The organism is Paenibacillus sp. J22FR21 (assembly GCF_056269135.1).
In genome coordinates this window covers 980,415-1,038,085 of sequence record NZ_JBWDNJ010000003.1, presented here as the reverse complement: position 1 = coordinate 1,038,085, position 57,671 = coordinate 980,415, and the positions used below count along the sequence as shown (strand labels likewise).

The following is a 57,671-nucleotide window of genomic DNA, read 5'->3' as shown; positions in this document are numbered from 1 at the left end:
TTGTAGAAATGGCAGAAGAACGCAACTATTCCCTAGAAACATTAGCTGTACACGCAGGGCAAGAGATTGATCCCGCGACGATGTCACGTGCAGTACCGCTCTACCAAACGACTTCTTATGGGTTCCGCGATTCCGAGCATGCATCAAATTTATTCTCTCTTCAAGAGTTCGGCAACATCTACACGCGCATCATGAATCCCACAACAGATGTATTCGAGAAAAGAATTGCCGCGCTCGAAGGCGCGCCTGCAGCATTAGCTACTTCTTCGGGAATGGCTGCCATTACATACTCCATTCTTAATATTGCAGAAGCAGGAGATGAAATTGTCTCCGCAGCAAGTCTGTACGGCGGCACTTATAATTTATTTTCCACTACATTGCCGAAGCTTGGTATTAAGGTTCATTTCGTCGATCCAAGCAATCCGGACAATTTCCGCAGTGCCATTAATGAAAGAACGAAGGCCATCTTCGCAGAAACCATCGGCAACCCTAAGGGGGATGTGCTTGATATTGAAGCAGTAGCCTCCATTGCCCATGAGAACGGTCTTCCTCTAATTGTAGATAACACGTTCCCTAGCCCCTACTTGCTTCGTCCGATTGAGCATGGTGCGGATATTGTCGTTCATTCCGCGACCAAGTTTATTGGCGGACATGGCACTTCGATCGGCGGCATCATCGTAGATGGCGGTAAATTCGATTGGAAAGGCAGCGGTCGCTTCCCAGGCCTGACAGAACCGGATCCTAGCTATAATGGAGTCGTGTATACGGATGCTGTCGGACCGATCGCTTATATTATTAAAGCACGTGTGCAATTGCTGCGTGATATGGGAGCTGCAATTTCTCCGTTCAACTCCTTCATGCTGCTGCAAGGCTTGGAAACGCTGCATCTGCGTATGGAGCGTCATTCCTCTAACGCACTGGCAACGGCTCAGTTTCTTGAAGCACATGAGGCTGTCGAGTGGGTAAGTTACCCTGGCCTGCAGAGCCATCCGTCCTATGACAATGCGCAAAAGTATCTGCCTAATGGTCAAGGCGCTATTCTGACGTTCGGTATTAAAGGCGGCTTGACTGCAGGGAAAAAGGTGATCGAGAACGTGAAGCTGTTCTCTCACTTGGCGAATGTCGGGGATTCGAAGTCGCTTATTATTCATCCGGCCAGCACGACACATGCGCAGCTTAAGGAAGATGAGCAGATTGCAACCGGCGTTTCCCCGGGGATGATTCGCTTATCCATTGGAACGGAAGGCATCTCCGATATTCTTCATGATTTGGAACAGGCGATTCTAGCAAGTCAGCAATAATCGCACAGCTTTCAAACGCTATTATAGGGCATCGATCCTCATCGGATCGGTGTCCTATTTCAGTTTTGCCTCGAAGTTCATGCAGGGCTTGCCGGATGAAGATAGAACGGCAGCACTTGGCATCGTGGACGTTTTGAACTTAAATGCTTTGCAGCCTCGGGGGAACTTCGGGTCCCACGTCACATAGTAATGGAGGCATTGCATACAATTGATACGCGCCGGTGAGGTAGTCATGTCGATTCCTTTCAACTTTTTCCTATTAAAGAAGAGTTCGACTCATAAAAGCAAAACCCTTTGGAATACATTCCAAAGGGTTCCATCTCAATCTCAATTAAATCGATTAATAAGAGCTTCGATGGCTTCATCCGCAGATTCGTACGGCACTTGGCAAGTTCCGGCAGCTTCATGTCCGCCGCCACCGAATTCCCGCATCAGATAGCCAACCGGGACACTGCATGAGCGATTCACGATGCTATGTCCGCAAGCGATCGCGCAATTCTGTTTTTGGTATCCATCCACGATCCACAGCGACACATTCTGCTCCGGATGAAGGGCGTACACCAAGAAACGATTGCCCGGATAGATGGTTTCCACACCTCTGAGATCCGTAACGATCGCATTCCCTTCTACGCGCGTATGGGCAGCGAGCATCTCACGGAACAATAGATCCAGTTCAAAATACCTTTCCACCCGTTGTTTCACGTCTTCATCCTGCATGATCTCTTCAAGCGATTGTTCCAGACATAGACCAACCAACTTCTCCATCAGCTGGTAATTGCTTATACGGAAATCACGATAGCGGCCAAGCCCCGTGCGAGAGTCCATAATAAAGGAGAGTAAATCCCAGCCTTGCGGATTCAATATATCCTCTTTGCCAAACTTTGCGGCATCCGCCTTGTCTACACCTTCCATGATACTATCGAAGAACGAACCGAACTTATCTCGTCCCCCATAGAAATCATAGACGACTCTTGCGGCGCTATCAGCAATTCATATCATCGATCATGCCTAGCTTTCGGAATAAAACCGCCGTAACCAACCCATCGAAATCTGATCTTGTGACTAGCCTCATCCTGACCCCTCCGTGTAGTAGATCTATCAGTCTGTTAATAGGACTATTATACCATACCATTATTATGAAGGAGTACAAGGATTGTATGATAGGGATTAACTTCGAGGTGGGATCAGGCTGTCTTCAGCGTTCTATATACTTCTTTATCGATCACAACGGTTGCATGCTTGACCAAATCGTCAACGTAAGAGGCATACTTCTTATCTTTCAATAATTGAGTGATCGAATCATTAACTTCCTCCAGTTTATTGAATCCCTCATCCGATTTCTCGATACACTTCACGACATAATAAGCTTTGTTGTATTCGAAAACCTCACTCACCTGCCCTACAGATAAGCCAATCGCTTGTTCGGTAAATTCATGAGTGGCGGGCATATAATCTTCATGACTTGTCGTAGAATCAAATATCTGTTCGCCGGATTCTACATTAATTACAGATTTCTTTCCATACAAATCTGATAGTTCATTTAATGAATCTCCGTTAGCGAATTTCTTCCGTACTTTTTCAGCCATTTCCTTTGCAGCAGTCTTACTCTTATCATCTCCGGCTGTAAAATGGAAAGCTATTTTCTCTACCTTTACTTTTTCTATTTTCTTATACTTATTTTCATTTATAGCTTGCTCATAATAGTGCTTGATATCTTCCTCCGAAACGATAAGTTGTTCATTTACTTTGTCCATTAACTGATGAGTCATATCTGTAAACAATTTCGCAAAATAAACATCTTCCGTATACTGCTGCGGACCATAGATGACTTTCTTGTTTGCGATAGCCGTTGCCCGTCTTGCATTTTCGTTCTTCAGATCTTCTAGAAATTGCGAGTAGCTGATATCCTCAACCAGTCCCTTTTCTTGTCCCGCGATCTGCTGAACTTTAATCGAGATGCACGCATCCAAAGCAAACTTCTTTAGCATTTCTGCTGGTATCTCTCCATCGAAGCTGCTTGTCCAGAAATCTTCTCCGGGTTCAACGTTGTGTTTCTTCTTAAAATACGCCAATACTTCAGAACGATGCTTGACGAGTTTAGGCATTAATTCTTGCACGGTGATCGGTTCATCGTTCACAGTTGCTACAACACTAGACTCCCCATTGTTATCCTTTGAATAACCGACGATTATAAAAGTCGTAAAGGAAACTGCAATTGCCGCAATAACTACCAACATAGGTTTGAATTTGAAGTGAAATCGCTTCTTCGTAACTCGCTTACCCATGCCTACTTCCTCCTTTCATGAGATGGCTCTTTGAGTCAAAGAGCCATCTCTTGAATGAATGTCTTCATACTACCGAGATGTTACTTCGCAATCGTGAACATTTTCCAAATGACAACAGCAGCCTGTGCTCTTGTTGCCACATCCCGAGGTGCGAATTTCCCATTTCCTACACCGTTAATGATTCCGGCTTGTTGAATAGCTTCTACCGCGTTTACGGCGTATGCCGCGATTTGGGATTGATCCTGGAACGAAGCTGCCTCGCCGTTACCTTTAAAGTTCGCTTTTACCAATAACCCTGCGTTGTAAATCATGACTGCCATGTCCTGCCTCGAAATCGTATCATTAACGCCAAAATTGCCGTCTGGTTTACCTTTAACGATACCGAGTTGTTGTGCCGATGCGATTGCACCGTAATACCATGTGTCATTCTTCACATCAGTCAGAGAAGTTGTGGCCTTACTGTCGATGAACTCAAAGGCATTCATTAGCATCGTAATAAACGCTGCTCTTGTCAGCTGATCATTGGGTTTAAAGCTGTCTCCCCCAATGCCTTGGATAATGCCTCTTGCTGCCAATGCTTCTATGCTTTCTTGCGCCCAGGATACGTTGGCAATGTCGTTAAAGCTTACTTCGTTAAAGGCAATTGCATATTTGCTGAAATGCGTCGCACTGAATGTCACTTGACCGGTCGCGGAATCGAATTTGCCGTTCTTCACGATTTCCGGCTTGCCGTTATCATTCAGGTAATAAATGATGATTTGATTCCGGTCTTCTCCCGGCTTCAACGTGTAGTTCAGCTTCACCGTCACGGCTTGATCCCCGAATTGGCTAATTTGCTTCCCGTCGACGCTGAGGTTTAAGTCGTAGACCGGGTGGCTGCCAACAGCTGCTTTTACTTCTTCTGATAGCGCCTGGGAATCGACATTCGTGACCGAAAGTTGAACATTTCCGGAGGCTCCGTCTTGCTTCTTCAACAGTTCCGTCGAAATCGAGATCACGGCAAGTCCGGTATTAATATTGAACTGCTTGATTTTGTTGTCGAGCGCGGTTTGAATGGAGTCGCCGGACAGATTAACGATTACCGCTTTGGCCGATGCTGCTCCTTCAACGATAATGTCTACAATAGAGGCTTTCGCGTCAAGTATAGCTGCCTGAATCTCATTTGCCTTCACGTCGACGACAGCTTTACCGTTACCGTCAGGATTCGCTGCAATAATCACGGTACCGGGCTGCGGGGACGGTGTCGGTGTATTTGGTGTCGTTGACGGTATCGTTGGCGGCGTTGGTCCGTCAAGCACGCTGATTTGTACATCTTCAGAAACGGTGCTTGTTCCATCGGTTACATGAAACGTAACCGTGTACACGCCTGCTTGCGAATACGTAGGCGTCCAGCTGAAAATACGGGATGAAGCATTGAATGCGGCACCTGCAGGCAGATTCTCCGCACTATAGGTCAAAGAATCTCCATTCTTATCCGCTGCATGAATCGTGAACAACAGCGGGTTGTTTTCTCGTATCGATTTGTCCCTCAACGAATAAAACGCAGGCTTACTAAATGGATCGATGACTTCAACAAGGGAGAATGGCCCGGTCACATCTTTCCAAGGGAGCGCCCCTTTTTCAAAGCTGGCATTCTTGATGAGGTTCTCCCCGCCGGATGTTCCTAAGAAAACATCATCGATGAACATCGTATTAAATGTATCTGTCGTTTTGAGCATGACATGCATCGCGGCATTAGCTCCGGTATTGAACTCACCGCTACTTACTTCTTTCCATTCGTCGTTTGCAGATATATCTCTCTCGTCTAATAGACTCCAATTCTCATTGAATAGAACGACTTTTAAATTTTCGCTTCCTTTCACCCATGCCTTAAATACCATATCGGTATTCGGCGTAACCGCAATAAAACTGTTCCCCATAGCCTTCCAGGCACTGGCAGCCGAGTTATTATCGACTTTGATTGCTTTTGATCCGCTGTGCACATAGTCAGTAGGCGGAGGCGGCGTTTTCTCTTCTAGGGAGAATGGTGCGCTCACTCCCCACCAAGGGCCAGACCCGTCTTCAAAGTCGGAGTTCTCGATGCCGTTCTGCCCGCCCGACGTTCCAAAGAAAACATCATCGATAAACATCGTTGTGGAGGAATCCGTCGTTTTAAGCATGACATGCATAACATTATTAGATCCGGTATTAATCTCACTGCTTACTTCTTTCCATTCGCCCTTTGCGGGTAAGTCCTTCTCGGCAAGTGTAGTCCAATCCGCGTTGGCTATGACTACTTTAACGCCTCCGCTTCCTTTCACCCATGCCTTGAATACCACGTTGGTATTCGGCGCAACTGCTATATTGCTGTACCCCATAGACTTCCAGGCACTTCCAGCTAAGTTATTGTCGACTTTAATCGCGTAATCGCCGCTGTGCGCTTCGTTAGGCACCGTCGGCGGTGTTGTCGGCGGCGCTGTCGGTTCGCCTGCATTGGCATCCAAGCTTGTCATGCGGAAATAATCGAAATCGGCAATGACGTTCGTTCCATTGCAGTTATACAGACCGATCCGTTTATTACCGGGGAGGTAAACGGTATAGCTGCCTATCTTGGTATAAGCTGTACCATCTTGCGAGTAGTACCCCGTATAGGTTGCGCCTCTTTTCTCCAGCTTCAGGTAATAGTCGGGATTATCATCATCGGTATCGTTGATATTCGTGTAAGTACCGCTATTCCATACGCCGGCTTGCTTATACCCAAACTGGAATTTCAGTTCGCCGTCATGGACTCGGTTAAGTTTAATGTGGTTGGCACCATCGATATAAACCAATAAACCGGTCTGCTCCCAATCCGCCGTCGGAATGGCGGATACTTTGGTTTCGATCGTAAAATCGCCTTTAGGCGCCCATTGGAGCAATACGTTTTTAGTCGAATCGACATCCCCGCCGCTGCTCGCGATATTCATTTTTCCCGGATTCGAGGACAGACTCCATTTCAACGGATCTTCTGAAATCCACTTCCACCTAGCGTTCAAACTGCTGCCGTCGAAATCATCATTCACTTGTTCCGCCGTTGTCGGAAGCTCCGGCTCAGGTTCCGGCGTCGGATCATCAGGATTTGTGGGTGCAATTGTATGGTACAGCGAGAACACATCTCCTATTGTCCACGGCCTGTTACCATATTCAAAACTGCTGTTTTCGAGCAAATTCGCTCCGTCCGCGACTCCCAGATAAGCATCGTCGAAGTACGCAGTTCCTGCTGTCCCTCCTGTCTCTGTCAGCGCATAAACCAGCGCGCTGGCATTTCCGCTATTCACAGGCAATTGAATTTGAGTCCATTCATTCGAAGCTTCAAAGGATATATCATCGATTACGGTAGTTCCATCGCTGACCGATAACGTATATCCGCCCGCGCCTTTCACCCAAACCTTTGCCTCATAATCCGTATTTCGTTGTATACCTGTAAGGGTCTGCTTCAATTCACTGTTTGAAGCTGTGTCTGTAGAAACAGCCTTCAAGGACCAACTTCCGGCGTGAATAGCCGGATCTACCGCATCAGGGATAACTAACGGCTTAGGCGATACGGTCACCGCCGCTGCTTTGGGACTGCCGAATTCATGAGCTCCAATATCGGGAGCGCCTTTATAGAGCGTATTGCCCCAGAAATCTCTGCCGCCATTATCCGCAATGACTGTTCCCGCGTTAATATACGGGGAATCCGAGCTCAACTTGAATACGTCCGCGCCTTCCATGCCATCCGTAGGAACCGCCGGTATCGGGTCGGCAAATTTCGGATCCGCCGTGATGGCGTGCGAGTCTTCAACCGGCGCAATATTTCCGGTTCCAAAGTAGCCGTTATAGTCAAACACGTTATTGGAATCAGAAGCGGAAGGATAGGTCGAAGCTGCGTTCGCATAGAAAATATTGTTCTGATAATAAATTTTAGCCGTATCCGTTGCGAGCGACTTGATATGGATACCTTCATCTTCGATGTTATTGTAGAACACGTTATTGTAGATAAACGATCCCTCTGAACCCGCGTGATTAATCGATAAGGTCGTATTTTCGTTAACGTTGGTTTTATGGTCGTTGAAACTCACGTTGTATCGCACGGTCGCGCCTTTATAGTTCTCCTGGGAATTGCCCATGACCAGCAGAAAACCTCCCGCGTTGTCATGGCTGTAATTGTACTGGAACGTAACTCGGTCAACCGTCGCGATGTCGGCATCGAAAGCCTGCGAATCCCCGTCATCGTTATCTTGCAGCGGGTCATGATTCGTGTAGGCGACTTCGTTATTTTGGAAGACCGCATTCTTGCTGAGCCATTCCCACATGGAAACGGTATAGCCGTAACCTTCGAAACCGCCGCCCTGATCGTAGGAAGTGTTGTACTCAATCAGAGGAGAGTCGCAGAGACCGACAACGATATCTCCGTTTCCATTTCTTTCAAAAAAGTTATTTCTTATTACTACGTTCGTAAAAAAAGTATGATCTTTGACAGCTTCATCTCCATCGCTTTGTATGCCATGGCTCTCATTATCGTAGATATGGCTGTCCGCGATCAGAAAGTCATCATAAGATGAATTGCTTTTATAAGCATTAAAGCCGATCGCAGCTGACCAGAAACGCAAGCTGCCTGCATAATTACCTTTCACATTATGGATATCTAAGCTCTCAAAGTGTAAGCTTCTTAATGTTCTGCCTGTATCATTGGATACGAAAATGCCATAACGGTGATCGTTTTCAGGCGCATCATTCGTTATTTCAAGATTTTTGATGGTTACATATTCCGCATTTTTAACAAAAATCGTTTTCGGCAAGCCTCCACCCGCAATAATCGGTTTCGGACCTTCACCGAATTTGTCGAACGTAATGCGGTTTGCACCATATCCGGAGTCATCTATGGTTAAATGGCCATTCCAGATGTCTCCTGCTTTGAACAAAATCTGATCGCCGGGCACGAAATCCGTACCGTTTACCTTGTTTAACGTCTTCCAAGCCTGACCTGGACTCAATCCACTATTATTATCATTTCCGTTTATTGCATCCACATAGTAGGAATTTAGAGACGATGCACCGGCTGCCACTGGACTTATACTGATTAATGATGCAACCAGAGTAAGAATACAGAATAAAGCGATGACCTTTTTAAACCTTACCATTCAAATAATCTCCCCTTTAATTGAAATGTGAACGATTAGCCTATTAATCATATAGTTGAATCCCGTATTTTAACTACGAATCAGCATGACACCAATAACGTTTATATGACGAGAATGATGAACAGTTCGATGAATGAATATAAGAAAAGGCAAGACTCCACAAATGAATGTGAAAGCCTTGCCTTGTATGATTATAGAATCCTTTTCTCTTCTAGGAAAACCGCCCCGGCAAGAACGCATCATAGTCCGGCGATGCCGCCCTCTTCCCTTCGATCCAATCCGCTGCCAGCTTGGCGGTCGCAGGACTAAGCAGAATGCCATTGCGATAATGCCCAACCGCAAACACCACTCGCTTAGCAGCGTCGACTGCACCGATTAGCGGAAGCCCATCCTGCGTGGAGGGGCGCAAGCCGGCCCAGCGATGAAACGGCTCTCTCTCTCCCAGAAACGGGAACACCTTCTTGTTCCATCTCGTAAGACGCTCGATCCCCTTGGCCGTAACGGAAGTATCGAAGCCGGCAACATCCTCGGAAGCACCGCATACGACGGTCCCGTTTTCTTTGCCCACCAGATAGCCCTGATTGCCGAAGACCATATGCTGAACCGGCTTCGCTTCAACTTCATATGCACAAATTTGACCGCGAATCGGGTACACGGGAATTTGAATGCCAAACGTATCGGAGAGCTCTTGCGCCCATACCCCCGAGCACACCAGCAATCGATCTCCGCTGAACAGACGTCCATCGGCAGATTGAATACGTATCTCGCTCTCCCACTCAACTACGCTAAGCTGCTCGAGATTCTCATGGATACAAACTCCCAGCAATCGGCAAGCTTGCTCCAGCGCTTTGACATAATGAGGGGCATAGAGATGACTCTCCTCCGGTGTATGCAGCGCAGCTCTTACATTCGTTGACAGATGAGGCTCAAGACGCAGCAACGCATCCCCTTCCACTATGCTGCCGGAGGAACCGTACTGACGCTGCCATAAGAGTCTACCTTCCAGTGCCAGCAAATCCGCATCATGGTACGCAATATAGAGACTGCCTGAGTTCGTGTATTCGAAGGTTTGCCCGGAAATCTCCTTCACACCGGCCTGCCAATCGGGATAAAGCTGTAGACTTTCCAGGCAAAAGCGGAAAAAAGCATCGGAACCCTCTACATTCTCGGAATATGGCGCCAGCATGCCCGCGGCCGCTCCGGACGCCTGGCCTCCGCAGCGATTGATTTCCAGCACCGTAACCTGATAACCCCGCTGCTGTAACTCGTATGCACAGGATAATCCGATGACTCCGCCTCCCATGACCACAATGCTCTCTTTCATTTCCAGACCAACTCTCCCAAGTACTCGCTCACTAGTTCGCCATTATTTCAATTTAAACGCATCCAAACCGCTGCTTGCCGACGCATACCGTTTCTTCTCAATCCGACCGGATAGATAAGCAAGACGACCTGCTTCAATGCCCATTCGCATCGCTTGCGCCATGCCGACAGGATTTCTGGCTTTGGCAACTGGGGTGTTCATAAGGACTGCCGATACGCCAAGCTCCATCGCTTGCGCGACATCGCTCACCGAACCAAGTCCGGCATCCACGATGATCGGTACTTGGGCATCTTCAACGATCAGACTTAAATGATAGGGATTCAGAATGCCAAGTCCCGTACCGATTGGGGCTGCGCCGGGCATTACTGCCGCCGCTCCCGCTTCTTCAAGTCTTTTGCACATGATTGGATCATCCGTAATATACGGAAGCACTGTAAACCCTTCTTTCACGAGGATTTCCGTCGCTTTCAACGTTTCAATCGGGTCCGGCAGCAGTGTCCGTTCATTCGCGCTAATCTCGACTTTGATCCAGTCGCTCAGGCCGGATGCGCGCGCCAATCGGGCGATTCGAACCGCTTCGTCCGCTGTCCTTGCACCGGACGTATTCGGTAGATAGATATATTCACCATCCTGCACATGCTGCAGAATAGAATCGTCCTCAGTGGATTCTAAGTTAATGCGCCGAATAGCAAAGGTCAGCACCTGAGCACCCGAGGCTTTGATCGCTTCCATTTGCACATAGGGATTAGGGAAAAGTCCTGTACCGATAAAGAAACGAGAAGATAATTCACGGCCGCCAATCTTGAATACATCCTGCTTCATCCGTTTACTTCAACCTCCTCCGACAAAATGAACAAGCTCGATTTGCATGTCTTGTCGAACCGCCGCGGTCTCCCATTGTGCGGCAGTAAGCACAGCGCCGTCCGCCTCAACCACGATCGGTTTGCCGGCTAACCCATAATGGATAATGACATCCTGAATCGTCCGGGCTTCCAGTTCCTGCTTCTGACCATTGATTACAAGCACCATAAGCACACCAACCCCTATTTATTCAGCTTCTCGAGGAACGCTTCACAAGTCCCGCGCACATCGCTGCTTCCGACAATTCCGCTAACTACACAAATGCGTGTCGCGCCTGCGGCAAGTACTTCATCTACGTTGCCAAGTTTAATGCCGCCAATGGCTACAAAAGGAATTCGCACGCTCGCCGCAACCTCACGTACATACGATACTCCAACCGGATCAACGACATCGACTTTCGTCTTCGTAGCGAAAACAGGACCAACGCCGATATAATCTGCACCATCACGTTCCGCCTGAAGCGCTTCTTCTAGTTTATGTGTGGAGATGCCGATGATTTTGCTGCCAACGATTCGTCTTGCTTCATGCAGCGGCACATCATCTTGGCCCAGATGGATGCCATCCGCATCGACCTCCATCGCAACATCGATGTGGTCGTTTACGATAAACGTAACGCCATGCTTCCTGGTAAGCTCCCGAAGCGCCTGCGCTTTCCGCAGCAGCTCTGGTTTACCGCTCGTTTTATCCCGCAGCTGAATGATATCCACGCCGCCTAGAATCGCTTCCTCCATGACTTCGATCATGTCACGTCCGGGGTGGAATTGCTCTCCTGTAATCGCATATAAACGAAACTCTTTCATTCTACTAGTCCCTCCCTATTAAGATCCGATATAGCGGGCATACAAAATCTTCGCGCGAACCAAATCATCCGTTCCCTGCACGAATACGCGACCATCCGGAAATAAGACAAGTCTCTCTCCCTCCGGCAGTTCAGCTCGAAGCAGATAAGCATTCACGCTCACCTCTACCACCGCTGGCGCAAGTCGCGCTCGCCATACCTCCAGATCAATAGGACCGTTCCCGGCCATTTGCACCGTTTCTCGTCCGCACAAGGAGATAGCCGAATCTTGCTCAGCCTTATCCAGAGCGGGATATTGCTTTAATTGGCAGCAGGGACAGTTGCTCCGTGGTTCGCCAAGCTTCATATCGTAGGCGTGATTGGCCCACAGATCAAAGGTAACCAGACTGTTTCTGCGTTTGTCATGCGCTCCGACCAAATATTTCATCGCTTCTACGGCTTGATAGGAAGCGACAATATCGACGACAGGCGCAATGACGCCGATCGTATCGCAAGTTTGCCCGCTGGCATCGGCAGATTGTATGAAGCAGCGCAAGCAAGGCGTGCTTCCCGGAACCAGAATCGCGCTCATCCCTCGCGAGCTGACCGCACCGCCATACGTGAAGGGAATGCCCATCTTAAAGCATGCATCATTGAGCAGAAATCTCGTTTGGAAATTATCCGTCCCATCCAGAACCAAATCGATTCCCTCTAGGAGGGATTCTATATTATGAACGGTGACATCGGCCACAATCGCTTCGAGCCTGACATCGGAGTTGATCTTGCGCAGTTTCTTCTCGGCAGCGATGACCTTGGGATAGCCTTGCCGAACATCGTCCTCATCGAATAACATTTGCCGCTGCAAATTGCTCTGCTCCACATAATCCCGGTCCACGAACCGCACCAGACCTACACCGGCTCTTACCATATGGTTAGCCAACACCGTGCCCAGCGCGCCCATGCCGACAATCAAGACCGCACTGTCCTTCAGCTTCTGCTGACCGGCTTCTCCGATTGGCGCAAACAGCATCTGCCTTGAATATCGTTCATTCATCTGTCCGACTCTCCTCGCCTTACAAATTGCGGAATGCTTCTGCTGCCTTCACGCTCTTCGAGATCTGACCTTGCTCGGTCAGCCACGTAATCACGTCGTTCCATGATTGCTCCGACTGACTGGCAAAAGGCTCTGTTCCAGCATCCATCAAGGGCAGTAAGATCGCTAAGCTTTGTTTCTCGACAGCAGCATCCAGCGGGAAGTCTGCGCTCTGCTCATCCAGCAGCAGCTGCAGCGCTTCATCCGGATGGCTTGCCGTATAGGCCTGCCCTTTGCCCGCTGCCTCTATGAATTTCTTAATGGCGTCACGCTTACTGTTCAGCCCTTCTTCACTTGCGGTAAGTACCAGCTCATAGTAATCCGGCACGCCGTATTTGGAAGGATCGAAGGCCGTCAGCTTCTCGCCCTCTTTCTCCAATAAAAGCTTCTCGTGATTCACGTAACCGCCGATGATCGCGTCGACCTTCTTCGTCGTCATCGCCGGAATCAGATCCCAGCCAACATCTGTATAAGACAGCTTCGACGGGTCGCCGCCGTCTGACTTCACCATCGTATTGACAATCGCTTCATCGAGCGGGATCGAAGGGTAACCGATTTTTCGGCCGACCAGATCCTTGGGACTGCGAATCTCGGGCGAATCGAGCACAAGCAATTGATTGAGCGGATGACGAACGATTGCGCCGACAGACACGATCGGAATCCCTTCGGAACGTGAGATCGCCACCTGCATTTGATAGCTCAGCGCCAGATCCGCTTTACCGGTTGCCACCAGCTTCAGCGCATCGTTCGTGTCCGCCGGCGTTTGCAGATTCACTTTCAAACCAGCCTCTTTAAAGTATCCCTGCTCTTGTGCCGCATACAGGAACGTATGCACGGCATTCGGATACCAATCGAGCAGTACCGTAATTTCCGTTTCCCCATTAGCTGCCTGCTTATTGGACCCACAACCTGCAACTACCAATATAACCAATGCAAGAGCTGCCGTCTTCCAGGTGTTTCTCGACCATACACGTAAATTCACTGTCATTTCTCCTTTTCACTTAACTTCTGCGATGACCAAGGCAAGCTCGCTCTAACCATTGAACCGCGAGGAACAGGATAATTCCCATAGCCGATAGCAAAAGCACCCCTGAGAACACCGCTTCACCGCGCAGCATATTGGATGCCCGCTTCGTGTACATCCCGAGACCACTTTCGCCGCCGAGCCATTCCCCAAGCGTTGCGCCGCCAACACTGATCGCCGCTGCCATCTTCAGCCCCGTGAAGAATCCCGGAAGTGCAGAGGGAATCTTCCACTTCGTGAGGAGATCGCGTTTGCGAGCCCCCATTGTCCGCATCAGCTCCCCGATATCGGGATCTGCCGAGCGAAGCCCATCTGCTGTATTCACAGCAAGCGGGAAGAACGTGAACAAGACGACCACGGCAATCTTGCTCCATATCTCATAACCGAACCACATGACCATGATTGGTGATAAAGCGATAATCGGAATGGTTTGGGAGCCGACAATAAGCGGGTAAATCGTCTTCTTCGCTAAACCGGAGCTTTCAATCCAAGCGGCAGCCAGCGTTCCGAACAGGACGGAAATGCCCAGCCCGAGCAGAGATTCTCCCAGCGTGACGCCAAAATGTTTCCCCAGCAGCTGTTTATTCTCCCACATGGAGACGAACACATCCGATAACCTTGGAATGATGTAATGCGGGATGTTCATGACCCTCGTTCCTACTTCCCAAAGCAAAGCAAGCAGCAGGATGAATACAAGGACAGGCACATTAGCGATTATGCTTCGTTTCATGACCTATTTCCTCCATTCGAGCGGCCGACACCGAAACCAATCCAATCCAGCAGCTGTCGCTTCAAGTTGATGAACGTCTCATCCAGCGCCGCTTCATAGCCGCGAGGGCGAGGCAAATTGACGTTCAGCTCACGAAGCGTCGTGATAGGTGATTGCGCAGCAACGAGTACCCGATCCGATAGGAGCAGCGCCTCATCAACGTCATGCGTGATGAATAGAATCGTCTTGCGGTGCTGCTCCCAAACTTGCAGCAGCCACTCCTGCATACTGATCCGCGTCATGGCATCCAAGGCGCTGAAGGGTTCATCCAGCAGGAACAGCTCCCCTCCGCCCAGTAAGGAGCGCAGAAACGATACGCGCTGACGCATACCGCCGGATAACTCATGCGGGAATTTGTTTTCCGTTCCTTCCAGCCCTAAACCCGGCAGCAGCTCTACGACTTGGCGACGGGCTTCCCGCTTCGATGTTCCGCGCAGCTCCAAGCCAATTGCAGCATTATCGAGCACGGATCTCCATGGGAGAAGGCAGTCCTTCTGCGGCATATAGCCAATCTTCCCAAGCTTCGTTGCTGCTGTCGCGGAGTCGCCTGCTGCGCCTATAGCAATCGTGCCCGCTGTAGGAGCAAGCAGTCCGGACAACAGCCGGAACAGCGTTGTTTTGCCGATCCCGCTTGCCGCCAGGATGCTAACAAACTCGCCTTGTTTAATCGTGAAGCTGAGCGATTCGAATAATGGTGATTCCTGCGGAAAAGAAAAGCTGAGCCCGCGTACCGATAACGCGGCTTGCTGCCCGCCCGCCTCTATGTTTGTGCTCAAACCGGCCACTCCTCTTGTCGATAGGCCATATCCCAGAACATATACTCAAGCTTGGATGCGACGAGGAAACGCTCCTCCAACTGTGCAAGCTCCGCCTCAGGCTGGTCTTCTGCCAAACGATCCATCAAACCAATGCACCATAGGGTTAAGGCCTCGAATTCCTCGGAACCGTACATCAAGATCCACTCCCGATAAAGCGGATGATCCAAGGCGCCCGGAATTTTCATAAAGGTTGCCCCAATTTCCTGGTAACTCCACATGCATGGCAGCAGCGCGGCCACCACTTCTGCGAGGGAGCCCTGTGCAGCGACATCCAGCAAATATTTGGTATAGGCAACCGTAGTCGGCGCAGGACGCGTCTGCTCCAGCTCCTCTCGCGTGACGCCGAAACGCGCTGCGTAACCCCGGTGGAGTTCCATCTCGATATGAAGCGTGGAATGCAGCAATTCTGCGAACTTTACCATCGTTTCCATATCTCTGGCCTTCATGCTGCCCATCGCGAACAGTTTGGCATAATCGATCAGATAGACATAATCTTGCTTCAAATAATAGATAAAGCGCTGCGGATCAAGCGTCCCTTCCCGCAATTCCGTCAGAAACGGATGCTGATGGCTCTTGACCCAAATCTCATGCGCTGAACGGTACAGTCTTTCACTAAAACGACTCACTGGTTTTCCTCCATCCTCTTACCTATTCCGTCACTTGTCGCCGTGCTTTCTCCGATTACACCATTCCGCTATGAAGCCAATCATGACTTTGACGTAATCCACGAGTTCCTTCATAGCTGTGCTTTCATTAACGCCATGCGCATGCGCAAGTTCACCCGGACCGTAGATAACCGTCTTGATTCCTGCACGTCCGATCCAGCCTGCATCCGTTACGGTTGGACTCATGCCCATCTGGGGTTCAGTGCCCATCACTCGTTGGTGGCCCGCGAACAATGTCTTCAGCCCCTCGCTCTCTGTGTCCAGCTCCAGAGAGGGGAATATTTCGCCGCGTTCCTCAATCATAGACCGACCGCCCCAACGGAAAGTAGGCGGATTGTTCCTCAGCCATGGATCGGCTTGCGCGATGGCAAGCAAATGCTCCTCCACCTCAGCGGCAACCGTTTCATAATCTTCATTCGGATAAAAATGAACCGTCATCCACAAGGCACACTTATCTGCGATGAAGGCCGCATGGCGACCCCCTTCAATAACGGCAGGATTAATCGTATTCGAACCGGCCGGAAAACCGGGATAGGATTTGGTCACAGCCCAGTGTCGCTCTAACTCTTGCAGCCCTGTAATCAGTTTGGCCATCTTCTCGATCGCGCTAGCCCCTTGAATGCCGCCGCCTGCATGAATCATGCGTGCTCGCATGCCATCATGGTAGGTAACCGGACTTTGAATCGTCACCCAGCCGGTGATGACGCCGCCTTGTCCTTGAATAGCCATTGCGCTAGTATCCGCCACAACGGCAAAATCCGCCGTATATCCGCGTTCCATGCAAGCACGCGTCCCGGCTTCGCCTGCCTCTTCCCCAATAACGGAATGAAACAGCAGATCGCCTCGCAGCTCTACTCCGGCTTCGGTCAACAGCTTCACGGCGAATAGAAGAGCGGCAAGCCCGCCTTTCATATCCGCAGTTCCCCTGCCGTAGGCTCTGCCATCCTTCAAGGTCAGCCGGAAGGGGGCTTCGTGCCACTCGCTGCTATCTCCAACCTCGGCTACATCCATGTGTCCGTTCAGTAGCAGGCTTTGATGCGTCTCCCGCTGCGTACCGCGTTTGATCGCCGTAACGTTCGGATCGCCGGGATAAACCTCCCATAATTCCGTCTCAAATCCATTCGCTCGAAGATAGTCCTCCAAGAACCGCTGCGCATCTAACGTGTTTCGCGCAGGCGGGCTGACTGTTGGGAATGCGATCAACTCGGCGAGCAAAGCAAACAGTTCACCCTGTCGCTCCTCTACCTGCTGCTGCAATTGCGAAATGATGGATTCTCTCATTACCTATGTTCTCCTTTCCGTAGGAAAGCAGGCATGAACCATAGAAAAAAACCATTCGAGAATATACGAATGGTTTGGATTCGATACGTTCTCTACGCCAGCATTACCTGGTTCAGATTAACGGTCAGGGAAATAACGTTCCCTATCTCAGCCAGACTCCATCCAGCACCCGTACTTCAATATGAAATTATCCTCACTATAGCTCATAAAGCTGTAATTGACAACAAAAGTTAAATCAAGTCCGAGATTCGTTCACATGAAATCTCTTCACGAGTTCATTCAGCGTCGTACACAATTGATTGAGCGCATCTGCCTCTTCGACAACTTTCCCGAAGCCTTTCACCTGTTCTGCCATCGTATCTGATACTTGCTCGGAGGATGCAGCGCTCTCCTCGGAAATGGACGACATCTCATGAACCTCACCGGCCAATTGACTGGAATCGCCGGACACTTCGGTAATGAACGCTCCGTTCGTTTGAAGAATTTCCGTAATCTGATTGATTGTGCCCGACAGCATGCCGAATGCCTGACTTAACTGGTGAACGGCTTCAGATTGCTCCAACGTTCTCTCCTTCACTTGCTTCATCGCGCCGACCGTATGGCTCGCGTCCGACTGCACATTCAGGATGATCTCACTAATATCTTCCGTCGATTTGCGTGACTGCTCTGCCAGTTTCCTCACTTCACTTGACACAACAGCAAAACCTTTTCCTGCCTCGCCCGCTCTCGCTGATTCTATTGAGGCATTGAGCGCCAGCAAATTCGTCTGATTCGCGATATGGGATAATTGCTCGATGATCGTGCTGATGTTTTGCGTTTTGTCATTCAGATTGAAGATTTCCCGCTCGATGTTGTTTATCGCTTGCCCGTTATCTTGATTGATGGCGTTCAAATCTTTCATCAACGACATACCATTCTCGTTACTGGCCTGCATACCGTCCACGACTTGAAGAATGACGTTCGTATTGTCGTAAAGCTGCTTGAATTTATCGGATAGATTCGCGGATATTTCAGAGCTCTTCTCGATCGAATACGATTGCATTTTATTGCCTTGGGCAATCTCGTGCAAGGATGCCGAAACTTCCTCCGAAGATGCCGTTACCTCCTCAGCTACGGAAGCAAGAGAACGAGATGATGAATGAATATGTCCGGATACCGTGCGAATGTTTCTCGTGAGGTTCTCCAGCTCTTCCACCATACTATTGAAATTCGATCCAATCTCACCGATTTCGTCCTTGCTGCCAATCGATGTCCGAACCGTAAAATCGCCTTCCTTTACACGCCTCATATCGAGAATAAGAGTCTTCAGCGGCTTCGAAATTCTGCTGCCCATCCAATAGGCGACTAAGGCGGCTATAACAGCTACACAGATTAGTACGATCATAATACGCTTTGTGAGCGTGAACACATCGCTATAAATATCGCTTTTCGAAGAATCAATCAGCAGCGTTTGCCCGTTGGACAACCTTGCATAAGAGATCATCTTGTCTTCGTTGTTTTCTTGCACCGTCGTGACTCCAAGTTCTTGCTTCTTGATCTGTTCCGCTAAATTCGCATGAATCTTCGCCATATTATCGGTTTGCTTTAATTGCGGATGAATGAGGAAATCAAGATTCGCATTAAGCAACGCGCCATAGCTATTCGCATAAGGCTTGATGCTGCTGACGATATCTGTAAATAAGTTAAAGTTAATATCCATGCCTACGATACCGATGGACTCGCCTTCTTTGAAGATCGGTACCACATAACTGATCATTTCGACGTTGATGTTCTCGTTCATATAAGGATCAAGCCACACCGGTTTGCCAGCGTTCACCGGGATATAATACCATCCCACATGAGCGAGATCAGTCGGATCATACTGACTGAAATCCGTAGGCGTCAATTGTTCGATCTTGCCATCGCCGTCCGAATCCGCATGGAACAGTCCCGATGTAGGAGCGGTGAAATCCGGATTGAACCGGATATAGAACGCCATGGCGCCTTCGGTATTTTGCGAGAATTGTTCGGCCAAGGGTCTGATTTTCTCTTGAAGATCCTTCACGTAACCAGCGTCTGTCTTAAATTTCTGTACATCATCCAGCATCGAGAGGGCCGAGACAGCAAGTCCGTTCACCGACTGCTCGATCGCCTCAATCGTAAGATTCAAGCTCTTCGCATTGGAATCGACGTTCAGTTTGGCCGCCTCGTCGGAGGAATGCTTCAGCATTTGATTGGCTGTATTGATTCCGATTAATCCAACAACCAGTACTGCGACAACCGAGCACATAATAATGGCAATCATAATCTTTGTTTTGACGGTTTTCATCTAGGATGTCCCTTCTTGTTCATCGATGTATAATCTCGCAAACCTAATAAAAAACCTCTTAATAAATAAGAGGTTTAGTAAACACGAATGTTTGTCTGTCTATTATACTAAAATATGGATGTCAAACAAGACTATTTTCCTGAATTTCGTGCACAAATTGCAAAATAATGTATACATCATCAGCAAACTACACCGCTTAGCCAGCTACTCGCAAAGCTGTTCACTTCCGTTTACTCCCATGCCGCTAACGTGAGCTGCTGTACGCGGGCTTCTTCTTACCAGAAGGTAATAAGCCAGCAACGCGGTGAGGCTTGTCAATAATATAATGACGCCTAGCGGAACGGCGGTGTCTTCTCCTGCGATACCGACAAGCGGGGAGACAACCGCTCCAAGTAAGAAGGGAACAACGCCAAGCAGCGCAGCCGCACTGCCAGCCATATGCCCCTGGCTCTCCATCGCAAGCGGGAATGCTGCCGTTGATGTGATGCCAATAGCCGCTACGAACATAAACAGCGGAATTACCAGCGCGACGAGCGGTCCATGGACAATGCCGACAATTAAGACGGTGACACTTGCCAGTAAGGCAAGCCCAAGGCCGAATAGCAGAAAGGCCTGTTCGGATACGCGATGCGACATCCGTCCAACCAGCTGGGATCCGATGATTAAGCTAATGCCGTTCGATGCAAATAATAGAGCGAATACGGTCGGGGAGGCCCCATAGATATTTTGATAAATAAAAGGCGTACCCGAAACATAGGCGAAAACCCCTGCAATCATGATGCCCTGTGCAAGCATATAGCCGAGAAACTGGCGATCTTGCAGGAGCGATCCATAGTTCCGCAGCTGCTCCACGAAATTGCTGGGCCTGCGAAGATCAGATGGCAGCGTCTCCTGCAGTCCCCATTTGGTCATGATTAATAGATAGATTCCCAGTAGTGCCAGTGCAATAAATACCCCGATCCACGTCGTGAAAGAAAGAACACCGCTGCCGGAAACCGGTGCCACGAGCGGACCTAAATTACCGACCAGCAAGAGCATCGAGAAAAACTTCGTAAGTTCATGACCGCTGTACAGGTCGCGTGCGATCGCACGGGATATTACAATGCCAGCCGCTGCGGCGAACCCTTGCACGAACCGGAATGCGATCAACAACCCGATAGTAGGCGAGATTGCGCAAGCTAACGAAGCGGCAACATATGCAGCCATGGCGATCAGCAGGGGATTACGTCTGCCATATACATCGCTCAGCGAACCCATGACCAGCTGGCCGATGCCGAGTCCGAGTAAACAAGCGGTTAAGCTGAGTTGTACCAGTGAAGCTGTCGTATCGAATTGCTTCACAATTTCAGGGAAAGCTGGTAAATACATATCGATCGTAAAAGGCCCGAGTGTCGAGAATATTCCGAGCAGCATCGCTAATCTAAACACGTTCCGACTGTTCTTGTTCGTCATAATCAAGCAAATCTCCTATTCTTCTATCCAAATCCAAGACTCTTATTGGCTCGATTCCGAGCTGAGAGTCTGTTTCTCATCCTATCACAACTGTACGGATGCCGACAACAAACGCGAGCACACAAAATAAGCCAACCCTTCATCACGGGTTGGCTTATTTCAGGACTGGCACTTGCATTTTGCATGCGGTGACAATCTAACGAACCGCAGAGGCGTTATTCGGCTGAATTTCGGTGCTTCGAGATTCTGACGAATCGTAGAGGCGTTATTTGGATATAATCGGCTAAATAGCAACTACGCAAAAACCGACAAATAGAACCCCTACGGTTCGTTAGAATTATTTCGGAGTCATTAATGGACAAATAAGCGCCGTACGGTTCGTCAGCTCATCCAACCTTGCCACAAGTAAAAAATTCTCATACAATAAATTCATCCTATTCGAGAGCGAGCGTGATTGCAATGAAAACCATACAACTATTGGAAGCCGCAGCCATAACGCACAACACTTTCAGGAGGTTCTATGACAAATATAGATCGATTAAAACCCGCTTCAAAACCTGTCAAAATGCACAATAACGAAGTGGAAATTGAGTCCTCGCTGGTGAGACGGTTACTCGAGGAGCAATTCCCGGAGTGGGCGGAGCTTCCGCTTACTCGGATACAGTCCAGCGGAACGGACAACGCGATTTATCTGCTTGGCGAGGATTTAGCCGTTCGAATGCCTCGCATTGATTGGGCAACTGGTCAAGCTGAATTGGAGCAGTATTGGCTGCCAAAACTTGCTCCACATCTGCCGCTTCCCATTCCTGCCCCGCTCGCTATTGGGGTCCCTGCCGAAGGTTATCCCTGGCAGTGGGCTGTCTATCGATGGTTTAAGGGAGCGGATGCCATTGTCGGGAGAATTGACGATTTGGGTCAAGCTGCAGCTGATATCGCGCAGTTCGTCGGCGCCATGCAGCGTATCGACCTTGGCAGCGAGGTCATACCTCCGGCATCCTCACGAGGCATGTCGTTAGCACCGAGAGATACCGGTGTTCGCAAGGCCATTACAGAACTCGAAGGTATGATTGATCAACGCGCGGCAACACTGGCTTGGGAAGAAGCTCTTGGAGTACCCGATTGGCAAGGAGCCGGTGTCTGGATTCACGGTGACATTCACGCAGGGAACGTACTCATAGAGAATGGCTGCATTAGCGCCGTTATCGACTTTGGCTGTATGGGCTTAGGCGATCCCGCATGCGACATGCTGTTTGCTTGGAGTATCCTCACCGATGCAACGCGGCCTAGATTCCGTGCTGTGCTGCAGCCGGATGACGCAACCTGGGCTCGGGGCCGCGGCTATGCATTGTCGATGGGCTTGTTCGCATTGCCGTATTACAAGGACACTAACCCTGTATTTGCCTCCGTCGCAAAACGAATTATTGATGAAGTGCTTACTGATTTCAAGAATAGAAACGAATCTTAACTCGTACGGTGGAACGCCGCCACAGCAGCACAGACCAAAAACCGCATTGCAACCCTCTTCTCAGGGTGCAATGCGGTTTTTTCTAAATTACCTACTAGTGCTTCGGCTCGGCAACAGGAAAGCCGATCTTCTCATTACGCAGCAAACGCTGTGCTTTCACAGACAGCTGATCGTACGTTTCTTGCGGTATTTGAATCGTGCCTTCACGCTGCCTGTTCTCCGAGTAAATTAGCGCGATATTCGGCCTGTGCTTATCGGACTTGTTCGGCGTGCCGCGGTGCCATACTCGATCATCGCGAATCAAGATGGAGCCTGCCGGCATCAGCATCTTGATCCCATGCATATGCTCGGCGAGCTTAGATTTGCTGAATGCATTCGGCGCATACCAGTTATCCGGATGCAAATGCGTCCCGCCCGGCCAAATCTCCATCGGACCGTTATTCTCATGAACATCCACAAGCGGATAATTGACAATTAAATTGGCAATCGGCAAATTCGCAGCGTATTTGTCTCCGTATCGCGAGGATGTATCCGAATGGACAGGCTGTGACTTTCTTCCGCCGGGCATTGACGTATTCGTCGCGAAATAGGTCATTACGCTATCCTCACCCAAAATCCGATCCACGATTTCAGTCACGAATGGATTCGCAATAACCGCTTCATCGCAGAACGGCTCCTCAAACGGCAAGTAGAGTCGTACGTGGTTGGTGCCATCGTTAAATCCATTCTTCGGATTAAGAATCTCTTCGCGATGCTCCTCGAAGTAGGGATCCAGTATGGCTGTATAGCTATTAAACAGCTCGTCGACCTGTGCTCGCGGCAAAACTTCTTCAAACAACACATACCCGTTGACTTTGATCAACTGAATGGCAAGTTCTAACGTTTCCGGAGATAACTTGCCGCTTTCCAGTTCCTCGGCGCTAAGTCTCATTGTATACCAACCTCCATTTGAAAATAATGAACGGTTACTTAAACGTTTGGGATAATCGCCAGCCTAATGTACACGAAGGGTTTACAGCAACCGCTTTGTACTCTCACGTACGATCAATTCATTCTTTAGCACCACGTTGTGGTCAACATCTGTTCCTTCCAGCATCTCGATCAGCAGCTTGGCCGATGCCCAGCCCATCTCGTATTTGTTCTGATGAACGGTAGTCAGCTTCGGCGTACAGTACGAGGAGAGAATGATATCATCATAGCCGACCACGGATACCGAATCAGGGACCTTTCTCCCCCTCTTCTCGAGAGCTCTCATCGCGCCGAGCGCCATCAGATCACTGGAGCAAAATACGGCGGTAACCCCCGGATGTTCGTCCAAAATACGCATCATCGCCTGTTCCCCGCCCTCTTCGGAAAACTTCCCATCGAAAATTTTCGAAGAATCGAAGGCATACTCGCGTTCGAAGAGCGCCTTCTTAAAGCCCCTTAGCCGCTGTTCACTGACATGTGCTTCAACATAACCGTTGATCATCGCGATATTCGTATGGCCCCACTCCATCAAATGATGAATGGCCAATCTAACCCCTTCAATATTGTCGGTTGTCACATTGCCCAGAATCTCATTCGAGAACGGGATGTCGATCAGAACGCACGGAAAATTAGACTTCTTTATGACTTCCTCGAGGTACGGATCGTCGACCCTTAAGCCGAAAATAATGGCTCCATCCACATTTCGCTCCTTGCATAAGTTGTAGTAGGATTTGATCCGCTGCTTGGACGGACTTGTGCTGAACAACAAGATGTCATATTCCATCTCGTTTGCCCGATCATTGATGCCGCATAAGATCTCGAAGGCGAGATTGTCTTTCCCCCCCGAATACTTAAGTCCCGAGAAAATAACGCCAATGGTGCGGGTTTTGCTCGATACCAAGCTTCTCGCTACCGCATTAGGAGAATAATCCAACTCTTCGGCAATCTCATGAATTTTGCGTTTCGTCTCTTGGCTAACGTCATCATATCCGTTAAGCGCTCTGGAAACGGTAGTTGTCGATACACCGGCCATTCTAGCAATATCTTTTATCGTCGCCAAACGCTCATCAACCTTTCACGCCGCCACTGACAACGCTTTGCTGCACCTGTTCCTGAGCCACCATATACAAAATAATGCTAGGCAGCGTCACGAGCGTCAGTGCTGCGAACAGCTGGGTGTAGTTATAGGAGAATTGTTCGGTAAAAAACTGCAAGGCGACAGGCAGCGTCCGATTCTCAGCGGAAGCCGTCAGCATAAACCCATAGAAAAATTCATTCCAGTTGCCGAGGAACATGAGAATGCCTGCCGTTGCCAAGCCTGATCGCGCAAGCGGCAAATTGATATAGAAGAACACCTGCCAGAAGTTAGCCGATTCCATATAAGCCGCTTCATCGAGCTCTCTAGGAATGGAGAGGAACGTAGCCCTCAAGATGAACAGTGATACAGCCAATCCTGCCGATATGTATACGACAATGAGCGCCAATCTCGTATCGTAAAGTCCGGTGATATTGATGAAAGAGAAAATAGGCTGTGCCGTAGCATGGCCGGGAATGAGCAGCGTAATGGAGAACAGAACGAACAGAATATGTTTTCCCTTAAAATCGAATTTCGCAAAAGAATAAGCCGCTAACGCATAGAACAGAAGTGCAATAAGTGTCGAAGTCACCGATATCAATACGGAGTTAGTCGTGTTGCTTAAGAAGTTATTCATCTTCAGCACCGAGTAATAGGCATGAAAGTTAAATTCTACCGGAAGCGCAAACGGCGTGTTCAATATCGCTTTGTTCGATTTAAACGAAGAAACGACAATCCAGAGCAGCGGGACTAGCGATATGCAGACTGTGAATAAGAGCACCAAATAACTGAAAGCCCCTACCAGGCCGCGTTTCAAAGGTTCAGCCTTCATACAGCAGGATCACCACCTATCAGTTGTAGACACTTTTGTTCATCTTGAACACCTTGGTCGTAATGGCCAGAACGCCGATTCCCAGAATAATCATGATCGTTGCGACCGCATTGGCATAACCGAATTGATAGTTAATGATGCCGTCGTAGAGCATGACCGAGATATTATACGTGGAGTTCCCGGGACCGCCTTTGGTCGTCAAGAAGATCGCCTCGAACATTGTAATTCTCGCTATGATCGATAAGATAACCGAAGTCCCAAGCGAACCCCGAATCAAAGGCAAATTGATCCTCCAGTGGATTTGAGCTTCTGTTGCTCCGTCAATTTTGGCCGCTTCATGGAGCTCTTTAGGAATCGCCATGAGGTCAGATAAAACGAGCAGCGTCACGATTACCGCGTAGAAGACCCAGGTTAAGCTGATTGCTGAGAACGCGTACTGCTGATCGAAGAACCAATTCGTATGAAAGTTCGTGAAGCCGAGCTTTCGAATGAAATTATTGAGCAGGCCCATCTGGTCATTGAAGATAAAGCGATAGATGATTGCCCATGCGGATACCGCGATAACGTTGGGAATCATGAATACTCCGCGCACAAATCGCCAGCCGACCGGTCGCTTAAAGATAATAAACGCGACTAACGCTCCGAATGGGACATGAATGAAGGTGGCGATTAGCGACCATTTCAATAAATTCATTAAGGAGACCAGAATCGAATTGTCGTCCGTGAAAATCATTTTATAATTATCGAATCCAATAAATTTGGCCGAATCAAAGCCATTCCACTCCATGAATCCGGTTGTAAACACGGTCAGAATGGGAACGAAATAGAAAATCAGAAAGACGATAAGCGTAGGCACGATAAAGAGATACACCCAGAATTTATTGTACTTGAACATGACCGAACTCCTTCCCGAAGAGCGGTTTGTCTGTGCAAGAAGCGCATTAGTTATTGCTCCGCGCTTCTTGCACAACCTATTCTAGCTGGCTAACTACTGCATTATTTCTTAAACTTCTCGGCCGTGTCTGTCATCGCTTTACAGAACTGTTCGGGCGTCATATCGCTCGTAGCCAGGAGCGGCAAGTTTTTGGCAAACAGGTCCGAGACGGATTGAGGCACGATATCGTAAATCAATCGGTTGAGTGTTTTCATCTTGGAGCCCACTTCATCGTTCAACTGTCTCAGGACCGGATCCAGTTTCGCTTTCGCATCATCCGGCATCGGAAGCTTCGGAGCAAAGCCGCCTTCCGCTACCAGGAATGCATTTAATTCATCCGGTGAGTAGATGAATTTGAAGTACTCGATCAATCCATCCACCGTTTCCTGCGGCGTATCCTTCGGAATGGAATACCAGTATCCGTCAGCAGAGCCGAGCGCGACGCCATTCGGATAAATGGTCGCGCCTACTTTGCCCGCGAAACCCTCGGAGGCTTTGTCCGGATTGCTGAAATCCCCGACCATCCATGGGCCGTTCGCAATCATGGCCGTATTATCGCTGAAGAATTCATTGGCTGCGATGGAATAAGTCGCACCTAGCGCGGACTTCGTTGTGTAATCCGTTAGCAGCTTCTGTACCTTGGCAAAGGTCTCCACCCACAGCGGCGAGTTAAAGTTCGTCACGATATCGCCTTTCGTTAACAGCTCCTGACCTTCCGGCTCAGAGGCGATCATGGCAGAAGCAAGCAGCATCGTCGTCCAACCATTCTCGCCGGTCATGAGGGACAACGGTGTAACCCCGGCTGTTTTCAATTTATCCAGATCGCTGAAGAATCCGTCCCAAGTCGTCGCCGGCTCGGTAATTCCGGCTTTCTGAAGCAATTCTTTGTTGTAATACAGGCCGATCGGACGCTCGAAAGCAAGCGGCAGCGAAACAATCTTGCCATTCTTGTCCGTGTTATATTTAACTGAATCATCAATCAAAATGTTTTTGATTTCTGGATTGTTGTCGATGTAAGGTTTCAGATCGAGGAGATCGCCGTTGTTAATCATAATGTCGGCTAGCTCTTTGTCGACTTCGATAAGCGGGGGTAATTTCTTCTGCTGATAGAGGAGTTTAATTTTCTTCGAGTATTCGTCTTGGACGATTTCCTCGATTTCAATCTTGTACTTGCCTGCATATTTCTTGTTAAAGCGCTCAATTTGAGGAAGGTAAAAGATAGCTCCGACGTTATTTCCCGTTTTGTAGCTCGGGAACTTGATGACTACTTCTTTGCCGGTGTCTGCCTTGTTAGTACCACTATTCGAATTCGCTGACTCACCGCGATTATTGTTGTTGCTGCCACAGGCTGCCAACGTTAGAACAAGAAGGGTTGCAACTAGTAAAAAAACGATTTTCTTCACAGATAAACCTCCCCTAATTTTAGCTCGTTACTTCCGCTTGAGTGAAGTATGACTGAAAATGTGGTGGGTATCAGCTCGAAACCTGTACACTCCTTTCTTGATGGAAAATGAATGGATGCAGTATCCGAAACGTTTAAGGAAGACTGCGCCTTCATTATAATTACGAATGGAAGCGATTACAAGTCGGTTTTTGCCATTCGACTTAACTTGTTAGGATTCGACTTTGAGGTCCTTGGAGTAAATAAAAAACCACTTCTTGTCGAAGTGGCTTCTGTATCATTTAGTCATCTATGCTTTAGGCGATTGACCCGCATCCAGAAGACGACGTTTCGCTTCCTCATAAACATCGGTCGGAAGCACGCCTTTCTGGGCAATTCGTATGTTCTCCGTCAGATGCTCCGGACTCTTCGTCCCGACAATCGTTGTCGTCAAGTCAGGATGACTTAAGGTGAAGCGCAGCAAGAACGCTGTACGGCTTTCGCCTTCTTCCAATAATTCATCGAGCTTGGCATTTTCCCAGGCTGCCCATTTATCCCCGTTACCCAGACCTACGCCCGGTTCGCCGCGCCCGACTCCGCCGCGGATGATGGTTCCTGCACCTGAATGTGCTGCTGTTGAAATCACGTTTTCGTGATCGCGCTCAAGTGCCGAGTAAGGGATTTGGAAGCTGTCGAATACGCCCGTTTCGATGTATTTCGTGATATGAGGAAGCGTTGAAGAGATTCCGATCCACCGGACTTTACCGGTTGCTTGAATTTCTTTCAGCACATCAATCAATTGTCCTTCATCGGTTTGTTCAATGGTCGGATTATGAAGTTGCATTAGGTCGATATAGTCGGTCTTCATTCTCCGTAAACTTACATCCACATTGCGCAGTAGATTATCTCTTGTCCATACATGAGGCGTCTCATCATGATCTCCAGCATCGACAACCGTGCAGCCGCATTTGGTTGCTAAGAAATACTCGCTCCGCCTATTGCTGATAAATCGCCCAATGTACTCTTCACTTAATCCGTAATCGTAAGCCGTGTCAATAAAATTAATTCCGGCATCCAGGACGGCATTCAATATCCGCTCCGCATCCGCATCCGTAACAGGACGGCCTCCCCAGATTCGAGGTCCCCGAATTTCCATTGCACCAAAACCTAACGTGGAAACTTCCAGTCCGGTTCGTCCCAATTGTCGCTTTTGCATCCATTTTCACTCCGTTTCTGAATTGTATACAGATCTGATCATGTGCCTGGATTACGCCTTCTTTGGTCCTTCTTAATGGCCCGTCAATTAGAATATAAACAACAATACTGGAAATGAATAGTACGCACTTTAAATTCACTAGGTTACCTTAGGGTTACTAGCTTCTACATATAAAAAAGCCCACGAACTATATCGTGGACTTGAAGTACGGCCTATCCCCATAGATTGGACATTTCGTCTGCATATAGAATGACTACTCCGGCAGCAATCAAGAGGTTTAATAGAGCCGGGAACCATTTGGCAAAAGGATGTTTGACTCTTAGATGCGCAATCAATGCTATGATCATCATAACGCCGACCAATACCCCTGCCCATGCGGCATACCCTGCTGACCAGTAACCGATAATGAGCCCAACGCATGCTGCAATTTGAACGATACCCGTAATAACTCGGAACCACTGGGGAAGTTTCACGGAATCAAATAGTTCGACTTGATGTTTGGCTCCTGCAAGCTTGCTTCCACCAAAGAATGCCATGGAGAAAAGCAGCCAGCTCTGAAGAATGATGGCTAGTATATGCACGTAAATCCACTTCCTTTATTCATATTTTACTATAGGACACCAATCAGTGTCATAATTCATAATATAACACCTTAAGGTGTCCTGTAAAGCACTATATTGGAAGTAATCCAGTGGAAAACCGCGTATTGAATTGATTCCCATATCATGGTATATTTCACACTATATACGGTGTGAAGCACATACCGCTTCGGTACGTCATGTCAATTCGACAATGATGTACTGAGGCGGTATTTTTTATTCATGGAGAGGGATGTGAAGAGGAATGAGCAGATTTGACGAAGTCTATCATAACTGGATCGAGCAGCATATTGCCGAGGAGAAAAGCCCAAGGAGACGAGAAATACTTATGAAAGGATTGAGTCACGGATCAATAGAATTTTTGCGCTTAGTCTGGTTTCCTGCCATTGGCAATCTAGAACATCTGTCCCCTGAATTCGAAGTCAGAGACTTTAATAATGGGTATCGTTATCTTGACCTTGCGTACATGCCAGGCACTCTAAAAGGTTGTATTGAAATTCAGGATTATCGAAGCCATGCCAGGGATATTGAGGTCAGCCGGTTTAAAGATTTATGTATGAAACAATCACTGCTCGTTCTTGATGACTGGATATTCCTCCCCATTGCATACTTGTCCATCCGAGATGATCCTGGCGTTTGCAAGCAACTCGTCCTTTCATTCGTTGGAAAGTTTCTAGCCCGTGCAGTTCCCACCGGACTGAACTGGGCTGAAGCCGAAATTATGCGCTATGTTCACAGACTACTCCGTCCGGTTGCACCGACCGAGCTAGCAAGCCACATGCAGCTCACCGAAAATCGCGTCCGAGTGCTCCTTCGCGGCCTAATGGAGAAAAAAATGCTGGAGGTTGCAAGTGGAAACCAGCGCTATCGTACTTATCGCCTAGTAACATAAGAGGCAATCGACAGGGATACAATTCTAACGGTTGCCAGAGTGGCTATTTCGCGAAATTTACTGCTTTTCCAGCTCTAACGGTTGTGACAAGCCTTATTTGCCTCAAAATGCTCGATTCCTATAGGAAAATTCCCAAATAAGTTCTCTCGCAACCGTTAGAAAATAAAACAGGGCTGATTACACCAAATAGCCACTGTCACAACCGTTAGCGCTATCGCCCCACCTCCGACCCCACTTGCACACCCTGCAACACTCTCCCTCCTTTAGGTGCTCCGCTACCATAGATATGATCCATATTACTCTAGCAATTGGCCCATAAATTCAAGAATTCGATGAAGACAGAACCAAAGTGCCCATCAATTCGTGACTTTAGTTGTATAATTTTATCCTTCTATAATGGAAATATCCCCCTATTCAAAATTTTCTAACAATCTTATTCTGAAATAGATACATAAACCATATTGGGAGGTTCATTTACAATGAAAAAGAGGCTTCTAGTCCCAGCGCTTAGCTTAGTAATTGCGTCGACAACTGTCTTAAGTTCGGCTGGTGCGGCAACAAAATCCGACACCATCGTGATCAGACATACGCAATTGGGCGAGGCGAAACAGCAACGCTTCAATATCCTAAAAGATGTCTTGAGCAGGGTTTCAAAAGAGGTTCCCGGCGTAAAATACAAGCTGGACGGCGTAGATTCGGACGTCAACCGCAAAGAGAAATTACGTTCTGAAATGGTAGTCAACAAAGCTCCTGCGATTTTCGATCTGTTCGGTGGAGCAGATACACAATTGTATGTTGAAGCAAATCGACTGCTCGATCTTACACCGATTCTGAAAGAGCTTGGCTTGTCTAATAAGTTTATTTCTTTGGACGAATTCAAGGTGAACGGAAAAGTATACGGTTTGCCTATCGGCGGTTACCAAGAGGGTTATTTCTACAATAAAGAGTACTTCAAAGCCCATGGCTTGAAAACGCCAAAAACATTGGCTGAACTTGAGACTTTAGCAGCAACGATTAAAAAAGACGGGAAAACGCCTTTTGCTCAAGCTTCCAAAGCCGCATGGGTGCCGTTAATGACAGCCAATACGCTGTGGTCCCGTTACGCAGGTCCGGACATTACGAACGGTTTTGCAACCGGTAAAACGAAATGGAATAGTGCGCCAATGGTGGCAGCTTTCACGAAGTACCAGGATTGGGTGAAAAAAGGCTACTTTAAACAAGGCGAGCTCGGTTTGGATTATGCCGAACAACGCAACCAGCTCATCCGTGGCGAAGCGATCATGATGTATGACGGATCATGGGCTTCCAGCGTATTTGCGGATCCTAAACAAGCCGGCGATCTCACGAACAAAGTTGGCTACTTCCCAGTTCCATCCGTTGCAGGCGGCAAAGGCAGCCAAACGGCTGTAAACGGCGGCTTCTCTAACGGCTACGGCTTCTCGGCAAAAGTTAAAAATGACAAGAAGCAATTGGCATTCGTAAAATCGTTTATCAAGAACATGTACAATGACGAAATGCAAATTCGCGGACTTGAAGCAGACGGCGTCTTGCCTTCCATGAAAGTAAACAGCTCGAAATTGGCTAACGCTAAAGCTTCTAATCTCGTGAAAGAAATCATTGAAGTTGGTAACAAAGCAAGCGGCGCTTTCCCTGCATTCGATTCCTTGGTTCAACCGGACGTAAATACAGCGATCAGCGAAGGCATCCAAAAACTAATCGGCCTCAAAATTACGCCTAAGGCCATGCTGGACGGCGTGCAAAAAGCGCAAAATGCAGCAAACAACGACGATTTCTAAAAGAGGATAAGCAAGGAAAGTACCACCCGCCTCAGAGTGGGTGGTACTTTTTTTATAAGCACGACTCATACAGCCAATGTCTGATTATCGCGGAGGAACCGATGAATAAAACATTAAGAAACCCATGGACCTATATCCTGTTTTTGCTGCCTCTCCTTCTACTCTATCTCTTATTCTTCATTTATCCGATGATTTCTGCCTTCACTACGGGCTTTATGAAATGGAACGGTCTTACCGAAGCGAAGTTTAATGGTTTGACGAACTTTAAGCATGCGTTTGGGGATGTATTATTCTGGGACTCCGTTCTCAATAACGGGAAATTCATTCTATTCTCGGTTTTCGTGCAAGTTCCTGTCATTATCTTCTTCTCTCTCTTAATCAGTAACGTCAAGAAACTCAAGGGTTTATATAAAACAGCAATATTTGTTCCTTCCGTTATGTCAACTGCGGTAATCGGAATTTTGTGGAGTTTCATCTATGAACCGGATATCGGCTTGTTCAATCAAATTTTGACTAAACTCGGATTTCAGCCTGTCATGTGGTTATCCGACACCAGTTGGGCCATGTTTTCGATCTTGATCACCAATGCGTGGCAGTGGACGGGATTCTACGTCGTCATGGTCCTTGCTGCAATCTTGTCCATTCCCAGAGAAATCGATGAAGCTGCCATTGTCGATGGGGCCAGCGCTTGGACCCGTGCAACCCGCATTACGGTGCCGCTTATCATGCCTATCATTTCCGTAGTCATTATGCTTTCCATCTCAGGTGCGATGAAAGCGGCCGATATTATCATCGTCATGACGGATGGCGGTCCAGGCGGGGTAACCGATGTAATGGCAACCTATTTAATTAAATACGGGATCACGAATGCGAAGTATGGATATGGAAACTCCATTGGGGTGTTGATTTTCATGTTCTCTCTCATTCTTACAGCCTTGTACCAATTCTTAATTGCCAGAAGAGTCGAAAGGGTCGAATACTAATGACGATGACACTACGATCAGTGAAGAAGAGTATCCCCCATATTATTTTAATAGGTTATTTAGTCGTGACTCTTTACCCGTTCCTATTCGTCCTCTTCTCCTCCATCAAGTCGGATAATCAGGCGATCGCAAGTAATCCGTTCGGATTCCCTTCTTCGTTTCATTTCGAAAACTACTACGAGGCTTGGGTGAATGCGAAAATCAGTGTTTACTTCCTTAATAGTTTGTATATCGCGACGCTATGTTCCATTGCGACGATTATCTTCTCGTCCATGGGAGCATTTGCGATTACGCGGATGCGCTATAAGAAAATGAGCAAAGGGTTGTATCAATTCATCCTGATCGGCTTGCTCATTCCGAGCGGCGCCTTGCTTTTGCCTATTTTTATCTTATTAAATAAGTTAGTGATATTTGGTCAGCCTATTTTGGGAACCCATATGGCACTAATCCTTCCTTACACCGCCGGGGCGATCCCATTTACGGTTATCATCTTGTCTGCGTTTATGAAATCGATCCCGAGTGAAATCGAAGAAGCCTCTGTCGTGGATGGTTTGAGTGCAAAAGGGATTTTCGCTAAAATCATTATGCCAATCACAGTTCCGGCTTTGGTAACCGTATTTATCATCAACTTCATCGGAAACTGGAACGAGTTTCTAATGGCGAACTTCTTCATCTCCACCGACGAATTGCGAACGCTGCCGGTCGGGATGGTCGGTTTCCGCGATATCTATAACACGAATTACGCTCAAATGTCGGCGGGTATCGTATATAGCATCGTGCCGGTCATGGTTATTTACGCCGTTCTGCAAAAACAAATCATTGAAGGTTTAACCGCAGGCGGGGTTAAAGGCTGATCTGTAACTCGAATGAATGATCAGATAGAAGAAGCACTGCAACCTAATAGGCTGCAGTGCTTCTTCATTTTGCATGAATCTAGTTAACCACCTACGTATCTCAAGTTATTTCATCAAACCGTACTTCTCTTTCACACGATCCAGCTTCTCGAGCATGGGTCTTGCGAGCATAAGCAGAAACACAACCGTCGCAATACCGTGAATGAGATCGAACGGGATACCCCGTATGCATGCGAGGACGAACATCTCTACTGTAACTTTGGTCTGTGTCATGAATACAGAAGAGACATTCATGATTGTGCCGTATATGACAAATGCAGCAATTCCCCCGTATAGGCTTAAGCTTATTCGGTTTCTGCGAAGCAAGCCTTTTCTGAACAACACTCCGGCCATGAACCCTATTATGCCGAAACCAAACATTTGCCAAGGCGTCCAAGGACCTTGACCGAAATAATAATTGGAAACAAAACCTGTGACCGCGCCAACAAGAAAGCCCGCTTCAGGACCTAAGGCGACGCCGGAAATAATGACGATCGCCAATACCGGTTTGAACTGCGGCACCATGAATAGCGCCATACGGCCGGCTACTCCTATTCCGCATAATACGGCTAACGTCACCAGCTCTTTGGGCTGCGGTTTCCTGCCCTCATACATCAAGGCAAACGGCAGCATCGTCTCCCCGATCACAAGCATGGAGATAAAGTAATACTTGCGGTCATCGAGATAGTAGATTCCGAACCAAATCGTAAGCGGAATGAGCAATAAAATCATCATCATGGCTGTAAGGGTTCGCTTAGAGAACTTTCGTTGTTCAGCAGGCACTTGTTGATCTTGGCTTGTCCCAAGGGATGATGCGCCTTTCTTGAGCCTTGATGAAGCTGTCAAAGTTGTGAAAGCATCCCGCTGACTGGCGAAACTACTCGCTTCCTCTTTAAGACCGCCAAAAGCATGTATAATCTCATTAGGTGTAACTGCCCATGGAAGCAGCTCTCTAGCCATCCGATTCGCTGCCGTTGTATAGAAACGGTTACCCGAGAAGAACTCTCGAGGCTGACCTTCCGATACGACTCCACCATCGAAGAACATCGAACAACGGTCGGAGAAGCTAGCGCAAAAGTCTATATCATGGCTGACCATAAGAATGGCCGTCCCCTGTTGCTTCAATCGATGCAATATTCCGGCGAGCTTTAGCTTGTACCCCGCATCCAAGCCTTTGGTCGGCTCATCCAGCAGCAGAATAGCTGGCTCCAAAAGCAGTATTTTGGCCAAAGCTGCACGTTGCTGCTCCCCTCCGGATAAATCATACGGATGCCGACCAAGTAATTCATCCAGCTCGCATAAATGCGATACATACCGAATTCGGTCTCGAGCTGTTGCTTGATCTATCCCCGATAACAATTCAAGTAAATCCGCCTCCACCGTCTTTCCGACGAAGAGCGCTTGTGGATTTTGCGGCAGTACACCTAGTAATCCATTGTACTTTTCACCATCCGTATATTCCCCAATAGCCTTGCCATAGAGCAGGACGTTCCCGCGGTAGGACTTGCGCAATCCGGAAATCAAAGTAAGCGCCGTTGTTTTCCCAGCCCCATTACCACCGACAATCGCATGAAGCTCACCTGGAAATACCTTCAATGACAAACCTTTCAGAACATCCGGAGCATGTTTATCATACTTGAACCAGACTTCATCAAGTTCAATGGCAGGAATGGCCTCCTCTTTCAATGCCTTTTCCACCGGCATTTCTTTGGAGTAGGGCGTGATTTCCGCCAGCCGGTGTAAGAACTCGCGTCCTTCGCGAACGGTAACCGGGCATTTCAGCGCATTATCAATCCTCGAATATACACGCATAGGCGTTGGCATGGCGTAGAACATGTCGTGCCGCAGTTCACGAAGCTTCTCCCCTACTTCCCTCGGCGTGCCTGATACTGCAATTTTACCTAAGTCCATCACAAACACGATGTCAGACAACGGCAGTACTTCTTCCAGCCGATGCTCGGTCAGCACAATGGTTATACCGAGTTCTCGATTAATCTTGCCCAGTGTACCAAGAAACTCGGAAGCTGCAATCGGATCCAACTGGCTGGTCGGCTCGTCCAACAAGAGCACTTGAGGCTGCATAACCATCACGGAAGCCAGATTAAGCAGCTGCTTCTGTCCACCGGATAGCTCTGTTACTTTCTTATGGAACCACTCTTGAATGCCGAAGAAACTAGCCGTCTCGGCCACGCGCCTGCGAATTTCCGGAGCGCTGCAGCCAAGACTCTCCAGTCCAAAAGCTAACTCATGCCAAACTTTGTCCGTAACGATCTGGTTATCAGGAGACTGAAGAACATAGCCGATGTCTGCAATTTGCGTACGACGATCCATGTTCTCAATGGCTATCCCTCGAAACTTAACAGCTCCGCTCCGGTTACCGTGTGGCGCAAGATCCGACTTGAAATGCCTGAGCAGCGTCGACTTCCCACACCCTGATTTGCCGCAGAGTGCGACGAACGCTCCTTCTCGAACGGTAAATGAAACATCCTGTAACGCATTCCGATCAGAACCGGGATAGGAGAAGGTTAAATGCTCGACTGTGAATGATTCCATCGTATATCCTCCCGAACGTTAATAACCAGCGGTATGGCGCAAAGCGCGGCAAACGCGGCAAACACGCTTAAACTATAGACCGATAGTTCCACACCTCGCATGGAAGGAAAGTAACGATAATACATGGCTTTCGCATACACACCTACAAGAATGTAGCTGCCAATCATAGATATAGCGAGCATTGCAGTCCGGTCGCGACGATCGAATTGGTATAGTGAAAACGCGGTTCTCCCTTTTAACCCATAACCGCGGCTGCGCATGGATGCGGCAGTTTCAATGCCATTCTCAAGCATCCATGTTGTCATCATCGACAGAATGCGAATGCCATGCCGAATTCTCGCAAGCACACTGCCATTCCTAATATCTCTTCCGATGCATCGCTGCGCTTCCGACACAACGATAAACTGAGCTTTGAACTTCGGAACAAACCGAAGGACCATCGAGAGCACAAGTGAAAGTGCAGGAATAACCCTGCCAAACAAATAGATGAACTTATCCGAGGTCATAACGGCGTTGTAACAGGAGAACCAGCAGATGACTGCTATGAACATCGTCGCTGCAGCAATACCATAAGTAATAGATTCTAAGGTCAATGGGTTACCGCTATGCAAATAGAGAAGTATGGTTGCTCCTTCATGATTGAATGCTGGATTGATGAGAGCAGTTACAACCAACATGGGAAGCATGTAGAATAAGTTGAATTTCATGGCGCGCTTCCCGTTTAATTGGATCGAGTAAGCAAAAGCAAACACGATGGAGATCCCGAGACATACCGGATGCATAAAGATCATCGAGAATGATAGGACGAGTGCGAAATACGTGAAATTCACTACGGGATGGTAGCTTGAGAACGCATCTCTCATTTCTTATCACCGCCTGCAGCAGCATAAGTATCGCCTACGTCCCTTCCCAAGTCGCAGGTGTAGACCCACTCGATTACATCCCCCTGCTTAAGCTGGTATCGGCTGCTTCCGTAATTCGGGAACCAGTCGTTTACCTTGTACATCCATCCAGATAGCTCTCCGCAGTCGAATTCATACAGATTGTTAATTCCCTCTATGTAGGCAGAGTTGTACATAGGCGTATTTTCAAATTCCATATGAATCTTGCTTCTCTTCATTTCTCTCTGCGATACATTGAACACCGATTCCCCTTCATAGAAGGTAACTTCGCGTTTCGGTACGATGATTCCGTCCTTCGGAACAAGCTCCAGCTTCTCGGGATCTAACTTATCCAGATTGTCCAGAATGGTAGCGCAGCTTACCGAGAGGTAGGCGGTCAGCGTCTTATCGGATACCGATGAATCCTGCGGTTCTACAGGGACTGGTTTGCCATCGGGTACAGCTTCGGTCAAATACTTATCCTTGCCGGTCTTAGGATCAATCGCCATAGACGGCTTGGAAGGCTTGCCTTCCGTCGGTTTTGCCGGAGGCTTCACTGATGGTTTGCCGGGTTTGACCTCTTGTTGGCCGTTCCCCTTTGTTGTGTTTGGCGTAGATGACGCATCACTGGACTTAACTGTATTTGCTGAAGCAGACGACTCTCCGGTCAAAGAATTCTCCGCCTTCGGCGTCGTTTTAACTGGTTGCTCATTCGTAATTGGTCGTTGATCAGCCGGTTCTGTTCCAGTTGAATCTGCGCTCTGCTGATGAACATCAACGGATTGCATGGCATCAGTCGAAGCATGAGGCGATTCAGGCGAGCGGCTCTCAAGCGGGCCGCTGCTGAGATACGCAACTACAAGAACAGCAATAAAGATCGCTGCTGCGATGATTTTAGTTCTGGTAACTTTCATAGGAACGCCTCTTTACAACAATTTGGTTGCGGCTAACATGCGGTAGAGCATCTCCGCGATCTCGGCACGCGTAATAGCCACTTTAGGCTCAATATTGAAAGCATCCTGAGACAAAATATTCTCACGGAAGTTGAAAGCAAGCGCAGCCCTCGCCCAATCAGCAGTCTTCGTATAATCACCGAATTGAGCCAGCATATCTCTTGTTTCTGCAACGCTGAGATTGGTATCCATGCCGCATAGCTTGGCTGCGCTCGCGATCATAACAGCAGCTTCTTGCTTCGTAATCGTCACGCTAGGTGAGAAGGTTGTCTTCGATGTGCCTGTCACGATCCCATATCTGAAAGCAGTACCTACGTAACCTGCATACCAGCCGCCTTTGGGAACATCTGCAAATATGGAAGTTGCCTTTGGTAGGAGCCCAAGACCTTTGGTCACTATCGCAGCGAATTCTGCCCGTGTCATTGTCCGATTCGGAGCAAAGGTGTCTGCAGTCATGCCGTTAATGATCCCACGTGAAGCAAGCTCTTCAATGGCCTTTCTATTCAGATGATTGGCAATATCCGAGAACGTCTTGCCCGCTTCGAGCACAGGCATTACTTTAATGTCCTCATGTTTATTCGGTAAGCCCACCTCTTCGTTTGAAGTGGAAGGCGTCTTCCTTGTTACGTCCGACATTCTGTAAAGACTATTCTTGTTTGCCGATCTACGTTGCACGTTCACAAGTCCGTACATCGCCTGCTCTGTAGACATTCCGTTTACTCCACTGTTATCGATCGCATGTTGAAATCCTTTTCCCTCCGCATAATAGCCAAGGAGATCATCGACAACGGTGTTGCCATTTTTGACGAATCGACTGTCATCGATGGAGATGCCAAGCTCACATAGCGCCATCAACACCTGAACCGTGCTTTCGGAATTTTTGACTCCCCAGCTGGAGTAGCCGCCTTTATTATCCTGAATGTTCGATAACCGCTCGAGCGCTTTATCTGTTGCAGCTTTTACGCTTTTCTTATCCTGATATTTCGCAAGTGCCTGCAATGCCATGCCCGTAATATCTGGATCTGCCTCCGTACCGGAAAGTGCAAATCCGCCATCCTTCAGCTGCCGAGACAAGATTTCGTCGACGTACAACTCTCTTGTTGCCTTCGTCTTGGCCGTGCTATTGAATGGAATCGCATAATTCTTGCTGTCTAAGGCGATTAGCGCGAAGATCGGTCCGTTTATCCCCTGCCAAATGGTTTTATCGAAATCACCGAGCGGTGTCAGCAGATTGTAGCCACCTACATGGGTCGGATCCGCTCCGATGGCGGTTAGAGCCAGGATGACTCTGGAATATTCGGTATACTTCTTATCATGAAGATCGCCTTTCAGCGAAATCACGTAGCTCTCAACCGTCTTATAATAGTCGTCGAAATAACGTTGAGGGACTGGATATCCGGAACGAGCCAAACCAATGACAGCCCATTCTCCACCAACGGAGCCAACTTGAGGTTCTTGTACCGCCGCCAACAAGTAAGCCGCTGTATCCTGAATGGCATTGTCCACATCTTTGGCCGGTGAACCGTACACAGGTGTAATACTCAGTTGACCAACCATCAAGCATAAGATAACAATGGCGGATAATAATTTACTGCTTCTGTTCATAATTTCCCCTTCCTACTTCGCACAATTTCACTCCTCAATAGTAAGCAATTCATATCCTTTTCAATAAAAATAGCCTTCGATTCATATAGAATCAAAGGCTGGCACTGTCCGCAGTCAAATGAATGACAACAAAAATAAGCACCGCCTCCATCATCCGTAGAGTCTGTGAACACACGTACACGTCAAGGCAGGTCTCCTGGCTTTGAGTCAACACTTCTCCATACCTTCCCGGTATTTCTACCAGTGGCTTTCATGGAGTTGCTCGTCATTAACAGTGGCGGGACCGCGCCGGATTTGCACCGGACTTCCCTTTTAAGCGATGTTTAGATGGCTAAACACGCACCTTGCTGTGGTTATTCAATTACAATGATCATATAGTGACCTACTGCGTTTGTCTATTATTCAATGTATTCTATCAATAAATGATTATGTATATTGCGTATATACGTTTTTGTCGTATAATCAGGATATAAGTCATATTATGTTAGGCGGGTGATCATTTGAAGTTCTCGATCACGAAATGCACCGAGTTGGCGCATGAAGCGAGAGGAGAAGTCGGGGAATGCATTCTATCCTTAGTTGATGAAGTATTGAATTTAAGACAACAAGTCGCAACTGGCCCAAGTTACCCAAAACTTGTCGGCAGTGCGGAGGTATCAGAGATACTGGGGATCGATCGACGCAATATGCATCATAAGAGGAAAACGAAGGGATTTCCTGATCCGGTCCTTGTCATTAAGAGCGGACCGCTTTGGATTGAAGATGTAATTATAGAGTTTAGAGATGAATCCGATGATCGCCGCAGGAAAGACGAAGATAAATAAAGGGAGCGGGCGGGGCATGAATTATTTTCTTTTCATTGTTGGGTCTACATTCGAGTATATTGGCACGCTGCTATTCTTGTTCACATTGTTTAGGTTTGGATTGGACAGAAGATTGATAATGAACGTATTATTAGTTTCCTTGTTAATGAGCCAAGCTTCTTACTTCTCGCGCTTAGATCCTGCTGTTGGTGATTTATCTTCTTATATACAGTTTGTCCTCTTTATACTGGTTCTTTGGATTTTGTTCCGAGTTCCTATTTTCCATTCCATTATCATGAATTTTGCGGGAATAGCCGCTTTATTTACAGTGCAGGGCTTAATTATTCTAGTAGCAAGTCAGGTTAGTGATACTTCATTCTCAACGATAACCAGCAATCATGCTACTGCGACAGCTGTACAAATTATCACTTGTTTAGCCAACATAGCGATTGCCAGGACCGTATACATAAAGAACTGGGGATTCGACTTTGTTCCAACTTCACGGCGAGTATATGTCGAAATTAGAGGCACTAATGCAATTCTATTAGCGATAATAGCATTCGCAATCGTATTAGCAGCCATCTTGGCAGTTGTATTCCGTAATAATTATGATGAATACGTGATTGCCGCGAGTATTGTCTTTGTACTAACTCTTCCTTTATTCCTATACTTTACACTTAGAAAGGATACAGAAGATGCTGCGTAAAATAGCCACTGACCTAAATGTACGCATGAAGGCAAATGGCGTAGCTAATACGCCATCAGTCGACGTTATCGTCTACTCATTGAGCATTATTTGGAACACTGTGTCTATTACCGCATTTTCTTTGCTAATAGGACTTTTTACTGGCGAAATTGGAAGAACTGGATTATTATTAATAGTATTCGCGACTATTCGCCTATTAACAGGCGGTTACCACTTAAAGTCTGGTTGGCTATGTATTTTTGTCTCTACACTTGCTATGTCAGTAATGCCGCATATTTTCCTGTCAGATTATTGGACTTACATCCTCACGGCAGTTGCGCTGCTAAGTGTGCTAATCTTCGCGCCGGCGAACTATGACAAGTACGCCCGGCTTTCCCCAAAATATTATCCATTGTTAAAAATTCTATCCGCAGCGCTCGTTGCGACTAACTTCCTATTTGTTTCTGACCTCCTTGCAGTCGCTTTTATGGTACAAGCGTTGTTATTGCCTTTTAAGGAAAGGGGGTGAAACAAAAGATGAAAAAACTAGCATATCGTGGTGTGGCTGCTATTGTAATTGGGGTGGCATCGGTATTCGTTCTCGTGGGTTCTTACGCATTCATCAATAAACCTGAAATCCCTGCGGAACTTAGAAAGTAGTACATCGGAGGGATGTTGAAACATGCATCGCCCATATCATGTAGTTAATCGTCGCAAAGACGGGAGTTTCGATATTGTCGAAATAGACCTAAACGATGTCCGATTTGTGGGCAGTCTAAATGGCGAAAAGTATCTCCAGACGCATGAAGGAACCTATTACTACATAAAAAGTCCGGAGGAACAGGAAAAGTTTTTTAGTTTGCAGGGTTTTGTGAAAATCGACCGTTGTTTCATGGCTCAAAAAGACAAAATTGAGTTTTACGACGAAGATACGCATCAAGTCTTTTTCGAGAAAGAGCCCGTTGGAAAAGACGCCCTCCGTGCACCCGTCTCTAGAGCGCATTATAAAGAAATGAGAGACATCAAGCGGAGAGGCAGCTCACCTGCGAAAAATGGTCTTCTTAGCAATCGCAATCCTTTGACGGACTGAATAAACAAAGCTAAACTGTATCTCCTTTAACCGGGGGATGCAGTTTTTTTAATTCAATTAGGCACCAGCTCGTCCCTAGGCTTCTTTTAATACATTTGAAACAACAAAAAACCCTTAATTATAAAGGGTTCTGACGGTTATTTATTGGTGGAGCCTAGGGGGATCGAACCCCTGACCTCTTGCATGCCATGCAAGCGCTCTCCCAGCTGAGCTAAGGCCCCGTGTTAAATCAGTGACAAATGTTATCTTAACACGAGCTTGAATACGCTGTCAACGCATTTACTTTCAGAATGCTTGTATTCCTTTTGCCGAATAAATGAACATATAGACGAAAAGAAGCTTCGGTCACCCGAAACTTCTTTTCTCTACATCCTACTTACTACTCTCCGTTATGATATACTCTACCAGCTCATCCAGCGGAACAGTTGCCAGACCAATCGCCGTATCCGTGCAGCCATAGTAGATATAGAGCAGCCCATCCTTCACTACATTTGCTGTCGGGAATACAACATTCGGAATGAACAGGCCGAATTTCTCATAATACTCTTCCGGCTCCATAATAAAGCCCGGTGCGCGCGCGACAACTTTCTCCGGATGCTCCAGGTCAAGCAGCATTGCGCCAACACGATAGATATGATCCGGACCTACGCCATGATAGAGCGTCAACCAGCCTTTATCGGTCTTAATCGGCGGCGTGGAGCCTCCGATCTTCTTAAACTCCCATTCCTGCTCCACTTGCGCAATTAAGATCGGATCTTCCCAATGAATCATATCCTCGGAATAGGAAATCCACATGGCCGGCTTCTCAGTGCCATATTCTTCGCCGATGTACTCTTCCGGGCGACGAAGAAGAGCGTATTTACCGCCGATCTTCTCAGGGAATAGAATATTATCGCGATCATTGATCTCAAGCGGAGTGGTATCACATAAGAACTCCCAGTTGATCAGGTCCTTGGAGGTTGCAATGGACGAACGAGTCAGCCAATCCTCCGGTTTGCCCCAGCCGTTCGGGTACTCCGGCTTAGAATTGTTCGGAAGACCGACGCCTGTTGGGTAGTAGCTCATCGAGCACGGACGAAGCGCGTAGTTCATATAGAACGTATCGCCGAACTTCACGACACGCGGATCTTGAATGCTGCCGTAGGGGAAGCCAAACTGCTCCGGGTGAATAACAGGCGTGTCTTGCACATGACGGAAGTTGATACCATCATCGCTTTCGAGTAAACCTAAGAAACATTGGAACGGATTCAGACTGCCCGCAGTCCGCTCAATCATATAGAATTTATCGCCTTCGATAATAACAGCCGGGTTAAATACCGTCGCTTTGCGCCAATCGTACAGACCTGGCGTGACGATAGGGTTTGCTGCGCAGCGCGTAATCTTCATCCTGGATCAACCTCTTTCATGATGAGCTGAATGCGAATTCGCTTCTTCGTGCAATCATTCGCAAATGTCACCCCACTATATCACGCCGCCACTACCATGTGAACCGGTTTCGGGCAAGTTCAAACCAAAACAAACCCTATTCAAACATTTTTCCCCCTATCGCTTTCGATTAAAGTCTTATTCGCTCTCCTTCCATAATCGGGTGATCGCTGTCCAGTATGATCGGCTGCTGCTCGAATATCCCGCCTCGAATGGCGCTTGTCGTATCATTCTCATCAATCACTTCGATGGGAATACGCACCACATGATAAGCATTACCGAGCGGACCTTGTTTCTCCTCGTAGGAGTAGATATAGGTGCCGTTTCCGTCCTTGTGAACGGCTGCATTAGGAATGATCATTTCATCACTCGAGTTGTTTTTGGTCAGAATCACCTGAACTCGCTCCCCCCCGCGAAGCGACTTCTCCTGCACCGTGACGCCAATCGTATTCGTCGCCGAACCCTCTGTTGCTTCACCCTGAGCAACATCGCCAGCATGATCAGTTGCTTGTACCGTTCCTTTGATTTCGGCGATAACTCCTGTCAGCACCACACTCTCCTTGCCGAGCTTCAATAGTTCAAGCTTCTCTCCCACTTGCAGCAACGCGCCAAGATCAGACGGAACGGACAGCTCGAACCGGTAACCCTTCGCCGCATTCGAAATGCGAATATCCGGAGATCCATCGCCCTTCAACCCCACTTCGGCGTGGACATCTGTGACGATCCCATTGTAAGGTGCCGTAATTCGGCTGTTCGCTGCAGCGGAAGCTTGAAGCAGCTCGATCGCGAGCTTCTGATCGGCGATATCAAGCTTGGCCGTTTCAATCGCAAGCTTGGCTGCGAGCTTCGCAGAAGCATCATCAGAACTGCTGGCCTGAATGAAATTCTGCTGAAGTCCCTCGATCGACAGCTCCAGTTTCTTCAGCACGGATTGCCCCGCGGCGATTTGCTGCTTCGCTTCTGTATCGTCATATTCAACAAGCGTTTGCCCTTCGTGAACCGCCTCACCCTTCTTCACTCGTACGCTGGTGACCGTCCAGCCAGCTGGATTCGTGAGTTCTCTTTCGTCATAGGGGACCAAAGTCGCTGTACCTTCATAGACATGTGACAGCTGTCCTTTGGCAGCCTCAATCGTGTAGACCTTAGTTAACGACAACGACTGGAGCGTATTGCCGGCCAATGTTAAGCCTGCCAACAGGACTAGAAACAAGCCTGCTATCAGGCGGATTTTACGCTTCCGAGCTCGCGTGTTCTCTTCTTCCATAACCTCACTCCTGAACTATCCTTTAATGCCCGACAATTGAATGCCTTCGATGAAATAGGACTCTGCATAAAGAAAGAGCAGGATCATCGGCGTCATATACAGCGCGGAAGCGGCAAATCCGATCCCCCTCGCCTCTTGGTCGATTTGGGCGAGATAGAGGGACAACGGCTGTTTCACGGCATCCTGAAGGAAGATTAGCGGCTGCTCGATCATATTCCAATAATCGACGAACAGCAGAACGGTCAGCGCGGCTAACCCCGGCTGAACAAGCGGTAGTATGATGCGCGTGAAAATAATCCAATGGCCGCCGCCGTCCATTTTGGCCGCTTCCACGTAAGCACCGGGAATATGCGTCATGAACTGACGCATCATGAAGACGCCGAAGGCGCCGAAGATGCCCGGCAGGATAATCGCTGCATCGCTGTTCATCAGCCCAAGCTGATTCACCACCAAATAATTCGGAACCAGCGTAACTTGGAAGGGCATAAGCATGGTCATGACATAGAGCATGAATAGTTTCTCACGCCCGGGAAAACGAAGCTTCGCGAATGCATATGCGGCAAGCGTCGATACCACTGTCTGACCGGCGATGATCGGCACAACAAGCGCAGTCGAATTCCAGAACATATGGAGAAACTTTGGCGCCAGAATGAGCACCTGCGCATATTGGCTGAACGACAGCCAATCCGGAAGCAGCTTCAAATTGACGAATTGTCGCTGTCCGCCGAGCGCCGTATCCGTCATTTTGCCGATGAGATCATAATTCAGTCCGATTTCCTGCTCCGTCATCAGCGAATTCGTAAACGTCAGCACAATCGGAATCAGCATCATGATTGCTGCCGCTGCAAGCAGCATACTCAGCAAGGCTCGCGGGAATTTCATTAACATCTTCATGGCTACCTCCCGCTTCCCTCATTCCATGAACGACCGGAAACGTCGCTCTACTTGCAGCAATCCCGTAACCAGCACCACAATGCAGCCCACCATCAGCGCCGCGGCAGCCGTCAGCTTCTGGATATCCAGCTCGAAGAACATGTTGTTCATATAATGCTGCAGCATGTAGATGCGATCAAATGGATAATTTCCTGCGAGCAAGTAGGTTTCACGGAAGATTTTGAACGAATTGATGATTGAGATCAGCACAACGAAGATCATAGTCGGCGTCAAGTAAACAAGAGTTATATGGAACAACTGTCTGAGCCTCCCCGCACCTTCGATCCGTGCCGTCTCGTAATAATCCTTCGGGATCGATTGAAGCCCCGCCAGAAACAAGATCATATCGTAGCCGATGTTTTTCCACATGTACATCATCACGAGCACAATCATCGACCATTTGGACTGCATCCAATCGATTCGCTCGACATGTAAGACGTGCAGCCAAGCGTTCAGCGTGCCATTCCAATCCAAGAAAATTTGGCAGACCAACACAATGGAAGCAACCGGAACGACCAGCGGCAGAACAAAGGCTGTTTGGAGCCAGCTGCGAAGCCAGACCTGCCGATTCAGCACCAGCGCCAGCGTCAAGGACACCACGAGCAAGAGCGGGACGCCGATTCCGGTAAAGAGCAGCGTATTGGAAGCAGCCTTGCGGAAGGAGCCGCTGGCAAGCAGCTCCTTGTAGTTGCCCAAACCAACGAATTTCCCGCCAAGCGCTTGATCCGTGAATGATTCATAAACCCCAATTATGAAAGGAATGACATAGAATATCGCAAAACCGGCCAGGCTCGGTGCCAAGAATAGCAGGGCTCTCCAGCCATCGCCACCGCGGATTCTCTTCAAGAGCTGCCTATTCATTCAGATAGGTTGTCACTTTGTTCTGAATAAGCTTGGCCACATCCTCGGCGGATTTCTGTCCGCTGAAATAAGCGGTCGCCGTTTCAACAATGACCTTGCCTACCTCGCCGCCCACCTTGGTAGAATCGCGTTCGACCGGATGAACCGCTCCGTTCACGTATGCCTCAAGCTTAGCCAGTTTCGTATGATCTACGTCGAAAGTTAATCCATGTAGAGGGCCTTCTTTATAAGCCTGCACGGTGCCTTCCTTCTTCAATTGTTCAATCTGCTTCGCAAACATCTGCTTGTTGATTGGGAATCCCGCTGATGTTGGCCGCGTTGGCACCGCATCAGACATCATGAATTTCACGAAATCCCAAGCTTCCTTCTTCACAGCTGAGCTTTCATTAATCGCAACATTCCGGTAGGTTTCAAAATACCCGCCGACTTTCGTATCCTGCGCATGCGGTTTGGCATACAAGCTCGTATTCTCGCCGACTTCGCGCAGAGAAACGAGATAATCCCATGGCGAGTTGATTTGAATGTCTTGGAAATAGGAATCCCTGCGGCCTTGCGAATCGATTAATCCGTCATCGAACATGCCCTTGACCTGTTTCATAAGTCCCGTGAAAGTTGATGAATCGAAGGATGCGCTCTTCTCGGCTGTATCGACGAACAAGGAATAGTTGTCATTAACCATGTTGGCAAGCATATATTCCGGACCGCCATAAACCAGCGCCGTGGAATAGCCGCCCTTGGAAGTCATTTGTTTGGCGGTTTGAATAAAGTCGTTCCATGACCATGATTTATCATCGAATTTGACGCCTGTCTGAGCGATGGCGCTGTCGTCGCCTGCAAAACCTTTGAGGAAGAAACTGAGCGGCATGCTGTAGAGCCCTTCGCCAATGCGCACATTATCGAGCACATTGCTGAAGTAATCCCCCTTCTTGAACGTCTGATCCGCCTCCATTATCGGAACCAGATCAGCCAGCAAATGATGGCTTGCATAGTTGTCGATAGGCAGTAAATCCGTTTGAATCAGATCGGCACCTTTACCCGCCAACAATTCGGTGTTCGTCGTGGTCACATATTTCTCCATAGCAGCTTCCAGATGCGAGTCATCTACACCGACGTCCTGCAGTTTAATGGTGATATTCGGATGCAGTGCTTCGTATTTCTTCTTGGCTTCCTTAAACCTGTCGTCAGGGAAGAAGGTCGAGAATACGATTGTTTTCTTGGCCTTGTCGTTGTCATTGGTATTCCCTCCGGCATTCCCATTGTTAGTACCGCCTTCGTTACCGACATTCGTCGTATCACCGGCGTTCCCTGTATCCTGAACAGTTCCGCCCGGCTTATTGTCTGTTTGTGCGTTAGTGCCGCTGCATGCAGCCAGATTGAAGATTAACAGCAAGCTGGCGAGCCCGTGGATTCCTTTGTTCATATCCAGTTCCCCTTCCCTTTCCCGCCGAATCCCATGTAGCTGATCATTCGACGACTTCTATACTTTAAGCCATCGATGTCACCAACACTTCTTCAACTTGTAAACAAGTTGTCACCAAGAAGGGCATACGCGTTCACGCCAAAAAAGCATCTTGTCTTAGGCAACTGCATCTCAGCTTGGATGCGTACCTTGGGCAAGATGCTTCGTTAAACCCGTCCTCATTGAAATTGAATGATTAAAGGCCCGCTGTCTTGTGTTTCGATAGCAGGTGCTGCCTGCGTTGCAGATGTTTCATATGGCTTTCGTCCTTGTACGAGCAATCTGCTGCCATCCGGACTCCAGCCCATTTCTATGGGCACCAGACCCCGATAGATCGTCTGTTCTTGCAGCACGTTATTGCCTTGGAGCTTAGCTGCTTTGATGGCGACCTGATCTGTCGTGAACGCGATCCATTTGCGATCGCTCGACAGCGCGAAGCTGCCGACACGATCATGCAGCACGTTGATCTCAGCAGTACGCAGATCATACACAAACAGGGTGTCATCCGTTCCGACGAATGCTGTTTGTTCGTTACTCAGCCATGCCGGCCGCGTATCGTGGCTGATTCTGTGCTCATACCTTTGTTCAAAGTGATCGCCCTGCCACGAGCCAATCAGAAGTCCAGAATAACCATTCTCTTCCTTCATGATACAAACGTTCCGGCCATCACCCGATATCATAACCGATTGGATGCTGTAGGAACGATTCCAGTCCGGAATCGAATAATGCTTCTGCGTGCCAAGCTTCGTATCATAGACACCGATATAATCACCGCTGTCATCTATACCAACATACGAAACATAGTTGTCCGTACCTGACCACATCAATCGCCCTGTCCCAAGTCTCGAGAACTGCACGGTCTGAACCAGCTTCTTCCGTTGATCCGTTAATGAGATGATCCATAGCGACAAGCCATCCCTCGTCGATGAATACCCTGAAACATAGCCGCCACCTGGTGATAGGCCATCTGCCTGAATCGAAGCATCGTCCGTAAGCATAGGCAGCTTCTCTGATTCTGAATAAGGCGGAGCAAAACGTTCATGCGCGAGCCCAATGGTAGAGACATGATCAACGGTTTGAGGGCCGCTCCATCCGTAGCTACTTTTCTCATTAGATAATGGGAGTCGGTAGATCGTCTTCACAACAAACGGCTGGCTGTCAGGTAAGCCAGCATCCTCTTCCCCCGAATCCGGAATAATGATCGTTTCGGATTTAAGATCACGCATACAGCCTGTCAACAGGACTGCCAACAGGATGAATGCACAGCCAATGGACATTATTCGTAAGTTCATTCCGTTGCATCCTCCTCTGTCAGGTGCTGCGGCAAATTCACATAAACAACCGTTTCCCCGTTCTTACTGATCATATCGATGCTTCCGTTCATCTCGTGGACAATGGACTGGGCTATGCTGAGACCGAGCCCCACGCTGCCCGCTTCCTTCTGCTTGCTGTCCCCAAGGAAGAACGGTTCGAAGATGCGAGCCAACTGGTCTGTGGGAATGGTCTCTCCTTGATTCACGATAGCAAGACGTATGAATCCTGAATCATCCAATACAGCGTTCATGCCAATTTCCGAATGCGCAGAGCTGTACTTAATCGCATTGTCGAGCAAGTTAATGATCAACTGGCGGAGCTTGTCCGCCTGTGCCAGCACAACCAGACCTTCCCCGGCCTCTACGGCAATCGTCTTCTTGTATCGCTGTGCCTTAAATGTCATGGCTTCGCACACATCGCGTAGTGTGATACCCACGTCCACGCGCACCCGCTCCTGCCAACCTTCCTTCTCTTGCGAAACTTCCAGCAGCGAAAGCACCATACCGTGCAGCCGCTGGCTCTCCTCGACAATATGATCCATACCTTTGCGGAAGAAAGCCATATCGCTTTCACCATTCTCTCGAATCAATTCCGCATAACCCAATATTGAAGTAAGGGGCGTCTTCAGCTCATGGGTCACCTTGTCGAAGAAATGCTTTCGCTGCATATTGACCGTTTCCAGCCGATCCCGATCGCGCCCGATTCGTTCGATTTGGCTGCTGATTCGTCCGATCATCGCGTTGAAGTTGCCGGCAAGCAAGCCGATTTCGTCTCTGCGCTTGAACGACAGCCGGATCGCTAAATTCCCGTTCTTCACCTCTTCAGACGCTTTGGCCATTTTGACCAATGGTATGGTGATATGTCTCGAGAGCAAATACGAGAACAAGAACGCAGCGGCGAAGATCGCGAGCGCAAAGTAGAAGATTGCATCCAATATGCGTCCGCTCTGCTCATAGAGCAGGTTAAAGGATTTGGCATATCGCAGAATACCGACCTTTACGCCGTCGATCATTACGGGATAGGCATAAACGACGGATGCCGTGCCCTTGTCATACGAAATCGTATAGGCTGTCACACCTCGCAAAGCTTGTTTGAGATCATCCGTAGATACACTTTTGAAAGCGACCGGATTCGTGGAGTGCAGCAGTACGCCGTCAACCGTATAGGCGCTCACTTCGCTTGAGGTTGCGTAATGCAAATCACTTGCGATCTCCTCGGCAATTTGACCGAAATAGAGATCATTGTTCGTAAAATGATTCATCAAGAAAGCCTGACGCACATAGCCGTTACTATTCTTCTTGAGTCCAATCAGATCCTCGGTAATAATATTGCGATTACTCGTTTGGATGATTTGGGAGACCGTCTGATTAATGAGCACGAACGCGAAGCAGAAAATAAGAAAGAAGCCGACAATGAATTTAGCGCGGATCGATCGGAACATCTACGTCGTCCCTTTCTCGAATTTATAGCCGATGCCGAATACGGTCGTTATGTATTCATTCGCGTCCAGCTTCTTCCGCAGCCGCTGAATATGGTTATCGACCGTTCTCGTTTCTCCCGCGTACTCATAACCCCATACCAATTCCAGCAGCTCCTCTCGCGAGAAGATCCGTCCTCGATTGCCGCACAGCTTGATAAGCAAATCGAATTCCTTCGGCGTCAGATCGATAAGTTCTTCGCCCTTGCGGACGATTCGTTCACTCTTGACGATTACGACATCGTGGAACCGAAGTGGCTGCTCCTCTTCTGCTTCCTCCACGCGATTCGCATTCGCTAGTCGCCGAAGAATAGTACGGATGCGTGCGATGACTTCTCGCAGATCGAACGGCTTCGTAATATAATCGTCGGCTCCGAATTCCAGGCCGAGGATTTTGTCCGTAATATCTGATTTTGCCGTGATCATCACGATTGGGATGTTGGAATCTGCCGTGACGCGTTTGCATAGTTCCAGGCCGCTCTGATCAGGCAGCATCCAATCCAGTAGAAGCAGATCAGGGTTGAATTGCTCAAGCGCCTCGATGCCTGCTGCTCCGTTTGAGGCAATCCTAGTCAGGAAACCTTCTCTCGTTAATCCATATGCGAGCAAATCGGCAATCGCCGTCTCGTCCTCGATGATGAGAATTTTCGTTTTATCCATACTTGAAAGCCTCCTCTCTCCACGTTCACCTTACTATAGATGTAACGCTTTATCATCCTTTCTGTCAAACGGACAGCCCGCGCAGCTTCCTTTCCACCATGATGACAAAATAAAAATGCACCCTAATGGGTGCACCGCACTATCCCTTACCTAACACGATAGCGTTCTATAATATCCTGAATCGTCATCCCGTCCCGCTCCTTGCATAAGACAATTTCCTCAAGCCGCTGCAGCGACTGTTCCCTGGGGTATCGTCTTACAAGGCCGACATCCAACTGCTCGAACGGCAGCAAGCCGATCTCTGCATAATACTTCAGCGTGCTGTATCGCATGCCGGATAATTGAACAAGCTCGCTTATCGTGACTAGCTCGGATGACATAATCTTCTCTAAGCTTCTGCGTCTGGACATGGCTCTCTCCTCACGTCACAACAGCACCCGCACCTATGATGAGGATGCTTCCATCTCTTCGAGGGCTCTGCGAATCAATTTGATGTTCTTCCATTCCTCGTGCTGCGTTTCATGCAGCTCTGAGAGCTTTCTCTTCAGCTCGCTTTGCTCATAACCTGAGAAATAAACCTTTAGCTGCTGCGAGGTCTCCATCATCATGGCCAGCATGGCGGTTTCTTTGGTCACCGGTCCGTCCTCCAACAGTTCTGCCCGAAGTCGCTGAATAACGGGATCCTTGTGCTCGGGAGTGGTGACATAACGATGATAGGGGAACATGTAGAGGAATTTCCGCTTCTCCATCGCAAGCGCGCCTTCGTCAAACAATGATTTCGTCAAGGACCCAAACATCGTTTGGCGCAGCCTATACCTCATGTAGAAGTAATGGATCCAGCCCTTTAATTTCTTAGGCCTGCGAGCATTCGACAAGCTATCCTCCAGCGGAATGAAATTCAGGTAGGAGTTGTCAACAGCATGATCGGCTATGCGGAGGTACCCTTTAGCGTCCACAAGAACACGCTCATTCAGCATTAGCTCAATAATGGCTGCACCGACCACGTACACCTCCAAATTGGTTCGATTGAAAGTATGCTTCCGATGTTCCCGGATATCTGAGGCTACGATAGCAAATTGCTCTGTAAGGCCATATTCTCGGTTCACGGAAATCCCCTCCGTCAATTTACTTACTACTTACTACTTACTACTTAGAACATACCATATCATACCAACGTCGTACACTCCTATCTGCCGATTGGACATAAAAAAACCTGCAAACCACTACGATCGTGGTTGCAGGCTTCCGATGCTCGTCCAAGCTATCTTAATTCAAAGGATGCTTGTTCAGCAGGCTATTCAATTCCTTCATAAACATGTCAATATCCTTGAACTGGCGGTATACCGACGCGAATCGGACATAAGCCACTTCGTCCACCGGATACAGCTGTGACATGACGAGCTCGCCGATTTCACGGCTCTCCACCTCGGCTTGTGCCGTCGTGCGAAGCTCTTTCTCCGCCTCGGACACGATAATTTCCAGCTGATCCACGGAGACGGGACGTTTCTCGCATGCACGGATAAGACCGCGCAAAATTTTGTCGCGACTGAATTCTTCCCGGCTGCCGTCTTTCTTGATGACGATCAAGGGCGTTTCTTCCACCATCTCAAAGGTCGTGAACCGCCGCGTGCATTTCTCGCATTCACGGCGACGGCGTATCGATTTATTTTCGTTAGCGGGTCTGGAATCGAGCACTTTCGTCCCAGCATAATCGCAATACGGACATTTCATCGTCTAAAGCTCCTCCGTCTACATGCATAGTGAATACGAAATAACACGTTATTAATCGTTTCCCAATCGTTACCTGTAATGAAAAATGGTCTAACGCACATAATACAGTTACCAACCGCAAGGAGGTGAACGACAAATGGCCAACAACGGTAGCAGTCAACTCGTTGTACCACAAGCAGGTGCTGCATTAGACCAAATGAAATATGAGGTCGCACAAGAGCTGGGTATCTCCCTTCCATCCGATGGATACTACGGTAACATCACAACGAAGGATGCCGGTTCTATCGGGGGTAGTATTACCCGTAAACTAGTGCAAATCGCCGAACAATCTCTTGCAGGTCGATAATCGAAGATTGTAATCTCCAAGCTTTGGCTGGTTGCCTGTGGGCGGCCGGCCAAAGTTATTTGTTGCTTTCCAATAAGTCCGGATAAAGGGTCTTGTACTTATTATAATAATAAATGACCCGCTGTATATAGTGCCTTGTTTCCCCGAAAGGCACCTGATCCACCGTTTCCAGCTTACCGTCCCAAGTTCCGTCCGCAAGCCACCTTCTCACGTTGCCGGGGCCTGCATTGTATGCAGCGATCACAGTATACATATTGCCATCGAACTGTTGATTTAATGCATTCAAATACCAAGCCCCGATTTCAATGCTTACATCTGCTCGATTGGAGATCGCTTCGGTTGATATTTTGCCAAAGCCGCCCTTCTGAATAATCCAGTTTGCTGTGTCCGGCATCAGCTGCATAACGCCTATAGCGCCTTTACGCGATACAACCCCAGTCTTATAATTGGTTTCTACTCTAATGATGGCGGCCACCAAATGTGGTTCAAGCTTATAATTATCCGCACTGATTACGATATCCTCCCGGAAGTGGACAGGATACATCCAGTGGCTCATCCACTCCGAACGAACAAACAGCAGTACGACAAAAGCTAACGTAATAATTAGAATGACTCTTCTTCGAAGTTTTCTCATCGTCATAGCTGCAATCCCTGCCCACGCCAAAACTGTTCCACTTGCTGCGCCGTTTCGGCTATCGTTCCACTGTTGTCAATGACGATATCCGCAAGCCGTCGTTTCTCTTCAATATCCATCTGCAGCGCCGTGCGCTCCTCAGCCTGTTCCCTCGTCAGCGAATTACGCTGCATCAGCCGTTCGATCTGAATCTCCTTCGGTACATATACGACCATCACAGCCTCATACAGCGATGCTTGTCCGGTTTCATATAATAAAGGGATATCCGCTACAATTAACTGATTCGAATCTTCCGCCGCATAGGCGTTGATTCGCTCCCACATTCGTCCTCGAATCGCAGGATGCAGAATGCCTTCGAGCTTCGTCAACCGTTCGCGATTGCCGAATACCAGCTTGCCGACCTCAGCTCGATTCATCGTGCCATCTTCGTTCAAGACCGCTTGTCCGAATTCAGCAACAATCGCTGCCAGCGCAGGCTCGCCGGGGAGTACGACCTCCCTGGCAACCTGGTCGGCATCGATTAGCTTGGCGCCATGCGATACAAGCATGGCGCTGACGGTGCTTTTTCCACAAGCGATGCCGCCGGTTAATCCCAGTATCACTACGTTCACCTCAAGTTCTGTCCTTCACCTACATTAAACGCATAGCGCCCATTACAATCAGCATAATACCAGGCAGCACCGACAATGCACGCATGCCGCGCCAAGCTGCGAATCGGAAACCTAGCCGCATACCCGCAAGCAGGAAGACCCCGCTCGCCCCGGAAATGACCACCGCAGTCAATAGTGGATTGAAACCAACCATCGCTGCACCAAGGCCCGCTCCGAAGCTGTCGAGCGACAATGCGAATCCGAGAAGCACGGCCTCTGATGCCGAAATAATACCGGATCGATCCACGTCCGCCATTTGCGGCGTCCGCAGGATTTGAATCACAATGCCTAATCGCTTCAATTCCAGGATCACGATCGTGGATGCCGCCATCCGAATGTTGCCTGCCGCCATAACAGCGCCGGGACCATTATTCTCAGCGGAGGCGGATGATCCGGAGGCAGTTGCAGTGGATTCCTCGGAATCCGCCTCCGAGTCCCCTTCCGTTCTGCGCTTCCAATACTGGATGAGCGCCCATACGCCAATCAGCATCAGCAGGATTGCACCAATCCATTTGGCCACATCCGGCGACATATAACCGGTAAACAGCGCACCAATTTGCATGGACAGCCAAACAACTAATCCGGAACAAAAGGCGATAATGGCAATCGATGGCACCGGAATTCGGATGCGCCGAAGTCCGTACGTAACGCCAACGCCGAATCCATCCAAGCTAACGGCAAAAGCAAGCAGCAGCAATGATGCAGCATGAATGAGCAACTTGATGTCCCTCCCATGATGACGATAGCGCAGGTTCTGTGCACTCGCCTAGAAAACATGAATGGTACATCATATGCATGCCGCCCAGAGTCGTTCCTTATTTAGACAATGGCTTGACTACCTCACCGTTGCCCCGCTTCTTCGGAAGCGGCTGACATTTGAGGCATATATGCGTGCCTCTGCCGCCAACGACGGTCTTATCTATGCTTGCACCGCATTTGCGGCAAGGCTCGTTCTTGCGGCCGTAGATGAGCAGCTCATGCTGGAACATCCCCATTTCACCTTGGCCGTTCACATAGGACTTAATCGATGATCCGCCTGCATCTACCGCACGCGATAATGTCGCTCGAATCGCTTCATGAAGCTTCGTCCACTCGGCCGGCTTGATGGAATCCGCTGTCCGCTCGGGGTGAATGCCGGCCGTGAAGAGCGCCTCGTCCACATAAATATTGCCCAGCCCAACGATATATTCCTGGTTCAGCAGGAGCGGCTTGATCTTGGTCGTACGATGAGCCACTTCCTTCTTGAAAGCCTGCAGCGTAAATCCCTCATCAAGCGGTTCGATGCCCAGCTTGTTCAGTGGGGGAAGGGTTAAATCTTCACCCGGCGCAAACAGATGCATCGTGCCGAATTGGCGTACGTCTTTATAGCGCAGCTCCGTACCGTCTTCGAAATGAAAACGAACATGCGTGTGAAGTTCCACGGGTTCATCTGCTTCATAGACACCGTAACGGCCTTCCATACGAAGATGGGAGACCAGCACAAGGCCATCTAGCAGAATGCGCAGAAATTTCCCGCGGCGCTCTATGGACTCGATGGTATGACCCGCAAGTGCAGCAGCGAAGATCTCCGGCTCATGCGGTCGTTGTATAATACGCGGAAGCGACACGGTTACCCGCTCGATCCGCTTCCCCTTAATTAACTCGTTCAGCGTTCGCCGAACGGTTTCAACCTCCGGTAGTTCCGGCATTACATCGTTCCCTCCCAAGCCATGGTTCAGACCTCATTATACCTCAGCAAGGCCAAATCTCCTAGCCAAAAGCCTTCTTCCCTATAAGCCCCGCACCGAAAACTGCTTATAGTGAGTATGACTGCCAAATAAACTTGAGAATCCGACTTGTCCGTATAAGTACGGCCCATCCGTATCCTCAACTTGCAGCACTTTCTGTCCGCCGATAACGATGCTAAATTGAATGCCGAGAATAGCCAATTTGTAATGAAGAAAAAGCTCTAGAACGCCCCGCCGGCAATGTGCAGGGAGCGTACTAAAGCTTTCTCGATTTCAATGCTATTGTTGTAAATTTCTACTTCGCTTCATACCAGTTATCCCCGAAGCTGACGTCTGCTTTAAGCGGCACATCCAGCTTCAGCGCACCCTCCATGACCTCCGGTACAAGTGTCTTCATCAGCTCCAGCTCCTCGGCCGGCACTTCGAAGACGAGCTCATCGTGTACCTGCAGCAGCATGCGGCTGCGGAGACCGCGATCACGCAGC

At 48.5% G+C, this 57,671-nt stretch carries 54 protein-coding genes, 1 tRNA gene and 2 riboswitches (1 of these 57 only partly in view); of the genes, 12 read left to right on the top strand and 43 right to left on the bottom strand.

Going from position 1 to position 57,671, the window contains the following annotated elements:
- Positions 1 to 8: 8 nt before the first annotated feature.
- Positions 9 to 1,301, top strand: coding sequence for a homocysteine synthase (locus tag AC0YNS_RS15185; RefSeq protein WP_475781812.1), 1,293 nt, complete (start codon positions 9 to 11; stop codon positions 1,299 to 1,301).
- 327 nt (positions 1,302 to 1,628) lie between these two features.
- Here AC0YNS_RS15185 and AC0YNS_RS15180 read toward each other — a convergent pair whose 3' ends face one another.
- The 15 genes from AC0YNS_RS15180 to AC0YNS_RS15110 all read right to left on the bottom strand — a co-directional run bounded on the left by AC0YNS_RS15180 (position 1,629) and on the right by AC0YNS_RS15110 (position 21,100).
- Positions 1,629 to 2,213 carry a hypothetical protein gene (locus AC0YNS_RS15180; RefSeq protein WP_475781811.1) on the bottom strand — a complete coding sequence of 195 codons (585 nt, stop codon included), beginning with the start codon at positions 2,211 to 2,213 and terminating at the stop codon, positions 1,629 to 1,631.
- Positions 2,214 to 2,485: 272 nt separating this feature from the next.
- Positions 2,486 to 3,586, bottom strand: coding sequence for a peptidylprolyl isomerase (locus tag AC0YNS_RS15175; RefSeq protein ID WP_475781810.1), 1,101 nt, complete (start codon positions 3,584 to 3,586; stop codon positions 2,486 to 2,488).
- Between the two features lie 80 nt (positions 3,587 to 3,666).
- Positions 3,667 to 8,727 (bottom strand): S-layer homology domain-containing protein, encoded by a 5,061-nt coding sequence (locus tag AC0YNS_RS15170; protein WP_475781809.1) that lies wholly within the window; start codon positions 8,725 to 8,727, stop codon positions 3,667 to 3,669.
- 211 nt (positions 8,728 to 8,938) lie between these two features.
- Complete coding sequence (thiO, locus tag AC0YNS_RS15165) at positions 8,939 to 10,051, bottom strand: glycine oxidase ThiO (RefSeq protein ID WP_475781808.1); 1,113 nt, start codon at positions 10,049 to 10,051, stop codon at positions 8,939 to 8,941.
- Between the two features lie 42 nt (positions 10,052 to 10,093).
- Positions 10,094 to 10,873 carry a thiazole synthase gene (locus tag AC0YNS_RS15160; protein WP_090985733.1) on the bottom strand — a complete coding sequence of 260 codons (780 nt, stop codon included), beginning with the start codon at positions 10,871 to 10,873 and terminating at the stop codon, positions 10,094 to 10,096.
- Positions 10,874 to 10,882: 9 nt separating this feature from the next.
- A complete protein-coding gene (gene thiS, locus AC0YNS_RS15155; protein ID WP_475781807.1) occupies positions 10,883 to 11,080 on the bottom strand; it encodes a sulfur carrier protein ThiS in 198 nt (65 codons plus the stop codon).
- Positions 11,081 to 11,094: 14 nt separating this feature from the next.
- Entirely contained in the window at positions 11,095 to 11,712 is a 618-nt protein-coding gene (thiE, locus tag AC0YNS_RS15150) for a thiamine phosphate synthase (protein ID WP_475781806.1), read from the bottom strand.
- An 18-nt stretch (positions 11,713 to 11,730) separates the two neighbouring features.
- Positions 11,731 to 12,744, bottom strand: a complete 1,014-nt coding sequence (locus tag AC0YNS_RS15145) for a ThiF family adenylyltransferase (protein ID WP_475781805.1) — start codon at positions 12,742 to 12,744, stop codon at positions 11,731 to 11,733.
- 19 nt (positions 12,745 to 12,763) lie between these two features.
- Positions 12,764 to 13,771 carry an ABC transporter substrate-binding protein gene (locus AC0YNS_RS15140; RefSeq protein ID WP_475781804.1) on the bottom strand — a complete coding sequence of 336 codons (1,008 nt, stop codon included), beginning with the start codon at positions 13,769 to 13,771 and terminating at the stop codon, positions 12,764 to 12,766.
- Between the two features lie 13 nt (positions 13,772 to 13,784).
- Positions 13,785 to 14,537: an ABC transporter permease gene (locus AC0YNS_RS15135; RefSeq protein WP_475781803.1), complete on the bottom strand. Its 753-nt coding sequence runs from the start codon at positions 14,535 to 14,537 to the stop codon at positions 13,785 to 13,787.
- Positions 14,534 to 15,361, bottom strand: coding sequence for an ABC transporter ATP-binding protein (locus tag AC0YNS_RS15130; protein WP_475781802.1), 828 nt, complete (start codon positions 15,359 to 15,361; stop codon positions 14,534 to 14,536). Before AC0YNS_RS15130 ends, AC0YNS_RS15135 begins: the two co-directional genes overlap by 4 nt.
- Positions 15,349 to 16,020: a thiaminase II gene (gene tenA / locus AC0YNS_RS15125; protein ID WP_475781801.1), complete on the bottom strand. Its 672-nt coding sequence runs from the start codon at positions 16,018 to 16,020 to the stop codon at positions 15,349 to 15,351. Before tenA ends, AC0YNS_RS15130 begins: the two co-directional genes overlap by 13 nt.
- Positions 16,021 to 16,050: 30 nt before the next feature.
- Entirely contained in the window at positions 16,051 to 17,340 is a 1,290-nt protein-coding gene (locus AC0YNS_RS15120) for an acetylornithine deacetylase (protein ID WP_475781800.1), read from the bottom strand.
- Positions 17,341 to 17,412: 72 nt separating this feature from the next.
- Positions 17,413 to 17,523: riboswitch (TPP riboswitch) on the bottom strand.
- A 52-nt stretch (positions 17,524 to 17,575) separates the two neighbouring features.
- Entirely contained in the window at positions 17,576 to 19,648 is a 2,073-nt protein-coding gene (locus tag AC0YNS_RS15115; protein WP_475781799.1) for a methyl-accepting chemotaxis protein, read from the bottom strand.
- 204 nt (positions 19,649 to 19,852) lie between these two features.
- Positions 19,853 to 21,100, bottom strand: a complete 1,248-nt coding sequence (locus AC0YNS_RS15110) for a Bcr/CflA family efflux MFS transporter (RefSeq protein WP_475781798.1) — start codon at positions 21,098 to 21,100, stop codon at positions 19,853 to 19,855.
- Between the two features lie 520 nt (positions 21,101 to 21,620).
- On the opposite strand from AC0YNS_RS15110, the gene AC0YNS_RS15105 reads away from it, so the two are divergent.
- Positions 21,621 to 22,565 (top strand): aminoglycoside phosphotransferase family protein, encoded by a 945-nt coding sequence (locus tag AC0YNS_RS15105; RefSeq protein WP_475781797.1) that lies wholly within the window; start codon positions 21,621 to 21,623, stop codon positions 22,563 to 22,565.
- 94 nt (positions 22,566 to 22,659) lie between these two features.
- Here the strand turns inward: AC0YNS_RS15105 and AC0YNS_RS15100 are convergent, their stop codons facing one another.
- The 7 genes from AC0YNS_RS15100 to AC0YNS_RS15070 all read right to left on the bottom strand — a co-directional run bounded on the left by AC0YNS_RS15100 (position 22,660) and on the right by AC0YNS_RS15070 (position 29,553).
- On the bottom strand, positions 22,660 to 23,496 hold the full coding sequence (locus tag AC0YNS_RS15100) for a phytanoyl-CoA dioxygenase family protein (protein ID WP_475781796.1): 837 nt from the start codon (positions 23,494 to 23,496) through the stop codon (positions 22,660 to 22,662).
- Between the two features lie 81 nt (positions 23,497 to 23,577).
- Positions 23,578 to 24,594 carry a LacI family DNA-binding transcriptional regulator gene (locus AC0YNS_RS15095; protein WP_475781795.1) on the bottom strand — a complete coding sequence of 339 codons (1,017 nt, stop codon included), beginning with the start codon at positions 24,592 to 24,594 and terminating at the stop codon, positions 23,578 to 23,580.
- A 7-nt stretch (positions 24,595 to 24,601) separates the two neighbouring features.
- Positions 24,602 to 25,441: a carbohydrate ABC transporter permease gene (locus AC0YNS_RS15090; RefSeq protein ID WP_475781794.1), complete on the bottom strand. Its 840-nt coding sequence runs from the start codon at positions 25,439 to 25,441 to the stop codon at positions 24,602 to 24,604.
- A 19-nt stretch (positions 25,442 to 25,460) separates the two neighbouring features.
- Positions 25,461 to 26,336 carry a carbohydrate ABC transporter permease gene (locus AC0YNS_RS15085; RefSeq protein WP_475781793.1) on the bottom strand — a complete coding sequence of 292 codons (876 nt, stop codon included), beginning with the start codon at positions 26,334 to 26,336 and terminating at the stop codon, positions 25,461 to 25,463.
- 101 nt (positions 26,337 to 26,437) lie between these two features.
- Positions 26,438 to 27,778, bottom strand: coding sequence for an ABC transporter substrate-binding protein (locus tag AC0YNS_RS15080; protein ID WP_475781792.1), 1,341 nt, complete (start codon positions 27,776 to 27,778; stop codon positions 26,438 to 26,440).
- A 288-nt stretch (positions 27,779 to 28,066) separates the two neighbouring features.
- On the bottom strand, positions 28,067 to 28,972 hold the full coding sequence (locus tag AC0YNS_RS15075; RefSeq protein WP_475781791.1) for an aldo/keto reductase: 906 nt from the start codon (positions 28,970 to 28,972) through the stop codon (positions 28,067 to 28,069).
- Positions 28,973 to 29,184: 212 nt separating this feature from the next.
- Positions 29,185 to 29,553, bottom strand: a complete 369-nt coding sequence (locus AC0YNS_RS15070) for a DoxX family protein (protein ID WP_475781790.1) — start codon at positions 29,551 to 29,553, stop codon at positions 29,185 to 29,187.
- A gap of 262 nt (positions 29,554 to 29,815) precedes the next feature.
- Here AC0YNS_RS15070 and AC0YNS_RS15065 point away from each other — a divergent pair, with 262 nt between their 5' ends.
- From AC0YNS_RS15065 to AC0YNS_RS15050, 4 genes are all read left to right on the top strand, one after another.
- Positions 29,816 to 30,463, top strand: a complete 648-nt coding sequence (locus AC0YNS_RS15065) for a transcriptional regulator (protein ID WP_475781789.1) — start codon at positions 29,816 to 29,818, stop codon at positions 30,461 to 30,463.
- Between the two features lie 479 nt (positions 30,464 to 30,942).
- Complete coding sequence (locus tag AC0YNS_RS15060) at positions 30,943 to 32,259, top strand: extracellular solute-binding protein (protein WP_475781788.1); 1,317 nt, start codon at positions 30,943 to 30,945, stop codon at positions 32,257 to 32,259.
- Positions 32,260 to 32,360: 101 nt separating this feature from the next.
- The gene (locus AC0YNS_RS15055) at positions 32,361 to 33,242 is read left to right on the top strand and encodes a carbohydrate ABC transporter permease (protein WP_475781787.1); all 882 of its coding nucleotides are present in this window, start codon (positions 32,361 to 32,363) and stop codon (positions 33,240 to 33,242) included.
- A complete protein-coding gene (locus AC0YNS_RS15050; RefSeq protein WP_475781786.1) occupies positions 33,242 to 34,096 on the top strand; it encodes a carbohydrate ABC transporter permease in 855 nt (284 codons plus the stop codon). The genes AC0YNS_RS15055 and AC0YNS_RS15050 overlap by 1 nt, the downstream gene beginning before the upstream one ends.
- 105 nt (positions 34,097 to 34,201) lie before the next feature.
- On the opposite strand, the gene AC0YNS_RS15045 is transcribed toward AC0YNS_RS15050, so the two are convergent.
- The 4 genes from AC0YNS_RS15045 to AC0YNS_RS15030 are packed head-to-tail and all read right to left on the bottom strand — an operon-like array spanning position 34,202 to position 40,127.
- Complete coding sequence (locus AC0YNS_RS15045) at positions 34,202 to 36,688, bottom strand: ATP-binding cassette domain-containing protein (RefSeq protein WP_475781785.1); 2,487 nt, start codon at positions 36,686 to 36,688, stop codon at positions 34,202 to 34,204.
- Positions 36,661 to 37,551: an energy-coupling factor transporter transmembrane component T gene (locus AC0YNS_RS15040; RefSeq protein WP_475781784.1), complete on the bottom strand. Its 891-nt coding sequence runs from the start codon at positions 37,549 to 37,551 to the stop codon at positions 36,661 to 36,663. The genes AC0YNS_RS15045 and AC0YNS_RS15040 overlap by 28 nt, the downstream gene beginning before the upstream one ends.
- Entirely contained in the window at positions 37,548 to 38,483 is a 936-nt protein-coding gene (locus tag AC0YNS_RS15035) for a DUF4430 domain-containing protein (RefSeq protein WP_475781783.1), read from the bottom strand. Before AC0YNS_RS15035 ends, AC0YNS_RS15040 begins: the two co-directional genes overlap by 4 nt.
- 12 nt (positions 38,484 to 38,495) lie before the next feature.
- Positions 38,496 to 40,127: an S-layer homology domain-containing protein gene (locus AC0YNS_RS15030; protein ID WP_475781782.1), complete on the bottom strand. Its 1,632-nt coding sequence runs from the start codon at positions 40,125 to 40,127 to the stop codon at positions 38,496 to 38,498.
- A gap of 169 nt (positions 40,128 to 40,296) precedes the next feature.
- A riboswitch (cobalamin riboswitch) is annotated at positions 40,297 to 40,489 on the bottom strand.
- Between the two features lie 138 nt (positions 40,490 to 40,627).
- Here AC0YNS_RS15030 and AC0YNS_RS15025 point away from each other — a divergent pair.
- From AC0YNS_RS15025 to AC0YNS_RS15005, 5 genes are all read left to right on the top strand, one after another.
- Complete coding sequence (locus tag AC0YNS_RS15025; protein ID WP_475781781.1) at positions 40,628 to 40,951, top strand: hypothetical protein; 324 nt, start codon at positions 40,628 to 40,630, stop codon at positions 40,949 to 40,951.
- 118 nt (positions 40,952 to 41,069) lie between these two features.
- Positions 41,070 to 41,636: a hypothetical protein gene (locus tag AC0YNS_RS15020; protein ID WP_475781780.1), complete on the top strand. Its 567-nt coding sequence runs from the start codon at positions 41,070 to 41,072 to the stop codon at positions 41,634 to 41,636.
- Positions 41,626 to 42,144: an accessory gene regulator B family protein gene (locus tag AC0YNS_RS15015; protein ID WP_475781779.1), complete on the top strand. Its 519-nt coding sequence runs from the start codon at positions 41,626 to 41,628 to the stop codon at positions 42,142 to 42,144. Before AC0YNS_RS15020 ends, AC0YNS_RS15015 begins: the two co-directional genes overlap by 11 nt.
- Before the next feature lie 8 nt (positions 42,145 to 42,152).
- A complete protein-coding gene (locus tag AC0YNS_RS15010) occupies positions 42,153 to 42,275 on the top strand; it encodes a hypothetical protein (protein ID WP_475781778.1) in 123 nt (40 codons plus the stop codon).
- Positions 42,276 to 42,297: 22 nt separating this feature from the next.
- A complete protein-coding gene (locus AC0YNS_RS15005) occupies positions 42,298 to 42,705 on the top strand; it encodes a LytTR family transcriptional regulator DNA-binding domain-containing protein (protein WP_475781777.1) in 408 nt (135 codons plus the stop codon).
- A 145-nt stretch (positions 42,706 to 42,850) separates the two neighbouring features.
- On the opposite strand, the gene AC0YNS_RS15000 is transcribed toward AC0YNS_RS15005, so the two are convergent.
- The 12 genes from AC0YNS_RS15000 to nrdR form a co-directional block, all read right to left on the bottom strand.
- Positions 42,851 to 42,926: transfer RNA gene (locus AC0YNS_RS15000), tRNA-Ala, on the bottom strand.
- Positions 42,927 to 43,077: 151 nt separating this feature from the next.
- The gene (locus AC0YNS_RS14995) at positions 43,078 to 44,091 is read right to left on the bottom strand and encodes a glycoside hydrolase family 130 protein (RefSeq protein WP_475781776.1); all 1,014 of its coding nucleotides are present in this window, start codon (positions 44,089 to 44,091) and stop codon (positions 43,078 to 43,080) included.
- A gap of 169 nt (positions 44,092 to 44,260) precedes the next feature.
- Complete coding sequence (locus tag AC0YNS_RS14990; RefSeq protein ID WP_475781775.1) at positions 44,261 to 45,394, bottom strand: efflux RND transporter periplasmic adaptor subunit; 1,134 nt, start codon at positions 45,392 to 45,394, stop codon at positions 44,261 to 44,263.
- Between the two features lie 15 nt (positions 45,395 to 45,409).
- Positions 45,410 to 46,282, bottom strand: a complete 873-nt coding sequence (locus AC0YNS_RS14985; RefSeq protein WP_475781894.1) for a carbohydrate ABC transporter permease — start codon at positions 46,280 to 46,282, stop codon at positions 45,410 to 45,412.
- 24 nt (positions 46,283 to 46,306) lie between these two features.
- Complete coding sequence (locus tag AC0YNS_RS14980) at positions 46,307 to 47,188, bottom strand: carbohydrate ABC transporter permease (RefSeq protein WP_475781774.1); 882 nt, start codon at positions 47,186 to 47,188, stop codon at positions 46,307 to 46,309.
- Positions 47,181 to 48,608: an ABC transporter substrate-binding protein gene (locus AC0YNS_RS14975; protein ID WP_475781773.1), complete on the bottom strand. Its 1,428-nt coding sequence runs from the start codon at positions 48,606 to 48,608 to the stop codon at positions 47,181 to 47,183. Before AC0YNS_RS14975 ends, AC0YNS_RS14980 begins: the two co-directional genes overlap by 8 nt.
- A 218-nt stretch (positions 48,609 to 48,826) precedes the next feature.
- On the bottom strand, positions 48,827 to 49,939 hold the full coding sequence (locus AC0YNS_RS14970; RefSeq protein WP_475781772.1) for a hypothetical protein: 1,113 nt from the start codon (positions 49,937 to 49,939) through the stop codon (positions 48,827 to 48,829).
- Entirely contained in the window at positions 49,936 to 51,402 is a 1,467-nt protein-coding gene (locus tag AC0YNS_RS14965; protein WP_475781771.1) for an ATP-binding protein, read from the bottom strand. Before AC0YNS_RS14965 ends, AC0YNS_RS14970 begins: the two co-directional genes overlap by 4 nt.
- On the bottom strand, positions 51,403 to 52,098 hold the full coding sequence (locus tag AC0YNS_RS14960; protein ID WP_475781770.1) for a response regulator: 696 nt from the start codon (positions 52,096 to 52,098) through the stop codon (positions 51,403 to 51,405).
- A gap of 146 nt (positions 52,099 to 52,244) precedes the next feature.
- Positions 52,245 to 52,508: a MerR family transcriptional regulator gene (locus tag AC0YNS_RS14955; RefSeq protein WP_475781769.1), complete on the bottom strand. Its 264-nt coding sequence runs from the start codon at positions 52,506 to 52,508 to the stop codon at positions 52,245 to 52,247.
- 33 nt (positions 52,509 to 52,541) lie between these two features.
- Entirely contained in the window at positions 52,542 to 53,204 is a 663-nt protein-coding gene (locus tag AC0YNS_RS14950) for a GOLPH3/VPS74 family protein (RefSeq protein WP_475781768.1), read from the bottom strand.
- Positions 53,205 to 53,364: 160 nt separating this feature from the next.
- A complete protein-coding gene (nrdR, locus tag AC0YNS_RS14945; RefSeq protein ID WP_091214235.1) occupies positions 53,365 to 53,829 on the bottom strand; it encodes a transcriptional regulator NrdR in 465 nt (154 codons plus the stop codon).
- A 136-nt stretch (positions 53,830 to 53,965) separates the two neighbouring features.
- Here nrdR and AC0YNS_RS14940 point away from each other — a divergent pair, with 136 nt between their 5' ends.
- On the top strand, positions 53,966 to 54,175 hold the full coding sequence (locus tag AC0YNS_RS14940) for an alpha/beta-type small acid-soluble spore protein (protein WP_090981608.1): 210 nt from the start codon (positions 53,966 to 53,968) through the stop codon (positions 54,173 to 54,175).
- Between the two features lie 55 nt (positions 54,176 to 54,230).
- Here AC0YNS_RS14940 and AC0YNS_RS14935 read toward each other — a convergent pair whose 3' ends face one another.
- The 5 genes from AC0YNS_RS14935 to polA all read right to left on the bottom strand — a co-directional run.
- Positions 54,231 to 54,815 (bottom strand): lytic transglycosylase domain-containing protein, encoded by a 585-nt coding sequence (locus AC0YNS_RS14935; protein ID WP_475781767.1) that lies wholly within the window; start codon positions 54,813 to 54,815, stop codon positions 54,231 to 54,233.
- The gene (gene coaE, locus AC0YNS_RS14930) at positions 54,812 to 55,411 is read right to left on the bottom strand and encodes a dephospho-CoA kinase (RefSeq protein ID WP_475781893.1); all 600 of its coding nucleotides are present in this window, start codon (positions 55,409 to 55,411) and stop codon (positions 54,812 to 54,814) included. Before coaE ends, AC0YNS_RS14935 begins: the two co-directional genes overlap by 4 nt.
- 28 nt (positions 55,412 to 55,439) lie before the next feature.
- Positions 55,440 to 56,177 carry an MntP/YtaF family protein gene (locus tag AC0YNS_RS14925; protein WP_475781766.1) on the bottom strand — a complete coding sequence of 246 codons (738 nt, stop codon included), beginning with the start codon at positions 56,175 to 56,177 and terminating at the stop codon, positions 55,440 to 55,442.
- A 97-nt stretch (positions 56,178 to 56,274) separates the two neighbouring features.
- The gene (gene mutM / locus AC0YNS_RS14920; protein ID WP_475781765.1) at positions 56,275 to 57,147 is read right to left on the bottom strand and encodes a DNA-formamidopyrimidine glycosylase; all 873 of its coding nucleotides are present in this window, start codon (positions 57,145 to 57,147) and stop codon (positions 56,275 to 56,277) included.
- A gap of 334 nt (positions 57,148 to 57,481) precedes the next feature.
- On the bottom strand, positions 57,482 to 57,671 hold the 3' portion of the coding sequence (gene polA, locus AC0YNS_RS14915; protein ID WP_475781764.1) for a DNA polymerase I. It continues 2,462 nt past the right edge of the window; only the last 190 of its 2,652 coding nucleotides appear in the window; its start codon lies beyond the right edge, outside the window; the stop codon is at positions 57,482 to 57,484.

What these genes read in the sequence shown, in the direction of transcription:
- thiS (WP_475781807.1), bottom strand. Translation starts at nt 11,080, where the DNA reads ATGGTGCTTGTAATCAATGGTCAGAAGCAGGAACTGGAAGCCCGGACG.
- AC0YNS_RS15115 (WP_475781799.1), bottom strand. Translation starts at nt 19,648, where the DNA reads ATGAAAACCGTCAAAACAAAGATTATGATTGCCATTATTATGTGCTCG.
- AC0YNS_RS15110 (WP_475781798.1), bottom strand. Translation starts at nt 21,100, where the DNA reads ATGACGAACAAGAACAGTCGGAACGTGTTTAGATTAGCGATGCTGCTC.
- mutM (WP_475781765.1), bottom strand. Translation starts at nt 57,147, where the DNA reads ATGCCGGAACTACCGGAGGTTGAAACCGTTCGGCGAACGCTGAACGAG.
- AC0YNS_RS15105 (WP_475781797.1), top strand. Translation starts at nt 21,621, where the DNA reads ATGACAAATATAGATCGATTAAAACCCGCTTCAAAACCTGTCAAAATG.
- AC0YNS_RS15010 (WP_475781778.1), top strand. Translation starts at nt 42,153, where the DNA reads ATGAAAAAACTAGCATATCGTGGTGTGGCTGCTATTGTAATTGGGGTG.
- AC0YNS_RS15180 (WP_475781811.1), bottom strand. Translation starts at nt 2,213, where the DNA reads ATGGAAGGTGTAGACAAGGCGGATGCCGCAAAGTTTGGCAAAGAGGAT.
- AC0YNS_RS15035 (WP_475781783.1), bottom strand. Translation starts at nt 38,483, where the DNA reads ATGAAAGTTACCAGAACTAAAATCATCGCAGCAGCGATCTTTATTGCT.
- AC0YNS_RS15050 (WP_475781786.1), top strand. Translation starts at nt 33,242, where the DNA reads ATGACGATGACACTACGATCAGTGAAGAAGAGTATCCCCCATATTATT.
- AC0YNS_RS15075 (WP_475781791.1), bottom strand. Translation starts at nt 28,972, where the DNA reads ATGCAAAAGCGACAATTGGGACGAACCGGACTGGAAGTTTCCACGTTA.
- AC0YNS_RS14935 (WP_475781767.1), bottom strand. Translation starts at nt 54,815, where the DNA reads ATGACGATGAGAAAACTTCGAAGAAGAGTCATTCTAATTATTACGTTA.
- AC0YNS_RS15090 (WP_475781794.1), bottom strand. Translation starts at nt 25,441, where the DNA reads ATGAAGGCTGAACCTTTGAAACGCGGCCTGGTAGGGGCTTTCAGTTAT.
- AC0YNS_RS14960 (WP_475781770.1), bottom strand. Translation starts at nt 52,098, where the DNA reads ATGGATAAAACGAAAATTCTCATCATCGAGGACGAGACGGCGATTGCC.
- AC0YNS_RS15170 (WP_475781809.1), bottom strand. Translation starts at nt 8,727, where the DNA reads ATGGTAAGGTTTAAAAAGGTCATCGCTTTATTCTGTATTCTTACTCTG.
- thiE (WP_475781806.1), bottom strand. Translation starts at nt 11,712, where the DNA reads ATGAAAGAGTTTCGTTTATATGCGATTACAGGAGAGCAATTCCACCCC.
- AC0YNS_RS14965 (WP_475781771.1), bottom strand. Translation starts at nt 51,402, where the DNA reads ATGTTCCGATCGATCCGCGCTAAATTCATTGTCGGCTTCTTTCTTATT.
- AC0YNS_RS15020 (WP_475781780.1), top strand. Translation starts at nt 41,070, where the DNA reads ATGAACGTATTATTAGTTTCCTTGTTAATGAGCCAAGCTTCTTACTTC.
- AC0YNS_RS15030 (WP_475781782.1), bottom strand. Translation starts at nt 40,127, where the DNA reads ATGAACAGAAGCAGTAAATTATTATCCGCCATTGTTATCTTATGCTTG.
- AC0YNS_RS15100 (WP_475781796.1), bottom strand. Translation starts at nt 23,496, where the DNA reads ATGAGACTTAGCGCCGAGGAACTGGAAAGCGGCAAGTTATCTCCGGAA.
- AC0YNS_RS15005 (WP_475781777.1), top strand. Translation starts at nt 42,298, where the DNA reads ATGCATCGCCCATATCATGTAGTTAATCGTCGCAAAGACGGGAGTTTC.
- AC0YNS_RS15065 (WP_475781789.1), top strand. Translation starts at nt 29,816, where the DNA reads ATGAGCAGATTTGACGAAGTCTATCATAACTGGATCGAGCAGCATATT.
- AC0YNS_RS15185 (WP_475781812.1), top strand. Translation starts at nt 9, where the DNA reads ATGGCAGAAGAACGCAACTATTCCCTAGAAACATTAGCTGTACACGCA.
- AC0YNS_RS15140 (WP_475781804.1), bottom strand. Translation starts at nt 13,771, where the DNA reads ATGACAGTGAATTTACGTGTATGGTCGAGAAACACCTGGAAGACGGCA.
- AC0YNS_RS14955 (WP_475781769.1), bottom strand. Translation starts at nt 52,508, where the DNA reads ATGTCCAGACGCAGAAGCTTAGAGAAGATTATGTCATCCGAGCTAGTC.
- nrdR (WP_091214235.1), bottom strand. Translation starts at nt 53,829, where the DNA reads ATGAAATGTCCGTATTGCGATTATGCTGGGACGAAAGTGCTCGATTCC.
- AC0YNS_RS15120 (WP_475781800.1), bottom strand. Translation starts at nt 17,340, where the DNA reads ATGAGAGAATCCATCATTTCGCAATTGCAGCAGCAGGTAGAGGAGCGA.
- thiO (WP_475781808.1), bottom strand. Translation starts at nt 10,051, where the DNA reads ATGAAAGAGAGCATTGTGGTCATGGGAGGCGGAGTCATCGGATTATCC.
- AC0YNS_RS15060 (WP_475781788.1), top strand. Translation starts at nt 30,943, where the DNA reads ATGAAAAAGAGGCTTCTAGTCCCAGCGCTTAGCTTAGTAATTGCGTCG.
- AC0YNS_RS15015 (WP_475781779.1), top strand. Translation starts at nt 41,626, where the DNA reads ATGCTGCGTAAAATAGCCACTGACCTAAATGTACGCATGAAGGCAAAT.
- AC0YNS_RS15160 (WP_090985733.1), bottom strand. Translation starts at nt 10,873, where the DNA reads ATGAAGCAGGATGTATTCAAGATTGGCGGCCGTGAATTATCTTCTCGT.
- AC0YNS_RS15175 (WP_475781810.1), bottom strand. Translation starts at nt 3,586, where the DNA reads ATGGGTAAGCGAGTTACGAAGAAGCGATTTCACTTCAAATTCAAACCT.
- AC0YNS_RS15040 (WP_475781784.1), bottom strand. Translation starts at nt 37,551, where the DNA reads ATGAGAGATGCGTTCTCAAGCTACCATCCCGTAGTGAATTTCACGTAT.
- AC0YNS_RS14990 (WP_475781775.1), bottom strand. Translation starts at nt 45,394, where the DNA reads ATGGAAGAAGAGAACACGCGAGCTCGGAAGCGTAAAATCCGCCTGATA.
- AC0YNS_RS15045 (WP_475781785.1), bottom strand. Translation starts at nt 36,688, where the DNA reads ATGGAATCATTCACAGTCGAGCATTTAACCTTCTCCTATCCCGGTTCT.
- AC0YNS_RS14940 (WP_090981608.1), top strand. Translation starts at nt 53,966, where the DNA reads ATGGCCAACAACGGTAGCAGTCAACTCGTTGTACCACAAGCAGGTGCT.
- AC0YNS_RS14995 (WP_475781776.1), bottom strand. Translation starts at nt 44,091, where the DNA reads ATGAAGATTACGCGCTGCGCAGCAAACCCTATCGTCACGCCAGGTCTG.
- AC0YNS_RS14980 (WP_475781774.1), bottom strand. Translation starts at nt 47,188, where the DNA reads ATGAATAGGCAGCTCTTGAAGAGAATCCGCGGTGGCGATGGCTGGAGA.
- AC0YNS_RS15145 (WP_475781805.1), bottom strand. Translation starts at nt 12,744, where the DNA reads ATGAATGAACGATATTCAAGGCAGATGCTGTTTGCGCCAATCGGAGAA.
- AC0YNS_RS15135 (WP_475781803.1), bottom strand. Translation starts at nt 14,537, where the DNA reads ATGAAACGAAGCATAATCGCTAATGTGCCTGTCCTTGTATTCATCCTG.
- AC0YNS_RS14985 (WP_475781894.1), bottom strand. Translation starts at nt 46,282, where the DNA reads ATGTTAATGAAATTCCCGCGAGCCTTGCTGAGTATGCTGCTTGCAGCG.
- AC0YNS_RS15085 (WP_475781793.1), bottom strand. Translation starts at nt 26,336, where the DNA reads ATGTTCAAGTACAATAAATTCTGGGTGTATCTCTTTATCGTGCCTACG.
- AC0YNS_RS14975 (WP_475781773.1), bottom strand. Translation starts at nt 48,608, where the DNA reads ATGAACAAAGGAATCCACGGGCTCGCCAGCTTGCTGTTAATCTTCAAT.
- AC0YNS_RS15055 (WP_475781787.1), top strand. Translation starts at nt 32,361, where the DNA reads ATGAATAAAACATTAAGAAACCCATGGACCTATATCCTGTTTTTGCTG.
- AC0YNS_RS14970 (WP_475781772.1), bottom strand. Translation starts at nt 49,939, where the DNA reads ATGAACTTACGAATAATGTCCATTGGCTGTGCATTCATCCTGTTGGCA.